The 57,671-nt window shown below is 40.1% G+C and carries 41 protein-coding genes, 5 tRNA genes and 17 pseudogenes (2 of these 63 cut by a window edge); 20 read left to right on the forward strand and 43 right to left on the reverse strand.

All coding sequences use genetic code 11. The annotated features are described in order from the left end of the window. From E3U36_RS02815 to E3U36_RS02840, 6 genes and pseudogenes are all read right to left on the reverse strand, one after another. Nucleotides 1-145 carry the start of an ERF family protein gene (locus E3U36_RS02815; protein ID WP_180817507.1) on the reverse strand. The gene continues 449 nt to the left of window position 1, outside the view, so 145 of the gene's 594 nt are visible here — the first part of the coding sequence; the start codon lies at nucleotides 143-145; the stop codon falls past the left edge of the window. A 10-nt stretch (nucleotides 146-155) separates the two neighbouring features. Beyond that, on the reverse strand, nucleotides 156-392 hold the full coding sequence (locus E3U36_RS02820) for a hypothetical protein (protein ID WP_180817032.1): 237 nt from the start codon (nucleotides 390-392) through the stop codon (nucleotides 156-158). Nucleotides 393-448: 56 nt separating this feature from the next. Further along, complete coding sequence (locus tag E3U36_RS02825; RefSeq protein ID WP_180817033.1) at nucleotides 449-775, reverse strand: YqaJ viral recombinase family protein; 327 nt, start codon at nucleotides 773-775, stop codon at nucleotides 449-451. Further along, nucleotides 772-1,059, reverse strand: a complete 288-nt coding sequence (locus E3U36_RS02830; protein WP_180817034.1) for a hypothetical protein — start codon at nucleotides 1,057-1,059, stop codon at nucleotides 772-774. Before E3U36_RS02830 ends, E3U36_RS02825 begins: the two co-directional genes overlap by 4 nt. A gap of 268 nt (nucleotides 1,060-1,327) precedes the next feature. Then, nucleotides 1,328-2,371: pseudogene (locus E3U36_RS02835) on the reverse strand (IS481 family transposase); the annotation flags it as partial. Nucleotides 2,372-2,517: 146 nt separating this feature from the next. Beyond that, nucleotides 2,518-3,467: pseudogene (locus tag E3U36_RS02840) on the reverse strand (Rpn family recombination-promoting nuclease/putative transposase). Nucleotides 3,468-3,689: 222 nt separating this feature from the next. Between E3U36_RS02840 and E3U36_RS02845 the strand changes: the two are divergent. After that, nucleotides 3,690-3,770 (forward strand) — tRNA-Ser (locus E3U36_RS02845). A 28-nt stretch (nucleotides 3,771-3,798) separates the two neighbouring features. Here E3U36_RS02845 and E3U36_RS02850 read toward each other — a convergent pair. Next, a pseudogene (locus tag E3U36_RS02850) lies at nucleotides 3,799-4,088 on the reverse strand (tyrosine-type recombinase/integrase); the annotation flags it as partial. 458 nt (nucleotides 4,089-4,546) lie between these two features. Here E3U36_RS02850 and E3U36_RS02855 point away from each other — a divergent pair. Next, nucleotides 4,547-5,470: an IS5 family transposase gene (locus E3U36_RS02855; RefSeq protein WP_180817035.1), complete on the forward strand. Its 924-nt coding sequence runs from the start codon at nucleotides 4,547-4,549 to the stop codon at nucleotides 5,468-5,470. Nucleotides 5,471-5,898: 428 nt separating this feature from the next. Here E3U36_RS02855 and E3U36_RS02860 read toward each other — a convergent pair whose 3' ends face one another. The 3 genes from E3U36_RS02860 to E3U36_RS02870 all read right to left on the reverse strand — a co-directional run bounded on the left by E3U36_RS02860 (nucleotide 5,899) and on the right by E3U36_RS02870 (nucleotide 8,477). Beyond that, nucleotides 5,899-6,732: an N-acetylmuramoyl-L-alanine amidase gene (locus E3U36_RS02860; protein ID WP_180817508.1), complete on the reverse strand. Its 834-nt coding sequence runs from the start codon at nucleotides 6,730-6,732 to the stop codon at nucleotides 5,899-5,901. 137 nt (nucleotides 6,733-6,869) lie between these two features. Continuing rightward, nucleotides 6,870-8,012 (reverse strand): TonB-dependent receptor domain-containing protein, encoded by a 1,143-nt coding sequence (locus E3U36_RS02865; protein ID WP_180817036.1) that lies wholly within the window; start codon nucleotides 8,010-8,012, stop codon nucleotides 6,870-6,872. Nucleotides 8,013-8,078: 66 nt separating this feature from the next. Beyond that, nucleotides 8,079-8,477: a TonB-dependent receptor plug domain-containing protein gene (locus E3U36_RS02870; protein ID WP_180817037.1), complete on the reverse strand. Its 399-nt coding sequence runs from the start codon at nucleotides 8,475-8,477 to the stop codon at nucleotides 8,079-8,081. A gap of 359 nt (nucleotides 8,478-8,836) precedes the next feature. On the opposite strand from E3U36_RS02870, the pseudogene nikA reads away from it, so the two are divergent. The 6 genes and pseudogenes from nikA to E3U36_RS02900 form a co-directional block, all read left to right on the forward strand. Further along, nucleotides 8,837-10,412 (forward strand): annotated as a pseudogene (gene nikA / locus E3U36_RS02875) (nickel ABC transporter substrate-binding protein). Then, nucleotides 10,412-11,355, forward strand: a pseudogene (gene nikB, locus E3U36_RS02880) (nickel ABC transporter permease subunit NikB). Before nikA ends, nikB begins: the two co-directional pseudogenes overlap by 1 nt. Next, nucleotides 11,352-12,185, forward strand: a pseudogene (gene nikC, locus E3U36_RS02885) (nickel ABC transporter permease subunit NikC). The pseudogenes nikB and nikC overlap by 4 nt, the downstream one beginning before the upstream one ends. Then, complete coding sequence (locus E3U36_RS02890; protein WP_180817038.1) at nucleotides 12,185-12,949, forward strand: nickel import ATP-binding protein NikD; 765 nt, start codon at nucleotides 12,185-12,187, stop codon at nucleotides 12,947-12,949. The pseudogene nikC and the gene E3U36_RS02890 overlap by 1 nt, the downstream one beginning before the upstream one ends. Then, on the forward strand, nucleotides 12,946-13,665 hold the full coding sequence (locus tag E3U36_RS02895; protein ID WP_180817039.1) for an ATP-binding cassette domain-containing protein: 720 nt from the start codon (nucleotides 12,946-12,948) through the stop codon (nucleotides 13,663-13,665). Before E3U36_RS02890 ends, E3U36_RS02895 begins: the two co-directional genes overlap by 4 nt. A 272-nt stretch (nucleotides 13,666-13,937) precedes the next feature. After that, a pseudogene (locus E3U36_RS02900) lies at nucleotides 13,938-14,390 on the forward strand (DUF421 domain-containing protein); the annotation flags it as partial. Here the strand turns inward: E3U36_RS02900 and E3U36_RS12465 are convergent. Next, nucleotides 14,313-14,471 carry a hypothetical protein gene (locus E3U36_RS12465; RefSeq protein ID WP_238337568.1) on the reverse strand — a complete coding sequence of 53 codons (159 nt, stop codon included), beginning with the start codon at nucleotides 14,469-14,471 and terminating at the stop codon, nucleotides 14,313-14,315. The pseudogene E3U36_RS02900 and the gene E3U36_RS12465 overlap by 78 nt on opposite strands. Between E3U36_RS12465 and E3U36_RS02905 the strand changes: the two genes are divergently transcribed. Then, complete coding sequence (locus E3U36_RS02905; protein ID WP_180817041.1) at nucleotides 14,465-15,388, forward strand: IS5 family transposase; 924 nt, start codon at nucleotides 14,465-14,467, stop codon at nucleotides 15,386-15,388. The genes E3U36_RS12465 and E3U36_RS02905 overlap by 7 nt on opposite strands. Before the next feature lie 442 nt (nucleotides 15,389-15,830). On the opposite strand, the gene rdgC is transcribed toward E3U36_RS02905, so the two are convergent. From rdgC to E3U36_RS02920, 3 genes and pseudogenes are all read right to left on the reverse strand, one after another. Next, nucleotides 15,831-16,739 carry a recombination-associated protein RdgC gene (gene rdgC / locus E3U36_RS02910; RefSeq protein WP_180817042.1) on the reverse strand — a complete coding sequence of 303 codons (909 nt, stop codon included), beginning with the start codon at nucleotides 16,737-16,739 and terminating at the stop codon, nucleotides 15,831-15,833. A gap of 297 nt (nucleotides 16,740-17,036) precedes the next feature. Further along, complete coding sequence (locus E3U36_RS02915; protein WP_180816509.1) at nucleotides 17,037-17,960, reverse strand: IS5 family transposase; 924 nt, start codon at nucleotides 17,958-17,960, stop codon at nucleotides 17,037-17,039. Between the two features lie 258 nt (nucleotides 17,961-18,218). After that, nucleotides 18,219-19,159 (reverse strand): annotated as a pseudogene (locus tag E3U36_RS02920) (IS5 family transposase). 326 nt (nucleotides 19,160-19,485) lie between these two features. On the opposite strand from E3U36_RS02920, the pseudogene nifJ reads away from it, so the two are divergent. Next, a pseudogene (gene nifJ / locus E3U36_RS02925) lies at nucleotides 19,486-23,015 on the forward strand (pyruvate:ferredoxin (flavodoxin) oxidoreductase). Between the two features lie 109 nt (nucleotides 23,016-23,124). Here nifJ and E3U36_RS02930 read toward each other — a convergent pair. From E3U36_RS02930 to E3U36_RS02945, 4 genes and pseudogenes are all read right to left on the reverse strand, one after another. Continuing rightward, nucleotides 23,125-23,250 (reverse strand): annotated as a pseudogene (locus E3U36_RS02930) (LysM peptidoglycan-binding domain-containing protein); the annotation flags it as partial. Nucleotides 23,251-23,294: 44 nt separating this feature from the next. Next, nucleotides 23,295-23,434 (reverse strand) — tRNA-Lys (locus E3U36_RS02935). 61 nt (nucleotides 23,435-23,495) lie between these two features. After that, nucleotides 23,496-23,571, reverse strand: a tRNA-Val gene (locus E3U36_RS02940). A 26-nt stretch (nucleotides 23,572-23,597) separates the two neighbouring features. Then, nucleotides 23,598-23,673 (reverse strand) — tRNA-Val (locus tag E3U36_RS02945). 309 nt (nucleotides 23,674-23,982) lie between these two features. Here E3U36_RS02945 and gltX point away from each other — a divergent pair. Together gltX and E3U36_RS02955 are read left to right on the forward strand one after the other, a co-directional pair. Further along, the gene (gene gltX / locus E3U36_RS02950) at nucleotides 23,983-25,407 is read left to right on the forward strand and encodes a glutamate--tRNA ligase (RefSeq protein WP_180817043.1); all 1,425 of its coding nucleotides are present in this window, start codon (nucleotides 23,983-23,985) and stop codon (nucleotides 25,405-25,407) included. Between the two features lie 156 nt (nucleotides 25,408-25,563). After that, a tRNA-Ala gene (locus tag E3U36_RS02955) sits at nucleotides 25,564-25,639 on the forward strand. Nucleotides 25,640-25,691: 52 nt separating this feature from the next. Here the strand turns inward: E3U36_RS02955 and E3U36_RS02960 are convergent. The 6 genes and pseudogenes from E3U36_RS02960 to zipA form a co-directional block, all read right to left on the reverse strand. Continuing rightward, on the reverse strand, nucleotides 25,692-25,907 hold the full coding sequence (locus tag E3U36_RS02960) for a DUF3820 family protein (protein ID WP_180817044.1): 216 nt from the start codon (nucleotides 25,905-25,907) through the stop codon (nucleotides 25,692-25,694). A gap of 88 nt (nucleotides 25,908-25,995) precedes the next feature. After that, nucleotides 25,996-26,604, reverse strand: a pseudogene (locus E3U36_RS02965) (nucleoside transporter C-terminal domain-containing protein); the annotation flags it as partial. Nucleotides 26,605-26,648: 44 nt separating this feature from the next. Further along, nucleotides 26,649-27,572, reverse strand: a complete 924-nt coding sequence (locus E3U36_RS02970) for an IS5 family transposase (RefSeq protein WP_180816040.1) — start codon at nucleotides 27,570-27,572, stop codon at nucleotides 26,649-26,651. Nucleotides 27,573-27,647: 75 nt separating this feature from the next. Further along, nucleotides 27,648-28,244: pseudogene (locus tag E3U36_RS02975) on the reverse strand (Na+ dependent nucleoside transporter N-terminal domain-containing protein); the annotation flags it as partial. A 212-nt stretch (nucleotides 28,245-28,456) separates the two neighbouring features. Continuing rightward, nucleotides 28,457-30,469, reverse strand: coding sequence for an NAD-dependent DNA ligase LigA (ligA, locus tag E3U36_RS02980; protein WP_180817046.1), 2,013 nt, complete (start codon nucleotides 30,467-30,469; stop codon nucleotides 28,457-28,459). A gap of 66 nt (nucleotides 30,470-30,535) precedes the next feature. Further along, complete coding sequence (zipA, locus tag E3U36_RS02985) at nucleotides 30,536-31,480, reverse strand: cell division protein ZipA (protein WP_180817509.1); 945 nt, start codon at nucleotides 31,478-31,480, stop codon at nucleotides 30,536-30,538. A 221-nt stretch (nucleotides 31,481-31,701) separates the two neighbouring features. Here zipA and cysZ point away from each other — a divergent pair, with 221 nt between their 5' ends. The 5 genes from cysZ (at nucleotide 31,702) to crr (ending at nucleotide 36,823) form a co-directional block, all read left to right on the forward strand. Then, nucleotides 31,702-32,427: a sulfate transporter CysZ gene (gene cysZ / locus E3U36_RS02990; RefSeq protein WP_180817047.1), complete on the forward strand. Its 726-nt coding sequence runs from the start codon at nucleotides 31,702-31,704 to the stop codon at nucleotides 32,425-32,427. A gap of 364 nt (nucleotides 32,428-32,791) precedes the next feature. Next, complete coding sequence (cysK, locus tag E3U36_RS02995) at nucleotides 32,792-33,769, forward strand: cysteine synthase A (RefSeq protein ID WP_180817510.1); 978 nt, start codon at nucleotides 32,792-32,794, stop codon at nucleotides 33,767-33,769. A gap of 364 nt (nucleotides 33,770-34,133) precedes the next feature. Then, on the forward strand, nucleotides 34,134-34,391 hold the full coding sequence (gene ptsH / locus E3U36_RS03000; RefSeq protein WP_032114730.1) for a phosphocarrier protein Hpr: 258 nt from the start codon (nucleotides 34,134-34,136) through the stop codon (nucleotides 34,389-34,391). 140 nt (nucleotides 34,392-34,531) lie between these two features. Further along, the gene (ptsI, locus tag E3U36_RS03005; RefSeq protein ID WP_180817048.1) at nucleotides 34,532-36,259 is read left to right on the forward strand and encodes a phosphoenolpyruvate-protein phosphotransferase PtsI; all 1,728 of its coding nucleotides are present in this window, start codon (nucleotides 34,532-34,534) and stop codon (nucleotides 36,257-36,259) included. A gap of 54 nt (nucleotides 36,260-36,313) precedes the next feature. Beyond that, the gene (gene crr, locus E3U36_RS03010) at nucleotides 36,314-36,823 is read left to right on the forward strand and encodes a PTS glucose transporter subunit IIA (RefSeq protein WP_180817049.1); all 510 of its coding nucleotides are present in this window, start codon (nucleotides 36,314-36,316) and stop codon (nucleotides 36,821-36,823) included. A 114-nt stretch (nucleotides 36,824-36,937) separates the two neighbouring features. On the opposite strand, the pseudogene cysM reads toward crr, so the two are convergent. From cysM to E3U36_RS03025, 3 genes and pseudogenes are all read right to left on the reverse strand, one after another. Then, a pseudogene (gene cysM / locus E3U36_RS03015) lies at nucleotides 36,938-37,818 on the reverse strand (cysteine synthase CysM). Nucleotides 37,819-37,994: 176 nt separating this feature from the next. Next, nucleotides 37,995-38,600, reverse strand: coding sequence for an RpoE-regulated lipoprotein (locus E3U36_RS03020; protein ID WP_180817050.1), 606 nt, complete (start codon nucleotides 38,598-38,600; stop codon nucleotides 37,995-37,997). Between the two features lie 330 nt (nucleotides 38,601-38,930). Then, nucleotides 38,931-39,328 (reverse strand): annotated as a pseudogene (locus E3U36_RS03025) (GNAT family acetyltransferase). A 647-nt stretch (nucleotides 39,329-39,975) separates the two neighbouring features. Between E3U36_RS03025 and hemF the strand changes: the two are divergent. Further along, complete coding sequence (gene hemF, locus E3U36_RS03030; RefSeq protein ID WP_180817051.1) at nucleotides 39,976-40,884, forward strand: oxygen-dependent coproporphyrinogen oxidase; 909 nt, start codon at nucleotides 39,976-39,978, stop codon at nucleotides 40,882-40,884. 41 nt (nucleotides 40,885-40,925) lie between these two features. On the opposite strand, the gene der is transcribed toward hemF, so the two are convergent. The 16 genes and pseudogenes from der to E3U36_RS03110 all read right to left on the reverse strand — a co-directional run bounded on the left by der (nucleotide 40,926) and on the right by E3U36_RS03110 (nucleotide 56,122). Next, entirely contained in the window at nucleotides 40,926-42,407 is a 1,482-nt protein-coding gene (gene der / locus E3U36_RS03035; RefSeq protein WP_180817052.1) for a ribosome biogenesis GTPase Der, read from the reverse strand. A gap of 127 nt (nucleotides 42,408-42,534) precedes the next feature. Continuing rightward, on the reverse strand, nucleotides 42,535-43,713 hold the full coding sequence (gene bamB, locus E3U36_RS03040; protein WP_180817053.1) for an outer membrane protein assembly factor BamB: 1,179 nt from the start codon (nucleotides 43,711-43,713) through the stop codon (nucleotides 42,535-42,537). Between the two features lie 13 nt (nucleotides 43,714-43,726). Then, nucleotides 43,727-44,347 carry a YfgM family protein gene (locus tag E3U36_RS03045; RefSeq protein WP_180817054.1) on the reverse strand — a complete coding sequence of 207 codons (621 nt, stop codon included), beginning with the start codon at nucleotides 44,345-44,347 and terminating at the stop codon, nucleotides 43,727-43,729. Between the two features lie 10 nt (nucleotides 44,348-44,357). Further along, complete coding sequence (gene hisS, locus E3U36_RS03050) at nucleotides 44,358-45,635, reverse strand: histidine--tRNA ligase (RefSeq protein ID WP_180817055.1); 1,278 nt, start codon at nucleotides 45,633-45,635, stop codon at nucleotides 44,358-44,360. A 112-nt stretch (nucleotides 45,636-45,747) separates the two neighbouring features. Then, the gene (gene ispG / locus E3U36_RS03055) at nucleotides 45,748-46,869 is read right to left on the reverse strand and encodes a flavodoxin-dependent (E)-4-hydroxy-3-methylbut-2-enyl-diphosphate synthase (RefSeq protein WP_180817056.1); all 1,122 of its coding nucleotides are present in this window, start codon (nucleotides 46,867-46,869) and stop codon (nucleotides 45,748-45,750) included. Between the two features lie 129 nt (nucleotides 46,870-46,998). Beyond that, nucleotides 46,999-48,024 (reverse strand): cytoskeleton protein RodZ, encoded by a 1,026-nt coding sequence (gene rodZ / locus E3U36_RS03060; protein WP_180817057.1) that lies wholly within the window; start codon nucleotides 48,022-48,024, stop codon nucleotides 46,999-47,001. 171 nt (nucleotides 48,025-48,195) lie between these two features. Beyond that, a complete protein-coding gene (locus tag E3U36_RS03065) occupies nucleotides 48,196-48,507 on the reverse strand; it encodes a tetratricopeptide repeat protein (protein WP_180817058.1) in 312 nt (103 codons plus the stop codon). 113 nt (nucleotides 48,508-48,620) lie between these two features. Continuing rightward, nucleotides 48,621-49,792: pseudogene (gene rlmN, locus E3U36_RS03070) on the reverse strand (dual-specificity RNA methyltransferase RlmN). 187 nt (nucleotides 49,793-49,979) lie between these two features. Beyond that, nucleotides 49,980-50,405, reverse strand: a complete 426-nt coding sequence (ndk, locus tag E3U36_RS03075) for a nucleoside-diphosphate kinase (RefSeq protein WP_180817059.1) — start codon at nucleotides 50,403-50,405, stop codon at nucleotides 49,980-49,982. Between the two features lie 283 nt (nucleotides 50,406-50,688). Continuing rightward, complete coding sequence (locus tag E3U36_RS03080) at nucleotides 50,689-51,612, reverse strand: IS5 family transposase (protein WP_180817060.1); 924 nt, start codon at nucleotides 51,610-51,612, stop codon at nucleotides 50,689-50,691. A 190-nt stretch (nucleotides 51,613-51,802) separates the two neighbouring features. Further along, nucleotides 51,803-52,237, reverse strand: coding sequence for an enhanced serine sensitivity protein SseB C-terminal domain-containing protein (locus E3U36_RS03085; protein ID WP_180817061.1), 435 nt, complete (start codon nucleotides 52,235-52,237; stop codon nucleotides 51,803-51,805). 76 nt (nucleotides 52,238-52,313) lie between these two features. Then, a complete protein-coding gene (gene pepB / locus E3U36_RS03090) occupies nucleotides 52,314-53,624 on the reverse strand; it encodes an aminopeptidase PepB (RefSeq protein WP_180817062.1) in 1,311 nt (436 codons plus the stop codon). A 167-nt stretch (nucleotides 53,625-53,791) separates the two neighbouring features. After that, complete coding sequence (gene iscX, locus E3U36_RS03095; RefSeq protein ID WP_180817511.1) at nucleotides 53,792-53,992, reverse strand: Fe-S cluster assembly protein IscX; 201 nt, start codon at nucleotides 53,990-53,992, stop codon at nucleotides 53,792-53,794. Between the two features lie 28 nt (nucleotides 53,993-54,020). Further along, nucleotides 54,021-54,356: an ISC system 2Fe-2S type ferredoxin gene (gene fdx, locus E3U36_RS03100; protein ID WP_180817063.1), complete on the reverse strand. Its 336-nt coding sequence runs from the start codon at nucleotides 54,354-54,356 to the stop codon at nucleotides 54,021-54,023. 177 nt (nucleotides 54,357-54,533) lie between these two features. Then, nucleotides 54,534-55,457 (reverse strand): annotated as a pseudogene (locus E3U36_RS03105) (IS5 family transposase). A 47-nt stretch (nucleotides 55,458-55,504) separates the two neighbouring features. After that, on the reverse strand, nucleotides 55,505-56,122 hold the full coding sequence (locus E3U36_RS03110; protein ID WP_238337498.1) for a bifunctional [glutamate--ammonia ligase]-adenylyl-L-tyrosine phosphorylase/[glutamate--ammonia-ligase] adenylyltransferase: 618 nt from the start codon (nucleotides 56,120-56,122) through the stop codon (nucleotides 55,505-55,507). 180 nt (nucleotides 56,123-56,302) lie between these two features. Between E3U36_RS03110 and E3U36_RS03115 the strand changes: the two are divergent. Together E3U36_RS03115 and E3U36_RS03120 are read left to right on the forward strand one after the other, a co-directional pair. Continuing rightward, nucleotides 56,303-57,121, forward strand: a pseudogene (locus E3U36_RS03115) (IS5 family transposase); the annotation flags it as partial. A 370-nt stretch (nucleotides 57,122-57,491) separates the two neighbouring features. Then, nucleotides 57,492-57,671, forward strand: partial view of a TIGR04211 family SH3 domain-containing protein gene (locus E3U36_RS03120; RefSeq protein WP_180817065.1) — the start only. Its footprint extends 444 nt past the window's final position; the window shows 180 of its 624 coding nt (coding positions 1-180); its start codon is at nucleotides 57,492-57,494; its stop codon lies beyond the right edge, outside the window.

Here is a 57,671-nt window from a genome sequence, read left to right on the forward strand (position 1 = left end):
GACACTTTAAGAGTAGCGGTTTAACAGCTTCAAGAATGCCTTCACAGGTTCTGTATTTATATTTTGCAAAGCTGTTCCACTCGCTTTTTGGCGCGTTCAAATCCCGCTGTATTTCTCTGATTTTTGCATGAAATGCTTTCTCCAAATCAATCACATTATTGGATGATGACATCGATTGTATCCTCTATTAAATTGAGAAAATCCTTTCGTCTCACGCGAAGTTTATCTATCTCGTCTTGACAGTCTTTTCTCGCTAGACGATAAATAATGAGCTGTTTGTCTTCTGTAAAATCAGTGCAGTAGCTAACAAAATCTACCCAATCACGCGCTGTACAATCAAGGTGGCCTATCAATTGCCACTTGTAAGCAGGGTCAAACGTTTTGCGTTTCAATGTTTCAAAATGCACCGCAGAGGTAACGGACTTGATTTCGATAACGCCATCGTTTTCTACAAGGCCGTCTGGACTATCGCCATAATCACGAGGTCGAAAAATCCGCCATTGGTGACATCAACACTCCTCTCAATCTCATAGAGCATTCTAGCCATTGGCTCTTGTTCATGACCGCGCTGCATATGCTCATTAGTGAAGCTAAATTCGGACTTTTTGCCTTTGATAATCTCAAGAGCAATTTGTAGTGCATATCGTTTTGCCGGTTCACCAAAAGCTTTTCCCATGTTCGCCATGAAACAGCCAAATTGAGACGCAGTCACTTTTCCTGTTCTCAGTTCATTCCACGCTTCCGTATTTTGTTTTACGTCATGCCACAGCATCATGCTGGCACCTCGTAGTAAGCATCACGGCATCGCATCAAATATAAAATTTGTTCGACTTTCTGGGTAACATCGTACAAGACTTCATCGAATCCGTCGGTAGTTTCCTGTGCCAGTAACCATGCGGCGTATTCATCGCCTTTATTTGCATCGGCGAGTTTTTGAGCAAGATAAGCGTTGCTTAAACTTTCGTATAAATATTCCCCGCCAGGCTGACAAAATTCCTTTTCCTCAACCGTTAATTTTTTCAGTGCGCGAAGAATTTCATTTTCAGTTTGAATGTCCATACTGCTTCCTTCTTCGGCGATAGTGTTTATTAATCCTAGCTTACATTGCTTATTCAGCTACTTTGTAGCTTATGTCATCATTTCTCATGACATATTCGTATTGTGCAGCTAAATTCACTAACTCGAATGGTAATAACTTAAGATTAGAGTATTTTTCTAATGCCAATTTCCATGCTTGATATCGACAGCCCATAGTTTTTTGAGTAAGTAATTTTGCAAAATCACCGTCACGCAAAGATTCGTACAAATCTTCCGCATCTTCGATACAAATTTCTTTTTCTCTCCAAAGTTGTTTTCCATCAAATAAAGTTGCCATAGGAGCTAGACCGCAACACATTTTTCCTTGATGAGTGCGTTGGTTATTGTAGTCGTCTAACCATTTGTCTAAATCAGCTTGTAATTCGGCTGAATTACCGTAGATTTTCTTACGAAAAGCCACCTGATAGAACTCTTGTAATACGGTTTTATGAAAGCGTTCACAAATTCCATTGGTTTGAGGTGAACGGGCTTTGGTTTTTGTATGATCAATATCGTTGATAGCCAGATAAAGTTGATAATCGTGATGCTCAACTTTACCGCAATACTCACTGCCTCTGTCCGTCAATATACGTAATATCGGTAATCCATGCTGGGTGTAGAAAGGCAGAACCTTGTCATTTAATAAATCTGCCGCCGTTATCGTGCTTTTCGTTGTGTAAAGTTTACAGTGAACCACTTTACTGTAAGTATCAATATAAGTTTGTTGATAAACACGACCAATGCCTTTTAAATGACCAACATAAAAAGTATCTTGTGAACCCAGATAACCTGGATGCGCTGTTTCAATCTCACCACAGGCTTCATCATCTTTCGCTTTCTTTTCGAGGGCGCTGATTTGTGATTCTGACAGGATAATTCCTTCTGTTGCGATTTTATCTTCAAGCGCTTTTAGGCGTTTTGTGAAATTTTCGAGATTATGGCGTAGCCAGATAGAGCGAACGCCACTGCCCGAAACAAAAATGGCTTTTTTTCTGAGTTCATTACTGCTGCGGTGTTGACCGTGTGCATGGTATTCAATCGCATACTCAACCACAGCCCGTTCAATCTGTTCATCTACTCTGTTTTTTACGTTAGGTACCCGTCGATTTTGATTAATTAAGGCGTCTATCCCACCCTCGTCAACAAGTTCCTGATAGCGATAAAAAGTATCTCGGGATACTCCCATAATCTTACAGGCTTTTGACACGTTATGAAGCTCTTCAGCAAGGTTAAGTAAGCCGACTTTATGTTTGATGATAGGATTATTTGTTTGATACCTAAAATTACCTTTTATTTAATTATCTAATGATGTTAATTAAAACCGGTAACTTTCTTTTTTAAATCAGAATTGTCAGATTAAGTTAAGACTAATACACATTAATAAGCTATCGTTTTATATTGAAATTTATCTATAAGCTAGAGGCAAGCTAGCTTCTTGCCTCATAGTTTATCTAGTTCACTATCTGAAAGACTTGTATAGCGTTTAATATTTTCTCGCGCTACACCATCAGATATAAGCTGTTTTGCCAGTTGGCGAATAGCTTCTTTAACCCCATCCTGTCGGCCTAGCTGGTAGCCTTCATGTTTGCCTTTCTCGCGACCTTTAGCTTCAAGCTGTTCTGCAATAGTCATAAAATCCTCCCGGTAAGTCGGTGCCTTTTCTGCAAGGGTACGTATGAATCCCTCGCCGTCAATCGTATTTCCTGCCTGAGCTATATAATATAATAAACTCTTGCATTGTTCTTTGGAATACTGCCATTTTTCTATTAGATTAGCTAATTCTACAGCCAGTTCCAACATATCGCGCGTTCGTATGTGTTTTTGTACCAGTTGCAGGAGTGCTACCCGGCGGTGCGTCAGGATCTCCTCATCCGGTATCGTGGTGATATCAACCAGCGGAAAGGCTTGCTGATACACTGTAGCTGCCAATTCTGGATCAGCAAAACAGTCCAGGAAGTGCGTGCTATAAGGGTAAGGGGACGTAACACCTTGATAGAACAAGATTGGGATCACTACCGGCAATGTGTTGTTACCTTGCTCAATATGCCGCTGCATCGCCGCTACCGCATACCGCATACCGCATACCGCATACCGCATACCGCATCAGGCGAAACGCCATTAGCTTTTCAGGGCGGCTCTGGTGCTCGACAAGACAATAAACGTAACCATCGTGGCCCGTCGTAGTCTTTATCGAGTAAAGCATATCTGAACACTGAGTGCGCAAGTCGTCTTCGATAAAGCTACCTGACTCCATCGTCAGAGTGCTGAAATCGCAGCGCTCCCGCAGATGAGGAGGCAAATGTACTTCCAAAAAATCCCTTGCTACAGCAATATCGCCAAGGAACTATTTTGAATAGCGAGTCATGTTGGGATAGTGAAGATTTTGTCATTCGGGCAGTATATCGTGACCATCAAAATTTAACCATTGAAATAATGTATATAATCACCAAGTAAGTTTACGATAAAAAATCATGATTTTATAAATTATTGCAATAGCAACTTCTATTCTTACTGATTTCTCATAGTGCCATATTAGTGACGTCACTGGAGTGCCACAATAGTGTCATTAGAGTGTCACAACTTGCCACTTTTGCCATTTGTGAATGCAGATTAGGCCTTTATTTACAATAACTTAGAAATGTACCTACTATCTTTTAAGCCGTAGGTCACAGGTTCGAATCCTGTAGGGCGTAACAGTTATTTCAATGGGTTACATCAAATTTAACTTTTCAGTTTTTTTAAGTGGGACAAATTTGGGACACGATTTTTGCATTTATTGAAAACATCGTCGATTTGTTTTGCATGTTCAGTGAGATGATTAGGCGCTAGGTGAGCGTACCTACGTACCATCTCGATAGATTCCCAACCCCCATCTCTTGTAATACTGAAAGCGGAACACCTGACTGAATTAACCAGCTGGCCCAAGTATTTCTAAGATCATGAAAGCGAAAGTTTTCTATACCGGTTCGGTTTAGTGCGGTTCTCCAGGCAGTGTTAGAATCAACCCTCATCCAAAAGTAGTCGCTGTGCTCACTTGATTTTTAATCAACTGTAAAAATACTTTTCAGCTGGCTATTTGTGCAGAATGGAAAAAAGACAATAAAAAATTTAATTAAATCTATTGGTAGAGGTCGAAAGAATGTAACGCCTAGTTTTAAAGTGATATTAATGTATTGGATATTGTTAGGTTTTATTGTTGTTGGCAGTAATTTTACACTTTCATATGAAAGTTAATTGAATTGATATTATAGAACGCTGAGAGAGCAGTTTTACTATTGCTGATACTCAGCGAAATTGATAGTTGGTTATTTTAATTTTTGCCAAGTTAGCATGTAAGTTTAATAATATGTGTGATTAATAATATGTGTGATTAATAATATGTGTGATTAATAAAGGCTTTGTTGAATAAATCGAACTTTTAGGTGATTGGCGGAGCTGATCGCTAAATTCGTTTCAACATCAGGTCCCCATGGCAAAGCAAAAGTTTAAAATTACCAACTGGCCCGCGTACAACAAGGCACTCAGACAACGCGGTTCCCTGACGGTCTGGCTTGATGAGTCGGCCATCGCTGGATGGACTGACAGTTCTTCGCCTGAAGGTCGTGGCCGGCCGCTTTACTACAGCGATATGGCTGTTACCACTGTCCTGATGATGAAGCGTGTGTTTAACCTGTCGCTACGGGCATTACAGGGCTTCGTTGATTCGATTTTTAAACTCATGTCTTTGCCGCTGTGCTGTCCGGACTACTCGCTGGTCAGCAGACGAGCAAAGAGCGTCAACATCAGCATAAAAACGCCAACGCGTGGTGAAATCTCGCATCTGGTCATCGACAGTACCGGTCTGAAGGTCTTTGGCGAAGGTGAATGGAAAGTCAGGCAGCATGGGGCTGACAGACGAAGAGTGTGGCGCAAGCTTCATCTGGCAGCAGACAGTGTGACTCATGAGATTATCTGTGCCGACTTATCGCTCAGCGGAACGACAGATGCGCAGGCACTGCCGGGCCTGATTAACCAAACCCACCGGAAAATCAGGGAAGTGTCAGCAGACGGTGCTTATGACGCCTGTTACTGCCACGACGCGTTGCTAAGAAAGAAAATCAGGCCCCTTATCCCGCCGCGAAGCGGAGCGAAATACTGGCCGGACAAGTACCATGAACGTAACCATGCGGTGGCGAATCAGCGTCTGAGCAGGAGTAATGATATGTGGAAAAAGAAAGTGGGTTATCACCGGCGTTCAGTGGCAGAAACAGCGATGTTCCGCATAAAAACTTTGCTGGGTGGCCATCTGAGCCGGCGTGACTATGAGGCTCAGGTAGGTGAAGTAATGGCGATGGTCAAAGCGCTGAACCGTATGACGTTGTTGGGTATGCCACACAGCGTCAGGATCGGATAACAGGTGTAGCAGAGGGAGCCATCCTGTCGGCTAATTCTGATTTATTCAACAAAGCCGTTATCATTATAATAAATTAAAAATAAATTACTGTTATGAATATTTATTTTATCCATAAAATTTATTAGCAGTGTTAGTTAATATTTAGAAGATGCAGGCTTTGAAAAAACCTGTAAATATAAGAAAACATAGAAACCATTTTTAGGGGAAATCTAGTCAGAATTGATGATTATTATTATATAATAAAAATGCTTTTTTAATAACCAATCTACTAAATGACAACCTGGTATTAAGCACATTGAATACAGCCAATTTATCTCTATTGATTATAAAAAAACCCGACTCAATGAATATTCAATTGTTAGGGGCTTAATTTATAAAATATAATTACGTTATATCAAACCGTTAATGATTGGTAACCATTAACGACTCTAACTCCTATATTTTTCAACCAATGCACGAGCAATAGCTTCTGTTTCATCATCTGCATTACCACTTATATCAGCTGGTCGAAAGTGAAGCTGAAATGCACTAATGGTTCTGCGTGTTTCCTCATCAAGTTCACCTGATTGTGGAATTTTATCATAACCATATTTCTGCAAATATTTTTGAACAACTGACACACTAGCCGGCGCATAAGCTGCTCGCCCTACCAGATATTTCTTAACCGTCATCTCATCCGGCCAAGCTCCAATACCAAGCTCAGCTAAACGTTTCCACGGGAAAAGTTTACCTGGATCATACTTTCTCAATGGAGCAATATCACTATGGGCTAAGACATTATCGGGAGTTATATTATATCGTTTTATGATATCTTTAGCTAAAACAATAATAGCGGAAATTTGCTGTTCATTAAAAGGATACCAAACCTTATCGCCAAGCATATCTTCAGTAAACCCTTTATTGACTATTTCGACGCCAATAGAGCTATCATTAAGATTAAGCCTCCCGTTCCAATTACTTAATCCTGCATGCCATGCTCTTTTATCCTCCGGAACAAAGTTATATATAACGGGTTTATCATTTTTTATTTTCGGAATTGACGGAATAAGATAATGGGCACTTACTTTAGCTTGAGTTAAAATTTGCAATGAGCGAGCATCATTTACTGCAGTATAATGAAATATTAAAAATTGAACTCGATCATCTTGGCTTATCGATGAAAAAGATTTATCGATATAATAATTACCTCTATCAACGATAGGGGTTTTAGAAGAACAACCCTCTATCATTAGCACCAATAACATCATAAACAACTTTCGCATATCATCTCCATATAAGTGTTTGATTAATAATAAATTCACAATTGATTGTAATTGTTAATTTTTTTAATGGATTGTGTATTTATTAACTCAATATTTTTGTGGTTAATCGATATTTTGACCGTAATTTTATAAAATTATTAATTAATAGTAGAACAACAGCTTTCATCAATTATATAGTTATAGTAAGTATTTAGGCCAAATTGGAAATCACCAGCAAATTTGGTAAACCCAATGTCAAGATTAGTTGCTGATTCAGCCTTAAGATGCTCATTACCAGTTTCAATCGTTCTTGTTGCGGCATTGATCCCATTGGCATAAAGTTCTTCAGCAATATGTAAACGTTTAGAATGGGATAATGAAGCTGTCAAGGCATACTCAGGTGCTAATGTCCATGTTACACCTGCCGATCCGGAAGTGCCACCATGTTGGCGAGAACTACTACCTTTTGTTACATCAATTTTTTGCCACTCATGACGAACTCCTAATGCATAACGCAACGGGCCGGCTTCAAATTCCTCAATTAAAAAAAGTGCCTGATTTCGCGTTAAAGTAGCAGGAACATAAGCTTCTAAGCCTTCAGCTGAAAAATTGCGCTGAGTAAACTGTCCACCCATTACCCCACGCCAACCCCAAATAGGTGCATGGGTTAATTCTAACCGCCCCTCTGTTGCTTGATTATCAAATGTCGTTTCAACTGTTCGACATTCAATCTCATCATGAGTATAATCCGTATGTGCTGCACGTAGTCGGATACGTTCAAAACCGCTAAATGGATCCTCATATTCGCCACGAATTTCCCAACGTTGCTGTTTCATATTCACAAAAGGGACACCATGACTATGATGATGCTGATTATCGTGTGCATGAGAATGTCCATGATGATGCGTATGATCATCTTTCTCACAATGCCAATTGCCTGAAGAGCTATGTTCATGGCAATGAGCATGGCTATGTCCCGGTAAACCATATTCATTATGTTGAACAACGTAGACCAAGCCAATATATGCTTTGTCCCCAATCCAACTGGCACCGATATTAAAATTATTAGTTCGATTATAGGAACCCTGCAAACGATAAGAATCTAGTTCACCGGCTCGCTTTGGCATACGATAATCTTGAGTATGACGTTTTAATCCTTCCAATCGTAACGCAAAATTCTCTTTACCTAATGTTAACCCGACAGCTCCAGTATTTTCATTAGCGACACTATTCGCCCGTAGATTGATTTGCCCTGCATAACCTTTATCTGGTACTGAAGTCGGGATCCGAGCATCTAGCACATTGATAACACCACCAATTGCACCACCACCATAAAGTAATGTTGCCGGCCCTTTTAAAACTTCAATTCAATTAGCTAATAGAGGTTCGCTGGTGATCGCATGAGCAGGTCCAGCAATCGAAGCATCGAGTACATCAATACCATCATTCAGTACTTTAACGCGTGCGCCCGACATGCCATGAATAATCGGTTTTATTGCACCAGCACCAAAATGGCTACCACTAATACCGGGTATTTCCTCTAATGTTTCGGCAAGAGAAGCTTTACTTTGCTGCGTTAATTCCTCCCCTGACAAAACCTTAGTTGGCGTTGTCATCAATAAAGAAGAACAATTTAATGGATTTGTTTTTACAACAATAACATCCTTGTTCATTTTTTCCGTACTTAGTTTTCCATCTGCCATAACATCAGATGAAATAGCCATCCCAATTGCTGTTGCCAAACTGGACAATAAAATTTTCTTCATTTTGTTTACATTTCCTATAAACGAGTGCCATTTAATCCCATCATAATGTTATGTTATAACATAGCATTTGTTTTGGTGAAAAAATACTCCTCTTATAACAAATGAAATTATTAATAACTATTTTAGGAAGATTTCAACTAAGCTAATGGTGATATTAATTTGTTATTCAATATTTATAGAATTTTATATAATCAATTATTAGACATACCATATATCATATTAAAAGTACTAACATCACTACCAATTCCAAGTTTTAACCACGCCGATTAGTCGCCCACTTTGATCCAGCTCAATCCAGAAGTATGATGAATGATTAAAATCTACATACCTCCATTAACGATTTACCCACTGAGGAAAAAATTTTGTCTATCGTACGCCGCACGTTAATTATCTTGCTTAGTTGTACTTCGCTATACATCTATGCGGCTTCCAATAAAGAATTAAATATTGCCTGGCCAGTTAATGTAGGACCACTTAATCCACACCTCTACACCCCAAACCAGATGTTTGCCCAAAGTATGATTTATGAGCCCTTGGTTAAATACCAAGCTAATGGGCAAGTAAAACCTTGGCTTGCAAAAAGTTGGCAGCATTCCTCAGATGGCAGAGTGTGGATTTTTACCTTACGCGATGACGTCAAGTTTTCTAACGGTGAACCTTTTAACGCGCAGGCAGCCGAAAAAAACTTTCGGGCTATTCTCAATAACCGCCACCGTCATGCTTGGCTAGAATTAACTAACCAGATAACCAATGTTAAAGCGTTAAATAACAATGAGTTACAAATTACGCTGAAAAGCGCTTATTACCCTTTCCTACAGGAGCTATCTTTACCACGCCCTTTTCGTTTTATCGCACCTTCGCAGTTTAAAAAACATGAAACTATGGATGGTATCATAGCGCCAATTGGTACTGGACCATGGAAGTTACAGACATCAAAACTTAATCAATATGATATTCTGCTACGTAATGATCGATACTGGGGCAAAAAACCGGCGCTAGAAAAAATAACTATCAAAGTGATCCCCGATCCAACTAGCCGCGCCGTCGCATTTGAAGCTGGCGATATCGAATTACTATATGGTAATGAAGGGCTATTAACACCCGAAACGTTTGCACGATTTAGCCATAATCCAAAGTACCATACCCAGCTTTCTGCGCCGATTGAAACGGTGATGCTAGCTCTAAACTCCTCTCGAACACCAACTAAAGAGTTAGCTGTACGGGAAGCACTTAATCATGCTATTGATAAAAAAAAGCTGATCGCCAATACATTTTATTCTACCCACAAAGTAGCCAATACCCTGTTTGCCACATCAGTACCTTATGGCGAATATCAAGCTCACGGCCAGAGAGTATGATCCGCAGAAAGCTAAAGCAATATTGGATAGTGCTGGCTGGATATTACCGGTAGGTAAAACAATCCGCGAAAAGGAAGGCAAACCGCTAACAATTGAACTTGCTTTTATTGCAACCGACGCCCTCAATAAAACAATGGCTGAAGTTATTCAGGCTAACTTATGGCAAATTGGGGTAGATACAAGACTAATAGGCGAAGAAGAAAGCAGCTTTTATGCCCGTCAGCGCGATGGCCGTTTTAGCATGATTTTTAATCGCACCTGGGGTGCACCTTACGATCCATACGCTTTTATGAGCTTGATGCGGGTTCCTTCACATGCTGATTATCAAGCTCAATTAGGTTTGCCCGACAACAAGATAATTGATAGTGAAATCACCCAGATCCTGACAACAACAGATGAACAACAGCGTAAAATGCTATATGCCGATGTATTGACTCGATTACATCATTCAGCTGTTTATCTGCCAATTAGTTATATATCACTGATGTCCATTTCTCGTCCACAATTGGGTTATATTCCGTTTTCACCTATATCGACAGAAATTGCATTTGAGCAAATCAAGCCAGATAAATCATAATGTTACGTTATATTTTACGGCGTATTTTACTACTAATACCGTTGCTATTAGCAGCTTCAGTTATTATTTTTGTCCTACTGCGTTATGGCACCGGTGACCCAGCCATGGACTATTTGCGGCTGTCAAATCTGCCGCCTACGCCAGAAATGTTGGCATCAACACGAATAATGCTTGGTCTTGATCAACCGCTCACTGTGCAGTATGGAACATGGTTATGGCAAGCTCTGCATCTAGACTTTGGCACTTCATATGCAACGCAACGTCCTGTACTAAATGATCTTTTACAATTTATGCCAGCAACACTGCAACTCGCTGGATTAGCATTACTGATTATTTTATTTACCTCGATACCCTTGGGGATATGGGCGGCACGTCATCGTAATCGTTTACCCGATTTTGTCGTACGTATTATCGCATTTTTAGGCGTTTCAATGCCAAATTTCTGGCTAGCCTTTCTATTAATCATGTTATTTTCAGTATGGCTAAAATGGCTACCTGCTTTTGGTTATGGTAGCTGGCAACATATTATCTTGCCGGCATTTTCTATTGCTTTTATGTCACTAGCCATTAACGCCAGATTGCTACATGCCAGTATGTTAGAAGTTGCAGGACAACGACATGTTAGCTGGGCAAGGTTACGGGGACTAAACAAGCAACAAACTGAAAGACGACATATTTTACGTAATGCATCATTACCGATAGTAACCGCACTTGGAATGCACATTGGTGAGCTCATCGGTGTACCCTGATTATTGAAAGCATATTTGCCTGGCCCGGTATAGGTCGCTATGCCGTATCGGCAATTTTTAATCGAGATTATCCGGTGATCCAATGTTTCACCTTAATGATGGTTGTAGTTTATGTGTTATGCAATCTGCTGGTTGATCTCCTTAACGCCATTCTTGACCCAAGGATCCAACGTCATGAAAGAGAAAATGTATGAATTTTTATCTTTCAACTCGTTGGTCTGTCCGCTTAGCGATCATCATTATTGTACTACTGGTTATAACAGCCCTTACCAGCCACTTGTGGCGACCTTACGATCCACAAGCGATCGAGTTAACACAGCGACTACTACCACCAAATCAGCAACACTGGCTTGGCACCGACCATTTAGGCCGCGATATTTTCTCTCGTTTATTAGCAGCTACGCGTGTTTCGCTAGGCTCCGTCATACTCTGTCTTATTTTGATACTGTCATTAGGATTAATCATTGGTGGCAGCACTGGGTTATTGGGTGGCAAAATAGATCAAATCCTGATGCGTACCACTGAGCTTTTTATGACGTTCCCTACTTCAATTTTATCATTTTTTATGGTCGGCGTTTTAGGAACAGGGATAGCAAACGTAATCATTGCTATCGCTTTATCACATTGGGCTTGGTATGCACGTATGGTGCGAAACATTGTTATTTCTCTGTGTCAACGTGAATTTATTCTAATAGCAAGGATATATGGCGCCAGCAACAGCCGTTGATTCATTGATCACCTAGCCGGTGCAATTATTCCATCGTTATTGGTTTTGGCAAGCTTAGATCTTGGTCATATGATGTTACATGTGGCAGGCATGTCTTTTCTTGGACTGGGTGTTAGTGCGCCAACGGCTGAATGGGGAGTTATGATCAATGATGCTCGCCAATATATCTGGACTCAACCTCTACAAATGTTGTGGCCAGGTTTAGCCCTATTTCTAACGGTGATGGCTTTTAATCTACTTGGCGATGCCCTACGCGATCACCTAGATCCTTATCTGCTAGCGGAGCGTAACGGCTAATGTCACAGAAAATTAAGCTACAAAATATAACACTAAAAGCACAACGACTGCTGGTTCAAGATGTATCACTCACCATTAATACAGGCAAAGTGTTAGCATTAGTCGGTAGCAGCGGTTTTGGCAAGTCATTAACATGCGCCGCCATGCTCGGAATATTACCTGCAGGCGTAAATCAGACCGCCGGAAGCTTACTACTAGATGGAGATATTATCTCCGCTCAACAATTACGTGGTAGCCACATCGCAACTATCATGCAAAATCCACGCAGGGCTTTTAATCCGCTTAATACAATGGCTAACCATATTCAAGAAACCTGCCTGGCTCTTGGCAAACCTGTCGATATCGAGAGGATTAACATAACATTACAGTCAGTTGGATTAGAAAATGTTAGCCATATACTTTCACTTTATCCTTTTGAAATGAGTGGAGGAATGTTACAGCGCCTGATGATAGCAATAGCGATACTCAGTGATGCACCATTTATCATTGCTGATGAACCAACGACTGATCTTGATACGGTTGCCCAAGCACATATTCTTGATCTACTAGAAAACACTATCCAAACTCGAGCGGTTGGTATGTTATTAGTCACCCATGATATGGGAGTAGTAGCGCGTTTGGCTGATGACGTCGCTGTCATGCACGATGCTAAAATTGTCGAATATAGCAACGTTAAGACCATCTTTAACACACCTAAACACCAAATTACGCATCATTTAGTAGCCGCGCATCTGGCATTATATGATCTGAGGTTCTCTGTATGACATTGCTTGATATTGATAGAGGCACTTTTGGCTATCCAGATCAACCCCTGCTTTTAAACCAAATAACGCTAACACTAAAGACTGGAGAAACCGTTGCTTTATTGGGTCGCAGTGGTTGTGGAAAAAGTACGCTAGCACGTTTATTGGTGGGTCTTATCTCGCCTAGTTGTGGCGAGATCCGCTGGTGCGGAACTTCTCTAACCAAGCTGAAAGGAAAAGCAATTAGCCAATTTCGTAAAGATATTCAGATCGTATTTCAAGATCCGATAACTGCCGTTAACCCACGTAAAACCATAGACGAAATTATTCTTGAACCCATTCTTCACCTTTTATCGCTAACTAAAAAGGAACAGCATGCACGCATAATTAAAGTGCTAAATGCTGTTGAATTGGATAGTTTTCTACTCAATCAACGTCCACCTCAACTAAGCGGTGGTCAGTTACAACGTGTATGCCTAGCACGCGCTATGGTTGTGGAGCCTAAATTGCTGATCCTTGATGAGGCAGTTTCTAATCTCGATCTGATACTCCAAGCTGACATCATCCAATTACTTAAAAACCTTCAACAACAATTTCACACTGCCTGTTTATTCATTACACATGACTTACGGTTAGTTGAACGTCTCTGTCAACAGATTATGATAATGGAAAATGGTCAACTTGTTGAAACTTCGATAGTAAAATCACCATTGATCTTACATTCTAAGACCGGTTAGGCACTACAGAATGCTGTTTTGCCAGCATTTACTGTACGTTATGACAATTGCAGTGCAGAACTATTTTTCTAATTTAATCACATCCTGTCCAGATAAAGTTTGGCAAATCAGCGATGATTTGTTGAAGAACATTTTTTTATTTGCCAACTTTTATTATCTATTCCCCTTACTGATAAACAACAAGCTAATTTATTTAATAATAGACTTTGACAAAAATTAGCATATTTTTAAATAATAATATTTTACATTCAGTTAACCTTTAAGGGGGGAAGATGGCTTATTATAGATGGGTTCTTATCAAATTTATCATTGGATTTGTCATTGTTATTACTCATTTAAACCTTTCGGGAAAAACACAACTATCGCAAATGACGCCGATTGATTTTATAGGCAATTTTGTTCTAGGAGGCATAATTGGTGGGGTCATTTACACAGCTTCTATTCCACTATATCAATATATTATTGTTTTGCTTATCGGTGTTTCATTGGTTTCCTTATTGAATTTTATTAGCAAACATATCCACTGTATTCGTTCTGTCACCATTGGTTACCCAATTCCAATTATTAAACACGGCAAATTTTTAATGGAAAATATTCTGCAAAACAAAAATAAAATAGATATTTTACAAATATCCTCACAGCTGAGATCAAAAGGAATACATTCTTTTCGAGAAGTTGTTTATGCGCAAATTGAACCAGATGGACAGATGACCGCTGTTTGTGAGGCTTTGTTGAATAAATCGAACTTTTAGGTGATTGGCGGAGCTGATCGCTAAATTCGTTTCAACATCAGGTCCCCATGTCAAAGCAAAAGTTTAAAATTACCAACTGGCCCGCGTACAACAAGGCACTCAGACAACGCGGTTCCCTGACGGTCTGGCTTGATGAGTCGGCCATCGCTGGATGGACTGACAGTTCTTCGCCTGAAGGTCGTGGCCGGCCGCTTTACTACAGCGATATGGCTGTTACCACTGTCCTGATGATGAAGCGTGTGTTTAACCTGTCGCTACGGGCATTACAGGGCTTCGTTGATTCGATTTTTAAACTCATGTCTTTGCCGCTGTGCTGTCCGGACTACTCGCTGGTCAGCAGACGAGCAAAGAGCGTCAACATCAGCATAAAAACGCCAACGCGTGGTGAAATCTCGCATCTGGTCATCGACAGTACCGGTCTGAAGGTCTTTGGCGAAGGTGAATGGAAAGTCAGGCAGCATGGGGCTGACAGACGAAGAGTGTGGCGCAAGCTTCATCTGGCAGCAGACAGTGTGACTCATGAGATTATCTGTGCCGACTTATCGCTCAGCGGAACGACAGATGCGCAGGCACTGCCGGGCCTGATTAACCAAACCCACCGGAAAATCACGGAAGTGTCAGCAGACGGTGCTTATGACGCCTGTTACTACCACGATGCGTTGCTAAGAAAGAAAATCAGGCCCCTTATCCCGCCGCGAAGCGGAGCGAAATACTGGCCGGATAAGTACCATGAACGTAACCATGCGGTGGCGAATCAGCGTCTGAGCAGGAGTAATGATATGTGGAAAAAGAAAGTGGGTTATCACCGGCGTTCAGTGGCAGAAACAGCGATGTTCCGCATAAAAACTTTGCTGGGTGGCCATCTGAGGCTGCGTGACTATGAGGCTCAGGTAGGTGAAGCAATGGCGATGGTCAAAGCGCTGAACCGTATGACGTTGTTGGGTATGCCACACAGCGTCAGGATCGGATAACAGCTGTAGCAGAGGGAGCCATCCTGGCGGCTAATTCTGATTTATTCAACAAAGCCTATTTTCAATATAAAAATCGGTATATTCAATTCTCTGTTAAGTAAATAAGAAAAATTCTTATTTTCTTTTTAATATATTTATATTATTGATTTTAATAAAACAGCCGGTCTTATATAACTAAAACAGTTATTGCTATTATTTTTAGCGATAAAATCCTAATCTGAGAATCATAAATAATAATCTATATAGTTGGCAATTTTGTAATAAAAAATATATAAGTTATTACAAATAATGATATTTATTCATTTAAACAAGTAAAGTTATAGTGATATGAGTTTATTTATCATTCAGCCCAGTAGGGGGAATTTACCTAGTCGATAAAATTAAATTGGCGATTAAAAATCGCCATTCCCAGTGATTTTAGTGCATTAACAAGCCAATCACATTAAGTATTCATTTCTGCACCTAAAGCATCAATTAGGCATTTTATCAACGCACTTATTTCGTTTGTCATCAAGATATAATCAGCATCAAAACGTTGGGCAAAATCTGTTTTATCAATATCATCATTTTGTTCTTTTATTAGATCACTAAATTTTAGTCTTTTAACAGTTCCATCGTCCGAAAGAATGAATTGAATACGCTCTTCCCACTCTAATGCTAATTTTGTTACCCGTTTTTTAGCTTCAATATGGGCAATAATTTCATCGCTGCATAAATCTTGTTTTTTACAACGGATCACGCCCTCTTCTTCAACAGGTGCTTTTAATTCAGCTTCATCCAATAAACTAAAACCATTGGCTGGTTGGCCCGAGCTTAGCCACTTAGTTAATGTCAGTTCGATCGGATTTTGATAACTTAAAGGAACAACTGGCAGCGAACCTAATGTTTTACGTAAAAAAGCCAGGTTATCTTCAGCACGCTTAGTACTGGCTGCATCTACGATAATCAGGTTATTGATTATATCTAACCAGATATAAGTATGACTGATTTTACTAAAAGCTCTGGGCAAAAGCGCATGAATTACTTCGTCTTTCAATGGATCTTTTTCGCTTTTTTTCAGTTTTCGCGCCTGAGCTGTTTCTAGTTTTTTAATTTTTGCTTGTAACTCTTGTGTGATAACTTGTGCTGGCAGCAGTTTTTCTTCTTTCTGTGCACAAAGTAGAATTTGATTATTAACCGAGTGTATTAGCGCTTCACTGTGAGGTCCCATCGGTGATGTCCAACCTATTTTCATCATATCTTGGCTTCCGCATGGGCTATAAGCCAGTGTGGCAAGTTGTTTTTCAAGCTTATCGACGGATAATGTAAATTCCCGATTTAAGCGGTAGATCATTAAATTTTTAAACCACATCTCAAGGCTTCCTCGTTATTCCATTTCAAAAAATAGTGGATATAATAACGGATCATACACTTCTACCCTAGTTTTCAATTGCAATTTTTATTGCTTAAGTCAATTTTAATGGGTTTTAACCATCTGGATATGTCACTTTTATCTTAAATAATAATGTATTTATAGTGATAAATTGATTTTAAAATTAAACTTTTGCAATATAAGGTAATATTTTGTTATCCATTATGATTAAAATAAACTTGGCTTTGTTGAATAAATCAGAATTAGCCGCCAGGATGGCTCCCTCTGCTACAGCCATTATCCGATCCTGACGCTGTGTGGCATACCCAACAACGTCATACGGTTCAGCGCTTTGACCATCGCCATTGCTTCACCTACCTGAGCCTCATAGTCACGCAGCCTCAGATGGCCACCCAGCAAAGTTTTTATGCGGAACATCGCTGTTTCTGCCACTGAACGCCGGTGATAACCCACTTTCTTTTTCCACATATCATTACTCCTGCTCAGACGCTGATTCGCCACCGCATGGTTACGTTCATGGTACTTATCCGGCCAGTATTTCGCTCCGCTTCGCGGCGGGATAAGGGGCCTGATTTTCTTTCTTAGCAACGCGTCGTGGCAGTAACAGGCGTCATAAGCACCGTCTGCTAACACTTCCCTGATTTTCCGGTGGGTTTGGTTAATCAGGCCCGGCAGTGCCTGCGCATCTGTCGTTCCGCTGAGCGATAAGTCGGCACAGATAATCTCATGAGTCACACTGTCTGCTGCCAGATGAAGCTTGCGCCACACTCTTCGTCTGTCAGCCCCATGCTGCCTGACTTTCCATTCACCTTCGCCAAAGACCTTCAGACCGGTACTGTCGATGACCAGATGCGAGATTTCACCACGCGTTGGCGTTTTTATGCTGATGTTGACGCTCTTTGCTCGTCTGCTGACCAGCGAGTAGTCCGGACAGCACAGCGGCAAAGACATGAGTTTAAAAATCGAATCAACGAAGCCCTGTAATGCCCGGAGCGACAGGTTAAACACACGCTTCATCATCAGGACAGTGGTAACAGCCATATCGCTGTAGTAAAGCGGCCGGCCACGACCTTCAGGCGAAGAACTGTCAGTCCATCCAGCGATGGCCGACTCATCAAGCCAGACCGTCAGGGAACCGCGTTGTCTGAGTGCCTTGTTGTACGCGGGCCAGTTGGTAATTTTAAACTTTTGCTTTGCCATGGGGACCTGATGTTGAAACGAATTTAGCGATCAGCTCCGCCAATCACCTAAAAGTTCGATTTATTCAACAAAGCCAATAAACTTCTAACAATAAAAGGATAATTTTAATAATAAGAAAAAGAATAAAAACAATTTCTTGTTTTAATGATTAAATTTAATAAATATATTGATTAATTATAATATAAGCTTTTATGCCAACAAAGGCTTTGTTGAATAAATCAGAATTAGCCGCCAGGATGGCTCCCTCTGCTACAGCTGTTATCCGATCCTGACGCTGTGTGGCATACCCAACAACGTCATACGGTTCAGCGCTTTGACCATCGCCATTGCTTCACCTACCTGAGCCTCATAGTCACGCAGCCTCAGATGGCCACCCAGCAAAGTTTTTATGCGGAACATCGCTTATGCGGAACATCGCTGTTTCTGCCACTGAACGCCGGTGATAACCCACTTTCTTTTTCCACATATCATTACTCCTGCTCAGACGCTGATTCGCCACCGCATGGTTACGTTCATGGTAATTTGTCCGGCCAGTATTTCGCTTCGCTTCGCGGCGGGATAAGGGGCCTGATTTTCTTTCTTAGCAACGCATCTTGGCAGTAACAGGCGTCATAAGCACCGTCTGCTGACACTTCCCTGATTTTCCGGTGGTTTTGGTTAATCAGGCCCGGCAGTGCCTGCGCATCTGTCGTTCCGCTGAGCGATAAGTCGGCACAGATAATCTCATGAGTCACACTGTCTGCTGCCAGATGAAGCTTGCGCCACACTCTTCGTCTGTCAGCCCCATGCTGCCTGACTTTCCTTTCACCTTCGCCAAAGACCTTCAGACCGGTACTGTCGATGACCAGATGCGAGATTTCACCACGCGTTGGCGTTTTTATGCTGATGTTGACGCTCTTTGCTCGTCTGCTGACCAGCGAGTAGTCCGGACAGCACAGCGGCAAAGACATGAGTTTAAAAATCGAATCAACGAAGCCCTGTAATGCCCGGAGCGACAGGTTAAACACACGCTTCATCATCAGGACAGTGGTAACAGCCATATCGCTGTAGTAAAGCGGCCGGCCACGACCTTCAGGCGAAGAACTGTCAGTCCATCCAGCGATGGCCGACTCATCAAGCCAGACCGTCAGGGAACCGCGTTGTCTGAGTGCCTTGTTGTACGCGGGCCAGTTGGTAATTTTAAACTTTTGCTTTGCCATGGGGACCTGATGTTGAAACGAATTTAGCGATCAGATCCGCCAATCACCTAAAAGTTCGATTTATTCAACAAAGCCTTAATATTGTAAATTTAAAGGCTACATAAATTTAATAAATAACCTTTATCGTTCTATTAAAAATGACAAATTATTAACCTGCAATTGATATTAATTACTTAATATAAAATAATCTATAAATTTAATAACTTCAATATCTTATTTGTGTTTTAAATAACTTCGATTCCCCACAATATCGATAAATTTTACTGGTTTATTTTGCTAATTACTTTGACTAATAAAATATTATCAAAAATCGAAAGGCCATTTTTGTGAGTAATTTAACTTACTCTTATGTAACGACAGATGCAAATTCTGCCGTTGCTTCCGTAGCATATCGACTCAATGAAATTATCGCAATTTATCCTATCACCCCTAGTTCTAGTATGGCCGAGCAAGCAGATATATGGGCAGCTAATCAGAGAAAAAATATTTGGCAAGACACACCCCAAATAATTGAGATGCAATCAGAAGCAGGTGCTATTGCAACAGTGCATGGAGTCCTGCAAACCGGCGCACTGGCGACCTCATTTACCTCATCGCAGGGATTATTATTGATGATCCCAACGCTTTATAAACTGGCTGGCCAATTACTGCCTTTTGTCTTACATGTCGCAGCCCGCACTGTCGCCACCCATGCCTTATCAATTTTTGGCGATCACTCCGATGTGATGGCGGTGCGGCAAACGCGTTGTGCTATGCTGTGTGCTAATAATGTGCCGCAAGCACAGGATTTTCCCGTCATTGCACAAATAGCTGCACTAAATAGTCGATTGCCATTTATCCATTTTTTCGATGGTTTTCGTACCTCACATGAAATCAACCAAATTCAGCCAATCTCCGATGAAATACTGCAAAAACTGATACCTGAGCAAGCAATAACAGAACATAGTCAACGTGCTTTGTCGCCAGAGGCCCCCACTATCCGAGGAACGGCAGCCAACCCAGACACCTATTTTCAAGCTCGTGAAGCTATTAATCCTTGGTATCTTGACGCTTACCAGCATGTTTTAAATGCCATGTTGGCCTTTGGTAATACTACTGGCCGTTACTATCAACCATTTGAATATAATGGCCATCCAGATGCTGAGCGGATTATCATTTTAATGGGATCAGCGGCCGTACCTTGTGAAGAGGTTATCGATCAACTGCTGACACAAAATGAAAAAGTCGGCATGGTAAAAGTTCATTTTTTTCGCCCTTTTTCTGCCCAGCACTTGCTTAACGAAGTGCCACTATCAGTAAAATCGATTGCCGTTCTTGATCGAACCAAGGAACCAGGATCACAAGCAGAACCGCTTTTCCTAGATATTATGACGGCATTTGCTGAATCATTTAGCCTGGGCCAACGTGATAAGTTACCTAATGTTATTTCTGGTCGCTATGGCTTGTCCTCAAAAGAGTTTGATCCTGACTGTGTGTTCACCATGTTTCATCAACTTAAACTACCAAAACCCAAACCACGTTTTACTATTGGCATTCATGATGATGTTACCGGACTGTATTTACCGATGATTAAAGCATCACTACCTAATACACACAAATTAGCCGCTTTATTTTATGGATTAGGTAGTGATGGTTCGGTATCGGCTACCAAAAATACGATCAAACTTATTGACAACCATACTCCTTTATTTCCACAGCGATATTTCGTTTACGACTCTAAAAAAGCAGGCGGGCTAACGGTTTCACATTTACGCATTAACCACCATCCGCTTTATTCCTCATACCTTATTAAGCAGGCTGATTTTATTGGTTGTCATCAATGGCAATTTATTCATAAATACCAGTTGATTGAAAAATTAAAACCCGGCGGTATTTTTTTAATCAATGCTCTTTATAAATCTGATCAAATCTGGCATCATCTGCCGCAAGAAATACAATATCTGCTGCGGCAGAAACAAGCACAATGTTATACCATTAATGCTTATCAAATCGCCCGACAATGCCAATTGGGTGGCCTTATCAATACTATTATGCAAACCGCTTTTTTCTATTTGACACAATTATTGCCAATGCCTGAAGCTTCACTGCGATTAAAAGAGGCACTTAGCCAAAGTTATGGCAAAAAAGGCGCCAATATCATTGAAAATAATATTAACGCTATTGATCTTACCATTAAGGCAATAGAAAAATTTGATTTACAGGAGATTGATATCACTAGCCTTTGCCGACCCGCTACCGTAGCCCATGATGCCCCTGATTTTGTAAAAAACGTTACCGCAGCAATGATCGCAGATTTAGATGATATTCTACCCGTGTCAGTATTTCCACCCGATGGCAGATGGCCAACAGGCACGACAAAATGGGAAAAACGCAATATCGCCGAAACAATCCCTATCTGTCAACCTGATCTCTGTACCCAATGTAATTATTGTGTTGCCGCCTGCCCTCATGCTGCTATTCGGGCAAAAATCACTTCTGCCGAAATACTGGAAGCAGCACCGACTAGTTTACCCTCTTTAGCAGTTAAATCTCGAGATATGCGAGGACTCAATTATATATTACAAGTAGTACCGGTTGTAATCTCTGTTATGAAGTTTGTCCAGCAAAAGAGCAGCAAAATCCACAAATCCGCGCTATCAATATGCAGCCACGAGTTGAACATATAGCGCCAGAAAAAATAAATTTCAATTTTTTCCTGCAAATTCCTGATATCGCCCCACATCAAATAGAGCGTATTGATATTCGTACTTCACAATTAATTACATCGTTATTTGAATATTCAGGTGCCTGTGCCGGCTGTGGGGAAACTCCTTATATAAAATTACTGACTCAATTATATGGTGACAGACTACTGATTGCTAACGCTACCGGCTGTTCATCTATTTACGGTGTTAATCTGCCAACAACTCCCTATACCAAGAATAGCGAGGGGCGAGGTCCCGCTTGGGCAAATTCCCTATTTGAAGATAACGCCGAGTTTGGCCTGGGATTTCGTTTGACATTAGAACAGCATAAAAGAAGGGTTTCTCGTCTGCTAGATAGCTTCGCTGAACAATTACCAATAACGCTAATTAATCAACTAAAAGATGATTCTTTATCTATTGAGATAAAGCGTGAATTAATTAATCAGTTACAATCATTGCTGGATAATATCAATACTATTGAAGCTCAACAATTAAGTACCGATGCTCACTATTTGCTTTATAAATCAGTATGGATCATTGGTGGTGATGGTTGGGCCTACGATATTGGTTATGGTGGCTTAGATCATGTACTCCATAGTGGCGAAAATATCAATGTTCTGGTGCTAGATACACAATGCTATTCCAACACCGGGGGACAGCAATCAAAAGCGATGCCCATCGGTGCGGTGACTAAGTTTGGTCAAAATGGCAAACAAAAAACCCGTAAAGATCTGGGAATAACCATGATGATGTATGGACATGTATTTGTGGCCCAAATCGCTATTGGCGCCCAAATGAATCAGAAAGTTAAGGCGATTCAGGAAGCTGCCGCCTATTCAGGACCATCACTCATTATCGCTTATAGCCCTTGTGAAGAGCATGGTTATGATCTTGCCTATAGCCATCAACAAACCAAACAACTAACAGCAGCTGGATTTTGGCCATGATATCGTTTTGATCCTCAACGTAGTCAGGCAGGAAAAGCAGCGTTAATACTTGATTCAAGAGCACCGAACGCATCGCTTGCGGATATCTTACAAAAAGAGCAGCACTTTTCTCAATTAACCAGACAACTACCTGAACAAGCGGAAATATTGGCAAAACAAGCAGAAATAGCGACACAAAAGCGCTACGCTTTACTTGAATTACTTGCCAAACAGGATACTAACTAAGGTAGTATAGGTCGCAATCCTGCTGATTAAAACACAGCGTTGATCAATAAAGCCGCTTATCAATTTAGCGGCTTTATTAACTTTAACTTATTACCAGTAATTATCGCATTTATCGTTTAGGAATAATTAACACCTGTCCAGGATAAATTTTATTTGGATACTTCAACATCGGCTTATTTGCTTCAAAAATTTGCTGATAAAGATTAGCATCACCATAAACTTTTTTCGATTTCGCCAAAGTTAGGCATAAATCATCATTGATAAAGCAATATTGATGGTGGGATCGTACAGGATAACTCGGCCTATTGCCTCGCCCTGCGGGTCGTTGTACTTCGCACAACGCTGTCTCGCTTCGCTCGGCTCGGACCTGTGACCAATTGATTAAAAGTCAACTGCTCTACCGACTGAGCTAACGACCCTCTTAATAGCAAAACACAGCATAAATAATTTAAACAAATAATGCTTTATTTTTTGGATGAATGGTGGGCGATACCAGATTCGAACTGATGACCCCCTCCTTGTAAGGGAGATGCTCTACCAACTGAGCTAATCGCCCAATCATAACTAAATCATCACAACAATTGGTGGGCGATACCAGATTCGAACTGATGACCCCCTCCTTGTAATGGAGATGCTCTACCAACTGAGCTAATCGCCCGTCGTGATGGAGGTGCATTATAGGGAGAGTTCTGCATGAGTCAACGGTTTTTCTAAGGAAAATATCCGTTCGTTGCAAAATTAAGCAAGATGCACCAAATATTATTGACGCTAAATAATATTTATTTAAACTTATTTAGTCTAGCTCCTATCAGCATAAATTAAGCAGTTTTACCATTAAATTAGCAAAATAAAGTATCATTATCGCGCTAACAGAATTGAGGAATTAAGTTGCAGTGATAAAATAACCAACTGTAAATTTATCACTAGACTAGATTCGATATAAAAAAAGATCATTAAGGCAATCCTAATGAATAAAATAAAAACCCGTTTTGCACCAAGTCCAACCGGTTATCTTCACGTCGGCGGTGCTCGTACCGCACTCTATTCATGGCTTTATAGTCGACATAATAACGGAGAGTTTGTCTTACGTATTGAAGACACCGATCTTGAGCGTTCAACACAAGAAGCCATTGACGCCATAATGGATGGAATGAACTGGTTAAGTTTAAATTGGGATGAAGGTCCTTACTATCAAACTAAACGCTTCGATCGTTATCATGCAGTTATCGATCAAATGCTTAGTGCAGGGACAGCTTATCGCTGTTACTGTTCTAAAACACGGTTAGACAATTTACGTGAAGAACAGATGGCTAGAGGCGAAAAACCACGTTACGATGGCTATTGCCACTCGCATGCTCATAACCATACACCGAATGAACCTCACGTAGTGCGCTTTCGCAACCCCCAACAAGGCTCTGTTATTTTTGAAGACCAAATCCGTGGCCCAATTGAATTTAGCAATCTTGAGCTAGATGATCTCATTATACGCCGAACCGATGGCTCTCCTACCTATAATTTCTGTGTTGTTATTGATGACTGGGATATGAAAATCACCCATGTGATCCGTGGTGAAGATCATATTAATAATACCCCACGGCAAATTAACATATTAACCGCTCTCGGTGCGCCAATACCTGTATATGCGCATGTTTCAATGATCTTGGGTAATGATGGTAAAAAATTATCTAAGCGTCATGGCGCAGTTAGTGTCATGCAATACCGAGATGACGGTTATCTACCAGAAGCCTTATTAAACTATTTGGTTCGTCTCGGGTGGTCCCATGGTGATCAAGAAATTTTTAACCGCGAGGAAATGATCAGTTATTTTTCCTTAGATGCAATTAATAAATCCGCCAGTGCCTTTAATACTGATAAATTATTATGGCTGAATCATCATTATATCAATTCATTACCGGCAGAATATGTTGCTACTCACTTAGCATGGCACATTGAACAGCAAGGTATTGATACCCACATTGGACCAAGATTAGCAGATTTAGTTAAGATTCTCGGTGAACGTTGTAAGACCTTAAAAGAAATAGCCAGTTCATGTCGCTATTTCTATCAGGATTTTGCTACATTCGACGGCGACGCCGCTAAAAAACATTTACGCCCGATAGCGCGCTTACCATTAGAAACCGTACGGACAAAATTGGCGGCTATTAGCAACTGGACATGTAAAAATGTTCATCATGCAATCGAAGCAACGGCTACAGAACTGGAAATTGGGATGGGTAAAGTGGGTATGCCTCTGCGGGTCGCTGTGACAGGAGCAGGTCAATCACCTAGTGTTGATGCCACTGTACATGCCATTGGCCAAAATCGTTCATTAAAACGCATTGATAACGCTTTGGTTTATATTAATGAGCGTGAAAATAGGGTTAGCGAATAAAATTAACTTAGCATAACGGCACATTTCACTGTGCCTTTTTTCTTAACACTAAGCTGTATGAGCATTTTTTCAACGGTTAAACACTATTTTCCTATTAATCGATTGACAGTCTTATTCAGCTTGTATATTATGCGCCCGTCCAATCGACTTTGTGTAGGGGCTATAGCTCAGCTGGGAGAGCGCTTGCATGGCATGCAAGAGGTCAGCGGTTCGATCCCGCTTAGCTCCACCAAATTTAAATTCTAGCCAATTTAGATTTAATCAATATTAAACCCCATTACTTACTATGAATGCTTTAGTGGCTTAACTAAGTTGTCTAGCCATTCCACTTTGACTGTTAACGTCATTTCCATTAAATAACCTAGTATTCCTTGAGGAAATTCACCTTTACGTGCAAACCAAAGTAAATATTCTTCGGGTAAATCAATCAAAACCCGTCCTTTGTATTTACCGAATGGCATAACGGTATTAGCAATATCGATCAGATCCTGTTTCTGCATGCAAAATTCCACTATATTATTGGTTAATAGAACCAAACACGGCATTCGTTAATCAAGAATGCCGCTTTGCAAACATACTGTCAAATTATCACAAAACTAATCCCGTTATTGCTGCCGATAAGAAACTTACTAGCGTGGAACCATATAATAATTTTAAGCCAAAGCTAGAGACAACATTTCCCTTCTTTTCATTGAGCCCTTTTATTGCTCCTGCAACAATGCCTATTGATGAAAAATTAGCAAAAGAAACTAAAAAAACCGACAAAATACCTACTGAACGAGGGGATAATTCAGCGGCAACTTGTTGCAAATATCCCATAGCGACAAATTCATTAGATACTAATTTGGTGGCCATAATACTACCTACTTTAAGTGCATCTTCAGCAGGTATACCCAAGATCCATGCTAATGGATAAAACACATAGCCTAAACAATCCTGAAAGCTTATTCCTATCACTGCACTGAAAATGGCGTTAATTCCAGCAATAATCGCAATAAATCCTATCAACATTGCCGCTACAATCAAAGCAACTTTAAAACCAGCCAGAATATATTCGCCTAACATTTCAAAAAAACTTTGTCCATCATGAAGATGACTGACTTGAATATCTTCTTCTTCGTCAACCGAATAGGGATTAATTAATGATAGAATAATGAATGTACTAAACATATTCAGGATCAGCGCGGCTTTGTTGAATAAATCAGAATTAGCCGACAGGATGGCTCCCTCTGCTACAGCTGTTATCCGATCCTGACGCTGTGTGGCATACCCAACAACGTCATACGGTTCAGCGCTTTGACCATCGCCATTGCTTCACCTACCTGAGCCTCATAGTCACGCAGCCTCAGATGGCCACCCAGCAAAGTTTTTATGCGGAACATCGCTGTTTCTGCCACTGAACGCCGGTGATAACCCACTTTCTTTTTCCACATATCATTACTCCTGCTCAGACGCTGATTCGCCACCGCATGGTTACGTTCATGGTACTTGTCCGGCCAGTATTTCGCTCCGCTTCGCGGCGGGATAAGGGGCCTGATTTTCTTTCTTAGCAACGCATCGTGGCAGTAACAGGCGTCATAAGCACCGTCTGCTGACACTTCCCTGATTTTCCGGTGGGTTTGGTTAATCAGGCCCGGCAGTGCCTGCGCATCTGTCGTTCCGCTGAGCGATAAGTCGGCACAGATAATCTCATGAGTCACACTGTCTGCTGCCAGATGAAGCTTGCGCCACACTCTTCGTCTGTCAGCCCCATGCTGCCTGACTTTCCATTCACCTTCGCCAAAGACCTTCAGACCGGTACTGTCGATGACCAGATGCGAGATTTCACCACGCGTTGGCGTTTTTATGCTGATGTTGACGCTCTTTGCTCGTCTGCTGACCAGCGAGTAGTCCGGACAGCACAGCGGCAAAGACATGAGTTTAAAAATCGAATCAACGAAGCCCTGTAATGCCCGGAGCGACAGGTTAAACACACGCTTCATCATCAGGACAGTGGTAACAGCCATATCGCTGTAGTAAAGCGGCCGGCCACGACCTTCAGGCGAAGAACTGTCAGTCCATCCAGCGATGGCCGACTCATCAAGCCAGACCGTCAGGGAACCGCGTTGTCTGAGTGCCTTGTTGTACGCGGGCCAGTTGGTAATTTTAAACTTTTGCTTTGCCATGGGGACCTGATGTTGAAACGAATTTAGCGATCAGATCCGACAATCACCTAAAAGTTCGATTTATTCAACAAAGCCGATCAGCGCTGCAACGACATACTTAGGATCAAGCATTCCCATATAGGCGCCTACAATCTCCATAGAAACCGTCGACATGGCTGTTGCTGCCATCGTATACATCCGACGTGGTGACATTCGACTCAATATATCTTTATATGCAATAAAGTTTTCTGACTGACCAAGGATTAATGAACTGACCGCATTAAAAGATGCCAGTTTTCCCATACCATTAACTTTAGCCAGTAATGTTCCTATTATTTTAATAATAAAAGGTAGCACTTTGATATGTTGCAGGATGCCAATTAAAGCTGAAACAAAAATAATTGGACATAATACTCGCAAAAAGAAGGTAGCGAGATTTGCGTCCATCATTCCACCAAATACAAAATCAGTTCCTGCTGCGGCATAAACCAATAAATAGTCAAAAAATTTAGCAAATCCAGCCACAAATCCCTGACCAATATCTGAATTGAGGAAGAACCAGGCTAATATTAACTCAATAACTAATAGTTGAAAAACATAGCGAATGCGAATACTAGCACGATCGCTACTGGTTAAAATCGATAACCAACCAATAAGAATAATGGATAAAAGAAAGTGAAAAACGGCAGACATAAATATTTCCAAGTAGGTTTTTAATTTAACAAATAGTTATATTATTTTATGTAATAGAAAATAATTGGGCGTGATTTTAATCACTAAAAACCGTATTAAGTGGGTAATTTAGTGATTTAACTTGCTTATAGCTAATTGATGATGAATAAAAAGATTACGAAATCAAAGCAGTCAACATCCTGCGAATTACTACCTCGAAAAGCCATAAAAGATTAATGTTCTTGTAGTAACTCCATTAATTCATCCTCATTAATAATTTTTATTCCTAACTCATTTGCTTTTGCCAATTTAGAACCAGCAGCTTCACCTGCGATCACCAGATCGGTTTTTTTAGAAACACTGGCAGTGACTTTTGCGCAAAGTAATATTAACTTGTCTTTAAGCTCATCACGCGTTAAACGGTTTAATGTACCGGTTAAAACTAGTGTTTTACCGGTAAATGAACTATTGGTTTTCTTAACTGGTATAGCTGGCCAGCTAATACCAATTTCATTCACTAACTTATTAACAACATCGCGATTATGTTGTTCGTGAAAAAAATTAATAATATGCTTTGCTACTACCTCGCCAACATTGGGTACGGTTTTTAGCGACTCTATATCTGCTGACATGAGTGAAGTTAACGTCGCATAATGTGTCGCCAAATTGCCAGCCGTTGCTTCGCCAACTTCCCGAATACCCAACGCATAAATAAAGCGAGCTAATGTGGTTTGTTTGGATTTCTCAAGCGCATTAATTAGATTTTGCGCAGATTTTGGCCCCATACGCTCTAATCTGGCTAAAATATCAGGATTTAAACGGTAAAGATCGGCCGCTGTCTTTACATACTCTTTATCAACCAATTGATCAATAATCTTATCACCCATGCCCTCAATATCCATTGCTCGGCGCGAAACAAAGTGCTTCAAGGCCCCCTTACGTTGTGCGGCACAAATTAAACCACCAGTACAACGGATCACAGCCTCACCTTCGATACGTTCAATGGCTGAACCACAAACCGGGCAGTGAATAGGAAACCGAATTTCTCTGCTATCAGTAGAACGTCTTTCAGTGAGCACATTAACAATCTGCGGTATCACATCACCAGCTCTGCGAATAACGACGGTATCCCCAATGCGTATACCTAAACGTTCTATCTCATCAGCATTGTGCAATGTTGCATTGCTTACCGTGACCCCTGCAACCTGAACAGGCTCTAATCGGGCAACCGGTGTAATAGCACCGGTACGTCCTACTTGAAATTCAACATCATGCAATAAAGTTATCTGTTCTTGAGCGGGAAATTTAAATGCCGTTGCCCAACGAGGAGCTCGAGCAACAAAACCAAGCGCTTCTTGCAGCGACAACGGATCCACTTTAACAACGACACCATCGATATCAAAACCTAAGCCTAAACGCTCTTGCTCAATTTGATGGTAATAGGCTAAAACTTGTTGGCTATTTTGGCAAAGCGCTACCTTATCACTAACAGGTAAGTCCCATTTTTTAAACTGCATTAGACATTGATATTGGCTAGCCGGCAATTGTCCGCCCGCTAACAAGCCGAAACCATAACAAAAAAAGGCTAATGGCCTTTTGGCAGTAATACGAGGATCAAGCTGACGTAATGAGCCTGCTGCGGCATTACGTGGATTGGCAAAAATTTTACCATCATTACGCCGAGCTTCCTCATTCAGTTTTTCAAAACCGCGATGAGTCATAAAAACTTCACCACGAATTTCAATATGCGCAGGAATATTATCGCCGGTCAAACGGAGCGGAATTGCTCGAATGGTACGAATATTAGCCGTAATATTTTCGCCTGTTGTACCATCACCACGCGTCGCAGCCTGCACCAGTTCGCCATGTTCATATAACAGGCTAACCGCCAAACCATCTAATTTAAGTTCACAACAAAATGTCAACTGGCTATTATTTTTTAAACGATCATGTGCTCGTTTATCAAAGGCTAAATAACTCTCTTCATCAAAAACGTTATCTAATGACAGCATCGGTATTTCATGGCGTACCTGCTCAAAAGCCGTTAATGGCGCAGCACCAACCCGTTGTGTTGGCGAATCAGCAGTAATCCATTCTGAATGCTCAGCCTCCAATTTTTTCAATTCCTGCATCATCCGATCATATTCTGCATCGGGTATTTCAGGCGTATCTAATACATGATAAAGATATTCATGATGCCGTAATTGCTGTTTAAGCCGAACGAGATAATTTTGTTGTTCTTTCATTATTCACCATACAACTAAAGACAAAACCCCCGCTATCACGGGGGTTGATTACTAATCATCTAATATTTAAGTTAATGCTTTTCTAATTCGGCTATGATATTCCTCTATCATTTGGGGTGTCAGCATTTTGCGATCCTCATCAAGCACGACACCACCGACATCAGCCGCAATACGTTGTGCTGCTTGCAACATCAATTTGAAGTTTTGTGCTGAGTCACCATATGAAGGTACCATCATAAATATAGATATACCCTGAGTGGTGAAATCAGACATGGCCTCTAGCTCAAAAGAACCGGGTTTCACCATATTGGCTAAGCTAAATAAAATCTGCCCAGAACCAGAAGGATCAACATGACGATGAAAGATCTGCCTTTCACCAAACTGAAAACCCGATTGAAAAATACTTTGTAACAACAGATCACCGCCTAAAACTTGACCTTGCAGTGCCGCAACATGTAAAACAACAACAATATCCTTTTTATCAGCTTCATCAGCTAAGTTATTTTGTTGTTTTTCACCATCAGGATGTTCAACTCCACCAACAGCCTGTTGGCTGCTTTCTGCTGTGTTTGCTACGAAAGCGTCTTCCCTTTCTTCACTATTAATTGAATTTAGCGCAGGCTCAGAAATCTCAAGTTCAAGCTGTTTAGTCTGAACGCTCTTTTCTTGCTTAGCACGAGATCCAATTTCTACTTCAGTATCAGCTAGATGTGGATCATCGTTAGGTGTTTTCACTACCTTAGATGATTCAGATTTTCGGGAAGCAAATTGTTCATTTGCCTTCTGACTAGTCAATTTAGATGCTGATTGTTGTGCCTCCATCATTTTATCGCCAAGGGATGGATCGCCTGCACTCTCAGGTGTATCCTGACTATGTTGTTTACGGCGCTTCATAGGGCGATCTTTAAATAGCTTCGAACGCTCTTTACCACCTGTCCAAAAGCCATGTAACAGTAAAGCTATTATAGCTATCGCACCAACGACCACTAATATTAGACGCAAATCCTGCATCGCTCTATCTCTGTTGTTTGAAAAAATAATCGCCACCATGGCGGTATCATTATATTAAGAGTATTTGCCAATAACGTTAAGTGCAACCCTCTACATAATTTTCTTACAAAAAGTTAGATATTTATTCTTTTTTCGCTGTTTTTTTAGCCAACAAAAGACTAGCCAGCTAAAAATCATATCTATATGATACAAGATCAAACCTAAAGGAGATAATATGAAGTATGATTAATTCAATAAAATCACTAAAAACTGCGAATGGTTTCTATTATTTTGCTCAGGGATGGCAGCTAGTTACTCGTCCAGGTATAAGACGTTTTGTTATCTTACCCTTATTAGCAAATATTATTTTACTCGGTAGTGCCTTTTGGTGGCTTTATAGCAAATTAGGCGATTGGATCCAAACATTACTTTCTTATGTTCCCAGTTGGATGCAGTGGTTAAGTTATCTAATATGGCCTATTGCGATGATCTCTATTTTACTTATATTTGGCTACTTCTTTAGTACTATCGCCAATTTTATTGCTTCTCCTTTTAATGGCTGGTTAGCTGAAAAATTGGAAGCCGAATTAACAGGAACTCCCGCTCCAGATACCAGTTTTGCGGTACTTATCGCCGACATACCGCGGATCTTAGCGCGGGAAGTAACAAAATTATGTTACTACCTTATTCGTGTTATTCCGTTGCTGATCCTGTTTTTCATTCCCGGTATTGCTCAGACAATCGCACCAATTTTATGGTTTTTATTTGGTGCTTGGATGATGGCAATTCAATATTGTCATTATCCTTTTGATAACCATAAAGTAAAATTTGATCAAATGAAGTTGGCACTTGCCAATAATCGAACAACCAGTATCCAGTTTGGTGCAATAGTCAATTTGCTGACGATGATCCCTATTATCAATTTGGTTATCATGCCCGTCGCAATCTGCGGTGAAACAGCAATGTGAGTTGATCTCTACCGTCTGAAACATAACCGTCATTAACTCAAACGCTGAAGTTAGCTAAAATTTCTTACCCTAACTTCAGCTATCTCAGATAGTAATAATAATCAAAATAAATGATTGTGGCATATTTGATGTTAGTATCCGCAGTCAACATAAAAATTAAGCTTAATTTACTAAAAAATAGTTATTAGTTACCACCAAATATCCCGTTATATCAGTTAGTAAAAATTAATCAAAGCGACGATAAACACCTGTGCGATATAACGATAGGATAAATTTTTATTTCCAAAATAATTCGCTTAGCGTATGGTGATTAGTACTATATTTGAGCATGTTTATAGCTTCTGAAAAATAGTAAGGACGATCGATTAGCAACATCTTTGAAGATAACTCGCTAACTATTGGTCATACTCCATTAGTTCGTTTGAAACACTTTGGTAACGGAAATTTGTTAGCAAAAATCGAATCACGTAACCCCAGTTTTAGCGTAAAATGCCGCATTGGTGCCAATATGATTTGGGACGCAGAAAAAAAAGGTCTGTTAACCCCTAAACTAGACAAATTGACAACCAATAAAACTTTAATCGAGCCGACCAGTGGCAATACCGGAATTGCCCTGGCTTACGTTGCCGCTGCGCGTGGATATAAGCTTACCTTGACCATGCCTGAAACTATGAGCCTTGAGCGGCGTAAATTATTAAAAGCGCTTGGCGCTAATTTAGTCCTAACTGAAGGTGCTAAGGGCATGAAGGGCGCCATTGAAAAAGCCATCGAAATTGTTGCCACTGCTCTGGATCGTTATCTTCTTTTGCAACAATTTAATAATCCAGCCAATCCTGAAATTCACCAAAAAACCACTGGACCTGAAATTTGGCAAGATACTGATGGTGAGATAGCAGCTGTCTTGGCTGGAGTTGGTACCGGTGGTACAATTACTGGCATCGGCCGTTATCTAAAAAAGAAAGCAGGCGGTGAAGCCATTAAAATGATTGCTGTCGAGCCAGCCGCATCGCCAGTAATAAGCCAGACATTAGCTGGCCTAGAAATAAAACCTGGTCCACATAAAATCCAAGGCATAGGTGCTAGTTTTATCCATGATAACCTGGATCTTGCTCTTATTGATGATGTGTTTGCTATTAGTGATGACGAAGCGATACAAACCGCTCGGCTAATTATGCAAAAAGAAGGTATTTTAGCCGGTATATCGTCAGGCGCTGCAGTTGCCGCAGCGGTAAAATTAGCGGCAAAACCGGCATTTCAAAATAAGAATATTGTGGTTATTTTACCTTCTTCCGGTGAACTTTATTTGAGTACAGATTTATTTTCTGCTGCCAATGCAAGCTAATGACTATTTTTGCGCACAATTAGCTAAAAAAGCGCTTTAAAAGTGCTTTTTTTGTGTCGTAGATCAAAGTTTAGTGTGTATTAAGATGATTTCTTGAAACGAGTTTAGTATTTAAGTCATTAATTATTTCGACAATCGAAATTAATCAAAAAATAAGCAGTGAAAATTTACAAATAGGGCATAAACTAGGCAAATTAACATGTCTGGCTCTATAATGTCGATATACATAAAATTTATGTTTGATAATGGAAAAAAACGTTTTTCTTTTATTATCACTGAAAAGTAATACGCAAATCCAGATTATTTCAGCTAAAATATTTTGGATTTACTAATAAAAAATATTAAGTTTGTTGAGGGAAAAAATATGTTCCAACAAGAAGTCACCATCACAGCACCTAATGGTCTTCACACTCGCCCGGCTGCTCAGTTTGTCAAAGAGGCAAAAAGTTTTTCTTCTGAAATTACACTTTCCTATAACGGCAAATCTGCGAGCGCTAAAAGTTTATTTAAACTACAAACACTCGGCCTGACTCAAGGAACTGTTGTCACTATTTCTGCTGAAGGTGAAGATGAGCAGAAAGCAGTAGAACATCTAGTTAAACTAATGGCCGAATTGGAGTAATGACATACGGGCAATATAACATTTATTTTCTATTTTTTATCCCTGGGTATCTTTATCTGGGGATATCTATTTAACCATAAGTATCAAAGCCAGTCCTATGAGCTAGCTCTTTTTCGCCCATTGGTAGTAAGGTAACATTTATGATTTCAGGAATTTCAGTATCACCAGGTATCGCCTTCGGCAAGGCATTAATTCTTAAAGAAGCGCCAATTGTTGTCAATCAAAAGAAAATTTCTGACGACCAAATTGACAGTGAAATTAACCGTTTTATTGCTGGACGCGAAAAAGCAATAGCACAATTAAAAACGATAAAAAAAACCGCAGAAAAAAATCTTGGTGAAGAAAAAGCGGAAATATTTGAAGGTCATATAATGCTGCTTGAAGATGAAGAACTTGAGCAGGAAATTTTTTCTTTCATCAAAAAAGAGCACAAAACTGCGGATGCTGCAGCCCAAAAAGTGATTGAAGAACAAGCCACAGCATTAGAAGAATTGAATGACGAATACCTCAAGGAACGTGCCGCTGACGTCAGAGATATTGGTAAACGCCTGCTAAAAAATATTTTAGGGTTGCCTATTGTTGAGCTTGGTTCAATTACAGAAGAAGTCATTTTGGTTGCGGCAGATCTTACCCCGTCTGAAACCGCACAATTAAAATTGAAGAAAGTGCTTGGCTTTATTACTGATATAGGCGGACGCACTTCTCATACTTCAATTATGGCCAGATCGCTGGAAATTCCTGCTATTGTTGGCACAAGCAATGCAACGAAGAACATCCAACCAAACGATTATCTTGTTTTAGATGCTCTCAATAATCATATTTATCAAAATCCATCTGATAGTGAGATTGACAAGCTTAAACAAATTAAAGATGAGTATTTACGTGAAAAAAGTGAGCTCGCAAAATTGAAATATTTGCCCGCAATAACTTTAGATGGTCATCAAGTTGAAGGTTGCGCAAATATTGGTACTGTACGTGATGTAGAAGGTGCTGAGCGTAATGGTGCTGAAGGTGTGGGTCTGTACCGTACTGAATTTCTGTTTATGGATCGCAATAATTTACCTAGCGAAGAAGAACAATTTCAAGCTTATAAAGCGGTTGCAGAAGCTATGGGGCCACAGGCTATTATTATTCGTACCATGGATATTGGTGGGGATAAAGATCTTCCCTATATGAACCTACCGAAAGAAGAAAATCCTTTTCTTGGTTGGCGAGCAATTCGTATTTCCCTTGATCGCAAAGAAATCCTACACGCTCAATTACGTGCTATTTTAAGAGCCTCTGCCTTCGGCCATCTACGTATTATGTTTCCCATGATCATTTCTGTGGAAGAAATTCGCACCTTAAAAGAAGAGCTAGCTATACTTAAACAGCAATTAACCGAAGAAAAGCACGCTTTCGATCAGTCGATTGAAGTTGGGATTATGATTGAAACACCAGCAGCTGCGGTTATTGCGCATCATTTAGCAAAAGAAGTCGATTTTTTTAGCATCGGAACCAACGATCTAACACAGTATACCTTAGCGGTTGATCGCGGAAATGATCTGATTTCTCACCTTTATAATCCACTGTCTCCTTCAGTGTTAAAACTTATTAAACAAGTTATTGATGCTTCTCATGCAGAAGGAAAATGGACAGGTATGTGTGGTGAGCTTGCTGGTGATGAACGTGCTACACTATTATTACTTGGTATGGGATTAGATGAATTTAGTATGAGTGCAATCTCAATCCCAACTATTAAAAAAATTATCCGAAATGCAAATTTCAAAGATGCAAAAACATTAGCAGAACAAGCTCTTAATCAACCGACAGCGAAGGAATTGATGGATTTGGTTGAAACATTTATTAAAGAAAAAACACTTTGCTAAAATCATCAACCAACTCTTGACCCCATAAGAAAACAATTAATTAGGAGAAGATCCATGGGTCTGTTTGACAAACTCAAATCACTGGTTTCAGATGATAAAAATAGCACTGGCAATATTGATATTATTTCGCCAATTTCAGGTGAAGTTGTTAATATAGAAGATGTTCCAGATGTTGTTTTTGCCGAGAAAATTGTTGGTGATGGCATTGCTATCAAGCCTACTGGTAACAAAATTGTTGCTCCAGTTGATGGAACTATTGGTAAAATATTTGAAACGAACCATGCATTTTCTATCGAATCAGATAATGGTATTGAGTTATTTGTCCATTGCGGTATTGATACAGTTGAATTAAAGGGTGAAGGATTCACCCGCATAGCAGAGGAAGGACAAAAAGTACAAAAAGGAGATTTAGTGCTTGAACTTGATCTTCCTCTATTAGAAGAAAAAGCAAAATCGACATTAACACCTGTAGTCATTTCTAATATGGATGAAATAAAAGAACTAACTAAATTTAGTGGCTCTGTTGTTGTAGGTGAAACCGTTATTATGCAGATCAAAAAATAAACTACCATTCTTCCCTTCATTAATTATTAATGAAGGGAACTTCTTCCCTATTTCGCTATTTAATAACAATGATTGTTTACTATAAACAACTATTTATCTTTGATATTATTTAATTCAATTAAATAATCCGGTGGAAAGATAACGATCCCCTCGGTCACAAATAATAGTCACAATAACTGCCCCGGGGTTCTGTTTAGCAACGCGTAATGCCCCTGCCACAGCGCCTCCTGAACTAACACCACAAAAGATACCTTCATCTATTGCTAGGCTCTTCATCATTTGTTCTGCTTCTATCTGAGTGATATCCAATATTCTATCAACTTGTGCAGATCTGAATATACTTGGAATATAATCTTGAGACCAGCGCCGAACCCCTGGAATATAGCTATTTTCTGCTGGTTGCAAACCGATAATTTCTATTTTATTTGATTTAGATTTTAAATATTGTCTGACACCGGTAATTGTCCCAGTTGTCCCCATACTTGAGACAAAATGCGTGATGCGCCCTGCTGTCTGACGCCAAATTTCAGGGCCTGTCGTCATAAAATGGGCTAATGGATTATCAAAATTATTAAATTGATCAAGCACTTTACCTTCATTTCGAGATTGATCTCTAATTCACGATCACGAGCCACTTCCATCCCTTCCGCTTCACTAACCAAAACTATTGCAGCACCATAAGCTCGCATCACTGACTGACGTTCAACACTCATATTTTCCGGCATTAATAATTTTAGTTTATATCCCTTTATGGTGGCTATCATTGCCAATGCGATCCCTGTATTACCACTAGTTGCTTCAATTAAAGTATCACCAGGTGTAATTTGACCTCGTTTTTCTGTTTGCTGGATCATAAAAAGGGCAGCTCTATCTTTGACTGAACCGGCAGGATTATTACTCTCTAGTTTTACCCAAATTTCAGCATCCCTATTTTTAGTCAATCTTTTTAGCTTAACTAGTGGCGTATTACCAATAAATTTTTCCAAATAATCCACATTATTTACCTAATTATTTTTATTATAAAGAATAAAACAACGCTAATAGCAACATAAACAACAAAAATAGCTGATAATCCTTGCAACAAAGTTATAATATGCAACTTTGATTAAAGGATTTAAACAATTCAATTTTTATGTCATACCTTGATATAATTTATTACTAAATTAAATCATTATTGTGCAGACCAAATAATACCACTTACTTTCCAATTAGCTAAAACATCATTTGATGGCACTAGATTTTTGGGACCACTCCATTTGCCAGTAAAACGATAAGTAACATGGCTAGATTGAGGAGAAACACAATTGATAGTTAACATATTGGTTTGCTTTGAATCAGGGTAACAACTACCTTGCACTGCGTTTTGATAGATTTGCGAGAATAGTGTTCCTATTTTTGTATCCCATACTGTTTTAATATCTTCATCCACGATTTCGATTCGCTTAACTTCCCCATTCTCAACACCATAAATAACTATCTTTTCTTGAAAATTATTTATACCTTGGAAAAGAGACATTAATTGCCCCTGCTCAATTTGCATTCCAGAGCGAAAATGGTATCGGTTATTTAACGCTGCTGCAATAATCTGCTCTTCCATCGGGGTCATTTTATTAATCTGACCAACTCCGGTAGCGGAAATTTTAACTGAACTGGCAAACCAATTCATTGGATATAAACTTGACCATGAAATACTGCTACATCCGGTTAGTGATAATAGACTTGTTGCAAATGACACTTTTAAACAAAATAATCGGCTGTTGCCAAAAAGTTGTGGCATAAAAAACCCCTTAAAATTAATTTACAATATAATAAAAAAGTAAAAATATTAATAATTTTATTTAAAATTTGTTTATAATGTGTGAAATTAGCAGCGTGATAGAATACAAGTTAATAATCTACAAAAAAGTAAGTAAAACAAGTTTTTTCCAAATAAAGATGAAATTAACTTTTATTAATCTGATAGTTTAAAAATAATCCACTAATACCGATAAAAAATTTTCACAAAAAATAAATTAATAAAATTTTATATCAAAAAAGATAAATATTGGTATCATCAAATTAATTGCATTAATCACTCAAACGCTTGATCATCAATTAATCGTTGAGTTTATAAAATATTTTCCTGTTGTAACTCTTCGTAAGCCATTTTCTCACACATACAGATGGTAGCGTCATTCTCTTCAGGTACTAAAAACATAATTTGTGGGCAACCTTTAGCAATTAATTTTTTTCTAAACGACTAATTAATGCATTGGCAATCCCTCTACCACGGTATTCAGGGTGCACCGCTAAATAATAAGCAGATCCTTGATAACCATCGTATCCTCCCATGATGGTACCAACAACTTCACCTGCCATTTCAGCAACTAAAAAAAGATCTGCCCCCGATAACATTTTACGCTCGATATCTGCTTCAGGATCTCTATCTGTTTGAATTAGCGGACAAAGCCCCCATAATGTGATAATTTCTTCGAAATCATCTTGTTGAAATGTTCTTATTTCCATATTTTTTTACCTACTTAGTGAAGAATAAAGATTGGCATTCTTATTATCTAAACAAGAATGATGGTAGCAAAATAAAATGAATAAGATAGCGCCGAAAATGTTGATTTTATACTCCATGAATCATTATTTCACTTTTACATAATTTAATTTATTTACAATAAAATCATATTGTTATTACGTAAATTTATTATTCTGTTTATTTAACACCGCTCTACTTGGCTTTTCAATAGCAAATAATTAAAATGTACTAAAATAATAATACCAACACTAAATAATGTAAGAAGTTTATTGGATAAAATTCATTTTATATTAAATCCATTCCATTCTGACAATAAGAGAATAGATAAATACTTCTGCTTTTTAGCCGAAATTGGGTTGTGGTTAACTTTACTAACCGACAATTATAGTATTAACCATAGACTTAAACCGCCAACAACGACAGTTTTTGAATAGACTATAATTAGCTTACTTGATTCACTGATACATGCATAACTCTACTATTAATATTTATAGGCAGTCATGCTTAATATTTTGCTATCGTTATTGCAATACTAACAGATCCAATCAATAACAAAATGTATTCAGACCGTATTGAGTGTATAATTAACCGCTAATCTACTACTCTAATAATAATCAAAAGCAATGTTATGAATATACCTGATATTAATGCAGTGAAGGCATTTCTTCTCACTTTGCAAGATAAGCTCTGTCAGCAATTTGAACATATCGATAACACCGCAAAATTTGCCCAACATAACTGGGAACATAAACAAAAAGGTGGCGGTCGTAGCCGTATATTAAAAAACGGAACGATTTTTGAGCAAGTAGGAGTCAATTTTTCCCATATAAGTGGTGAGCATTTACCTGCTTCTGCCACAGAAAATCGTCCAATACTGGTAGGTCGTCGCTATCAAGCAATGGGAGTTTCTTTAGTTACTCATCCACTCAATCCTTATATTCCAACAGCCCATGCTAATGTCCGTTTTTTCATTGCAGAAAAACCAGGTGAACCATCAGTATGGTGGTTTGGTGGTGGATTTGATTTAACTCCCTATTATGGCTTTGAAGAAGATATTATACACTGGCACAAGATTGCGCAGTCTCTATGTTTACCTTATGGAAAAGAAATTTATCCCAACTATAAAAAATGGTGTGATCGCTATTTTTTTATCAAACATCGCAATGAGCCACGCGGGGTTGGCGGCCTTTTCTTTGACGATTTAAACCAACCCGATTTTACTACCTGCTTTCACTTTACTCAGGATATTGGCAATGGTTTTCTTAAGGCATATTTACCTATTGTTGAAAAAAGAAAACAGACCGCTTGGAGTGAACGCGAGCGCCAATTTCAATTATACCGCCGAGGACGTTATGCAGAATTTAATCTGGTATGCGATCGTGGAACCCTGTTCGGGCTGCAGACTGGCGGTAGAACAGAATCAATTTTAATGTCCTTACCACCACTAGCACGCTGGGAATATAACTATCATCCTGAGTCCAATTCAGATGAAGAAAAACTTTATAATCATTTTTTAATCGAAAAAGAGTGGGTATAAATATTAGTAGCACACTTATTTTTTAAGTGTGCAATTTGTTATTAACGTTTTTTAAGATGGGCAATTAGACGTTTACGCTTACGTAGCTGCGTTGGTGTCAATTTATTTTTCTTGCCGGCATAAGGATTAGCGCCTTCTTTAAATTGAATACGAATCGGTGTTCCCATAACCTGTAATGTGCGACGAAAATAGTTCATTAAATAACGTTTGTAAGAATCGGGTAATTCAGCAACTTGATTGCCATGGATGACCACAATCGGTGGATTATAACCGCAGGCATGAGCATATTTCATTTTCACTCTGCGACCTCGTATCAGGGGTGGCTGATGTTCTTCTTCTGCCATCTTCATAATACGTGTTAATAAGGCTGTACTTACTCGCCGTGTTGCCGATTCATAAGCTTCATGGATAGACTCAAATAAATTACCAACACCACTACCATGCAACGCTGAAATAAAATGCACTTTAGCGAAATCAATAAAACCTAATCGCAAATCCAGCATATCTTTAACCGATTGACGATCCTCTTGCGACATGCCATCCCACTTATTGACTACAATCACCAGAGAACGCCCTGCATTCAAAATAAAACCTAATAATGATAAGTCTTGATCAGAAATACCCTCTCTGGCATCAATAACCAGTAAAACAACATTAGCATCTTCAATTGATTGCAACGTTTTGATCACCGAAAATTTTTCGACCGTTTCAGTTATTTTTCCGCGCTTACGCACACCAGCTGTATCAATCAGTATATATTCACATCCATCCCGTTCCATCGGAATATAAATGCTATCCCGCGTTGTACCTGGCATATCATAAACAACTACTCGATCCTCGCCTAAAATACGGTTAGTTAAGGTTGATTTACCAACATTTGGCCGACCAACAATCGCTAACTTAATCGGTAGTGAACGCGGATCAAAGGCTTCTTCTTCACTATTATCAAGCGCCTCTTTCTCTTCCTGAGCAAGCCAATAAGCTGCATTAGCCTCCTCTGGCGACAATTCAATATCATTGGCTGATTTTTGCGGCGAATAGGGAGAAACCACTTTTTCAATCAGTTGAGTAACACCACGTCCATGAGATGCGGCAATGGGATAGATATCCTTGATCCCAAGTGCATAAAAATCACCTAAAACTGTATCGATATCCAAACCATCAGTTTTATTTGCGACCAGGGAACTATCCTTTTTGCGACTGCGCAAATGTTTCGCAATCTCATAATCTGCCGGCATCAATCCTGAACGAGCATCAACCATAAAAAAAACAATATCAGCTTCTTCAATCGCTAGTAAGGATTGAGAAGCCATATGGGTTTCTATACCCTCTTCTGAACCATCGATACCACCGGTATCAATAATAATGAATTCCTGTCCTGAAAACTCTGCTGTGCCGTATTTTCGGTCACGGGTTAAACCAGGAAAATCAGCAACCAGCGCATCCCTAGTTCGAGTTAATCGGTTAAATAAGGTAGATTTTCCTACATTTGGACGCCCTACTAGCGCAATGACAGGTATCATTTTTAAGATGCCTCATAAAAATTCAAATCGGTATTCTGATTCCAATCTTCAGAATACTAAAAAATAAAACGGCTGCGGAAATCAGCAGCCGTTAATTCTATCTGGAAAATAAGAAAATGTCAGGCAATTAACGTTCAATCAGATATACCGTTCCATCTTTTGCCTGAATAAGTAATTTATCACTGGCAATAATCGGACGGCTGCGTAAGCCAGAACTATCAACTTTATTTTGTGCCACAAATTGACCATCTTGGGTATCTAACCAATGAAGATAACCTTCACCATCGCCAACTACTAAATAACCATCATAAATAGCCGGTGCGGTCAAATTGCGATGTAATAAAGCATCTTGTGTCCATAAAGAGACACCATCATTTTTACGAATGGCCAGCACACGATCATTTTGATCCACGAAGTAGATAATATCATTGGTGACAATAATATCATTCACCGTGCCTAGATCACGCTTCCAGATAATTTGGCTAGAGCGCATATCCATTGCAACTAAATCACCATTATACGCAATAGCAAAGATAGCGCCTGAATTAGTATCAATAACCGGCGTCATATTAACATCGTGCAAACGATCAATTTCCGTTGCGCCACGGATTTGAGAAATATATTGTTGCCAGGCAATCTGCCCTTGAGCAAGCATTATGGCACTAATACGACCACCATCACTACCAACAATCGCGACGCCATAAGCAGTAGCTGGCGCTGACTTTCCTCTTACTGATAATGTCGAGGTGTCTAAATTAATACTCCATTTACTTTGTCCAGTCTGTGCATCTAACGCTTGTAACACACCGTTACTGGTATGGATCAATACCAAACCGTCACTCACTACTGGCTGCGAAAGTGCTTCTCCGGCAACATCTGTTTCCCATGCCATTTCTCCATCGGCTTGATTCAATGCGATAACTTTGCCAGTTTCTGTCCCTATATAAAGCTTATCTCCTGAAACCGTTAATCCGCTGGAAAGTAAGGCCGGCAAATTAGCCGTGAAAAAACCAACATGTTCTGATACATCAATTGACCATAGTATCTCACTTGAATCAACATCCATTGCTTTCACCGTTCCTTTACGATCGGCTGCATAAACAACAGAATCATCGTAAGCCGTTGAAAGTTTAGAATAATATTTTCCACTACCATCCCCTATCGAGCGATGCCAGATGATAGCAGGGGTAAATTGATTGTCAACCTCAGGTAAAGGAGACATTACGATAGAATCTTTTTCCGTTGAGCATCCCATTAATAAAGTCATTGCCAACAAACCAACCAAGAGCGTTCTAGCCAATTGCATGTTAATATTCCTCTTAGTTTGGCAAGCTATTAATTTTTATTTTTAATATTGTCTTCATCATTTCAGCTCCACTTGATTCAATTACTTTAGAATAAGCTGCACGGGCGCCAGCAACATCACCTTTTTTCAATAATATATCGCCACGAATATCTTCAACAATCGTACTCCATCCTTTATCCTGTACTTGAGTCAAAGTAATCAGTGCTTGATCTGTCTTGTTCAAAGTTAACTGTACGCGTGCCAATCTGACATTGATCAAATCTTTAACATCATCTAATTTTGCTACTGCTAATGCCTTTAGTAATGCTTTTTCTGCACCAGCAATATCACTCTTTTCCACCGCAATTTTGGCAAGTTCAATATTGGTCAATACACCATAAATATTGTTTGTTTCATTAGCAAATTGTTCGCCAGCAGCCAGTGCTTGTTTTGAACCTGTCTGCAATTGAGATGACATTTGTTCAAAGGCTTGAGCACTTTCTTGCAAACGATTTGCCTGATGTGATTGCCAATAATTCCAACCAATAATCGCGCCAAATCCGACAGCTAACCCAATTACTAACGCTTTGCCATTGTTAACAAAAAAGCGTTTAATAGCATCTACCTGCTCGTTTTCAGTGGTATAGACTTCCACAGAGTCTCCTTTAAACTAAAAGTTCAACCAAACGTACAGCAACATTCTGCTGAGAAATTTTTTCCTGTTCGCCGGTACGCAAATCTTTTATTGTGACTTCATCCGATTGACACTCATCTTCACCTAAAATTAGGGCAATTTTCGCCTGATGTTTATCTGCGCGAGCTAACTGTTTTTTAAAGTTACCTCCACCATGATGAGTCATTAATTTCAAAGCTGGCAATTTATCGCGAATTTTTTCCGCCAGGACTAATATTGCCTGTTGACTTGCCTCACCACAAGCAACCAAATAAACATCAACTAAGGTACAGTCAGCAACAAAACCTGGATTAAGCTGTTGCACCAATAACACCATGCGCTCCATTCCCATCGCAAAACCTACCGCGGTGGTCGCCCGCCCGCCGAGCTGCTCGACCAGACCATCATAGCGACCGCCGGCGAATACCGTACCCTGCGCACCTAATGCATCAGTAACCCACTCAAATACAGTACGATTATAATAATCTAAACCACGAACTAAACGTTGATTAATTCGATATTGAACGCCTGCTGCATCAAGTAATTTACAAAGTCCAGTAAAATGTTGTTTCGAGTCATCGTCAAGATAATCAGCAAGTAATGGCGCATCATTAAGCAGTTTTTGCACGTCAGGATTTTTTGAATCAAGGATACGTAACGGATTAGTCGACAGTCGACGTCGGCAATCTTCATCCAATTTATCTTCATACTGTTGCAAAAAAGTGACTAATGCCTGACGATATTTTGCGCGCGCCGCTAATGAACCAATCGAGTTTAATTCCAGTGAAACATGGTTAGCGATCCCCAACTCACGCCACCAACGTGCTGTCATCATGATAAGTTCGGCATCAACATCGGGCCCGGCTAAACCAAAAACTTCTGCACCTAACTGATGGAATTGGCGATAACGCCCTTTCTGTGGCCGCTCATAACGAAACATCGGGCCTAAATACCAGAAACGTTGTTGCTGATTATACAATAAACCATGTTCGATCCCAGCGCGTACACAACCAGCTGTATTCTCTGGACGCAGTGTTAAGCTGTCACCATCCCGGTCATCAAAGGTATACATCTCTTTCTCAACCACATCAGTGACCTCACCTATTGCGCGAGAAAATAATGAGGTTTGCTCTACGATGGGAGTTCGAATCTCACTAAAACCATAACTAGCAAGGATTTGTTTTAATGTGCTTTCAATTTTTTGCCAGAATTGAATATCGGCAGGAAGACAGTCATTCATACCGCGAATAGATTGAATGTTTTTAGCCACGTTATTTCTCTATTTAAAAATCTATCATAATATGGATTATAAAAGTGAATATTAACAGGGTGCAATCCATAAACAAAATCGGCTCATTATTTTATGAGCCAATATGATTAAATTATTTATCTAATTGTTCAATATCAATCCGCCGATTTTCATTCAACATAACGGCCTTTGCCCGAATTTTAGCTTCCAACTGATCGATCATATCAACATTGTCTAAACGTTCTTTTTGACGAACGCCGTCTTCATAAAATCCGCTCTTTGCTCTTGCCCCTGTGACGCCAAGGGTAGAAACCTTGGCTTCACCAGGACCATTAACAACACAACCAATAATTGAAACGGCCATCGGAGTAATAATATCTTCTAACCGTTCTTCTAATGCATTAACGGTACCAATGACATCAAACTCTTGACGTGAGCAGGTTGGACAAGCAATAAAATTAATACCTCGCGAGCGAATACGCAGAGATTTCAAAATATCAAAACCAACTTTAACTTCTTCAACAGGATCAGCAGCTAATGAAATCCGTAATGTATCACCAATCCCCTCAGACAATAACATTCCCAATCCGATAGCAGATTTCACCGAACCTGCTCGCGCTCCACCCGCTTCGGTAATACCTAAATGTAACGGTTGATTAATTTTATCAGCTAGTAAACAGTATGCGCCTACAGCCAAAAAAACATCTGAAGCTTTAACGCTAATTTTAAACTGATCAAAATTCAATCTATCTAATATATCCACATGTCGCATAGCAGATTCAACTAACGCTGCTGGCGTGGGTTCCCCATATTTTTCTTGAATATCTTTTTCTAATGAACCACCATTAACGCCGATCCGAATAGGAATATTTTTATCACGTGCACAGTCAACAACCTGACGAATACGCTCTTCATTACCAATATTACCTGGATTGATACGTAAACAATCTACACCATATTCAGCTACTTTGAGTGCAATACGATAATCAAAATGGATATCAGCAATCACAGGAACATTAACTTGTTGCTTAATAAGTTTAAACGCTTCTGCTGCATCCATTGTAGGCACAGAAACACGCACAATATCAACGCCTACTCGTTCTAAAGATTTAATCTGTTTAACTGTCGCTTCAACATCCGTTGTCCGGGTATTTGTCATAGATTGTACTGTAATGGGGGCACCATCACCAACGGGAACATTTCCTACATAAATGCGCATTGATTTACGCCTTTTTATCGGTGATTGATTATGCATATTACTCTCCTTCAACATCCATGTTTAATAAGTTGCGCTATTTCTATAATTGAAGCCTTCGAATTGACGATGGCTTCTTATTTGTTCACAATTTATCATTATTTATAGATGTTGTCTTACAATATTCATTTACAATCCAGGCAATTTAAACTTGGCTGGACGATTAGCTTTAATAAAGCGATTTAGATCAACGGAATTACCTTTGAATAGCAGATTAACATTGGCGGGTATACCAATATTAAATTGATAAGGAAGTTCACCATTTAATTCAAGTTTCTGGCCTGCATTTTTAATACCACTAAATAAAATCTTACCTTTAGCATCACGAACTTCTAACCAGCACTCCCCTTTAAAGTTCATCACAACTCCATCACCAGATTCTATATTAGCAGCATCAGTATCAGTAGAAACCTCTGCTGTTCTATCTCGTTCTGGATTACTATTATTCATACTGCCTGGCAATGGCACTGTTTTTACTTCTGCTGGATTTACTGACTCGATATTATCATTTATATCACTATTTTTTGGTGTTTCAGAAGTTAATGGCGTTTTAGGAGCCGGTGATACGACATTATTAGCTATCGATGAGGTTACCGGCTGTACATTAGTTTCTGTCGACGATGTATTTAAATTATTTTGTTCAGTCTCTGCTACTTCACCAGGAGTAGAAGAAGCTGGATCTGCCGGCATTTGAGCAGTATTCGATCGATTCTGTTCAGCCATCGTGGCAATTTCTTGTTTTTGTACTTTATAACCCTGCCACCACCAAATACCTACCATAGCAATACAAATAATTATAATTAGCCAGGTAAATTTCATTAACCAGCCTTCGCGTTTTTTACGGGTTTTTCCTAGAGAATAACTCTGCATAGGAGAAACTACAGCAGCTTTTGCTGGTGTATGTTTATCCAATAATTCAAGAATTTCTTTTTCTGGCATTTTCACTAATTTTGCATAAGAACGAATGTAACCACGCAAGAAAGTAGGATCAACATTATGGGAATTGCTGTCTTCTTCTATCTCACGTACTGTGCACACTTTTAAGCAAAGTCGCTCGGCAACGATTTCTCGGGAAAGACCAAGCGTTTCCCGTGCCTGTAATAAACGTTGGCCAACGGTGATTTCTGTTTTTTCTGTTTTAGGTTTGCTATTCATTCGCGGAAATATTGGTCTTTTTTGAGTTTTAACATCATGAAGGCTTTTAAAAAACTTCATCTATAAGTTAATAAAAAACCTTCATACCGATAATATTTTTTATTTTACTTTTGAAATATTTTGACAATTCAGCCCACTACGTTCTTCCTCTTTCCTCAATTTCATTATCTCCTAAGATATGTTTTCAGAGCATAAAAAGTCTAAATAATAATATCGCATACTTGTATTATTGATTGCTGATGAACGCATGGCCACTTTAAAATATTTTAATGCTAACTCTGGTTGCTTTTGCTGACGCATCATGACCGCCATGCCTAAATTTGCTATCCCATTGTTTGGCTCTGCCAGCATTATCTTCTTAAAATGATAAGATGCTGCTGGATAATTCCCTCCTGATAAATAAGCAATGCCTAGCTGTGTCCGTGTCACAATCGCAATATCAACGTCTTTATTAATACTAGTACATCCTATTAATAAACCCACTAACAATAGAATATTAATGATAGATATCCTTATCATATCACTCTCGTTTGTTTATATAACTGGTAATAAAAGGAATTATGATATCTAATTCCCTTTATTTACATAATTAATATTCAGACTGCTTTTACTATAATTGGTTCACACCAGCAAGCTGTTTTTTCAATGTTCGTTTTGTTCGATCAATAACATCACCCGCTAATTGACCACAGGCCGCATCAATATCATCACCACGTGTTTTACGCACAATAGTAGTATAACCATATTTCATCAATACTTTTGCAAAACGATCAATACGACTATTAGAACTACGGCTGTATGGCGCACCAGGAAATGGGTTCCAAGGAATTAAATTAATTTTGCTAGGCGTATGCTTAAGACATTCAGCGAGCTGATGAGCATGTTCAATACTATCATTCACACCATTTAGCATCACATACTCAACGGTAACACGTCCCTGATTTGCATTAGATTTAGTGAGATAACGCCTAACACTAGCCAGGAAAGTTTCAATATTGTATTTTTTATTAATAGGTACAATCTGGTCACGAATTTCATCAGTCGGAGCATGCAAGGAAATTGCCAAAGCAACATCGATCATATCACCCAATTTATCAAGCGCAGGCACAACACCAGACGTCGATAAAGTCACCCGTCGTTTTGACAATCCAAAGCCAAAATCATCCATCATAATTTCCATTGCTGGAATAACATTGTTTAGATTTAATAGAGGCTCTCCCATTCCCATCATCACAACATTTGTAATTGGCCTCCGGCCACTAGATTTTAAAGAGCCGATGACTTTAGCAGCCCGCCACACCTGGCCTATGATTTCTGCAACGCGTAAGTTACGATTGAAACCTTGTTGAGCGGTTGAACAAAACTTACATTCAAGGGCACAGCCAACTTGAGAAGAGACACAAAGTGTCGCTCGATCATCTTCAGGAATATAGACTGTTTCGACTTGTTGCTCACCTACCGTGATTGCCCATTTGATAGTGCCATCAGCAGAGCGCTGCTCTTGCGCAATTTCAGGCGCCCGAATTTCTGCAACTGCTTTTAATTTAGTCCGCAACACCTTATTGATATCAGTCATCAAATCACAATCATCATAACAGTGGTGATAAATCCATTTCATTACCTGATCGGCTCGAAATGGTTTTTCACCCATGTCACTAAAAAATTGCCGCATCTGTTTACGATCCATATCCAACAAATTAATTTTTGTTGATTTGGTAACAGGAGAAAAAGAGGGCACACACTGCGCTGTTGTTTTAGATTGAAACATTTTTATTGCCTCGTTATTACACTTTTCGGCGAAAACTGTATATTTTTAATAATTAACTATATTTATTGGCATTAAATCTTATTTTAATAGCTTTATATGCCATAACCTTGTCAATAAATCACTTAACAAGGCATGGTATTTTACAAACTTTATTAATATTTTGCTAATAATATCCTATTTCTGTTTGTTAACGCGGACAAATTTCGTCATCAGTAAAGAAAAAAGCAATTTCTCGCTCTGCTGACACGACAGAATTTGAACCATGAACTGCATTTTCGGTAAAACTATCAGCATAATCAGCACGTAGTGTCCCAGGCAATGCCTTAGCAGGATCCGTTGCGCCCATCAAATCACGATAGCGCTGTATAGCATCGTCACTGGCTAAAACTTGCAACATTATGGGGCCTGAGGTCATAAACTCGACTAATCCGGCAAAAAAAGGCTTACCTTTATGCTCAGCATAAAATCCAGCTGCCTGTTCTTCGCTTAAATGCACCATTTTAGCAGCAATAATTTCGAATCCAGCTTGCTCAAACCGGCCATAAATCGCACCAATAGCATTTTTCTTAACTGCATTTGGCTTAATAATGGAAAACGTGCGTTGTATTGCCATTAGAAATCCTCTTAGCTGTTATTTTTCATCAGGATATTTTTGCCTTGCATCCATTCTGCCCGCCAAGAAAAAGATTTATCATCATTTTATTAAGGCAAAATAGCTAGCTATTATAAATATTGGCAATTCAATTGCCCACTTAACGATAAATTTTGTTAATTTTTTTTATACAATTTTTTTATTTCTTTAGCTTAAATCACATTTTTATAAAACTTAAAACACCAGACGGCTTTGTTGAATAAATCAGAATTAGCCGCCAGGATGGCTCCCTCTGCTACAGCTGTTATCCGATCCTGACGCTGTGTGGCATACCCAACAACGTCATACGGTTCAGCGCTTTGACCATCGCCATTGCTTCACCTACCTGAGCCTCATAGTCACGCAGCCTCAGATGGCCACCCAGCAAAGTTTTTATGCGGAACATCGCTGTTTCTGCCACTGAACGCCGGTGATAACCCACTTTCTTTTTCCACATATCATTACTCCTGCTCAGACGCTGATTCGCCACCGCATGGTTACGTTCATGGTACTTGTCCGGCCAGTATTTCGCTCCGCTTCGCGGCGGGATAAGGGGCCTGATTTTCTTTCTTAGCAACGCATCGTGGCAGTAACAGGCGTCATAAGCACCGTCTGCTGACACTTCCCTGATTTTCCGGTGGGTTTGGTTAATCAGGCCCGGCAGTGCCTGCGCATCTGTCGTTCCGCTGAGCGATAAGTCGGCACAGATAATCTCATGAGTCACACTGTCTGCTGCCAGATGAAGCTTGCGCCACACTCTTCGTCTGTCAGCCCCATGCTGCCTGACTTTCCATTCACCTTCGCCAAAGACCTTCAGACCGGTACTGTCGATGACCAGATGCGAGATTTCACCACGCGTTGGCGTTTTTATGCTGATGTTGACGCTCTTTGCTTGTCTGCTGACCAGCGAGTAGTCCGGACAGCACAGCGGCAAAGACATGAGTTTAAAAATCGAATCAACGAAGCCCTGTAATGCCCGGAGCGACAGGTTAAACACACGCTTCATCATAAGGACAGTGGTAACAGCCATATCGCTGTAGTAAAGCGGCCGGCCACGACCTTCAGGCGAAGAACTGTCAGTCCATCCAGCGATGGCCGACTCATCAAGCCAGACCGTCAGGGAACCGCGTTGTCTGAGTGCCTTGTTGTACGCGGGCCAGTTGGTAATTTTAAACTTTTGCTTTGACATGGGGACCTGATGTTGAAACGAATTTAGCGATCAGCTCCGCCAATCACCTAAAAGTTCGATTTATTCAACAAAGCCACACCAGACATGATCACAAACAATAATCTGCTCAATTCTCTTTAGGATTTAGGCATAAACAAATTTAAATATAAAAAAAGCGGGGTATAAATAAAGGAATAATGGGTGACATAATTTAACAATTTTTAACAGCAATGGTGCTGCGCAACCAGCCCCCTATTTTACGTTGATAAAACGGCTGCGGATGGCGCACAATAAAATGATCGATACCTGTACTATTCGGTTGCAAAAAATAAAAATCAACTGACTGATTAGCTTCCAGATAATCAAGCGCCATGCTTCCTAACTGCGGAATTAATAGTTGCCCTTCTTTTTCATAGCCAATATTAATTTCTAAAGCAATAAGCATAACCGACGCTTCTACTACAGTATCATCCTCCGCTTGCAGTAAAAAAGCACGGCGTATGATTTTATGCTGTTGTAAAAATTGACATAGCACATTGATTAATTGTTGCGGCATAGTTTTAGGTATGCGCAATTTAATGACACTACCGCCTGGCACTGTAATGGTAGTCATCAGCGCGGTTTGATTGATTTTATCAGCTGCCATTTTAGCTTCTTTCCTAACTAATACTCTTTTGCTAACTAATTATTTACCCGTAAAAATAATATTTCTGGGTAAATAATCATACCAAATAACCGCTATTTTGCTTTTTTAGCAATAGACTAGCAATCGTCCTGACGCCAATGCCAGTCGCACCTTCCGCCCATAAATTCACAGCAGATTTATGATAAGCCGCCGAACAATCGATATGTAACCACCCTTTATGATAATTTTCAACAAAATTAGATAAGAAAGCAGCAGCGGTGCTGGCGCCCGCAGTATGAGAAGGTGATGCAATATTATTGAGATCAGCAAATCCAGAAGGTAATTGGCGGCGATGAAATTCAGCTAAAGGTAATCGCCAAAAGAGTTCATTCTCCATTTCTGCTGCTGACATCAATTCAGCCACCAATTTGTCATCAAAACTCAATACCGATTGATAATCGTTACCTACCGCGATTTTGGCAGCGCCAGTTAACGTAGCAGCATCAATAATTAATGCTGATTTTTCTTTGCAAGCATCGATCAATCCATCTGCTAAAACCAGTCTTCCTTCCGCATCGGTATTCATAATTTCAACAGATTTGCCGTTACGGTAGCGAATAATATCACCTAATTTAAAGGCATTACCACTAACCATATTATCGGCAATGCAGAGGAAAAGTTTTACTCGTTGTTTTAAACCTCGGCTTATTGCTAAGGCTAACGCTCCAGTTAGCATAGCTGCCCCACCCATATCGGCTTTCATTGAATTCATTGATAAAGATGGCTTTATGCTATAACCACCAGAATCAAACGTAATTCCCTTTCCTACTAAACAAGCAAATACCGGTGCTTTTAAATTGCCAGTCGGATTATAATCCAGCACTAGTAATGCGGGTGGACGGCTTGAGCCACGGCCTACAGTATAAATTCCACTATATTTCTGTTTGGCTAACTCTTCACCCTGAATGATACGGTAGTTAATATTATCTTTTACTGTTTCACATAATAAATCAGCGCTACGCTGAGCCAGCTGTTCAGGCGATAATTCTTCAGCCGGTGCGTTAATAATATCTCTTACCCAATCAATAATTCGGATGCGATACTGTAGCTCTTTTTTTTCATTTTCAGATAAATTTGGCCATTCAATCGAACGCGCTCCCTTAGGTGCTCTGAAACCTTGCCAAAATGCCCAACTTTTTTCCAAGTCCCAGTCATTACCTGCTAACAGCACATGGTGAATGCCTTGACTGTCCAATCTACGACCAGCACTCTGGATAGAACACAGTTTTGCTTGTGGCTTCAGATGAATGACTATCCCTTGTTCACTAGAACTGATTAATGCATTCTTTCCCCAACAAGGCGCCGCTGCTTGATAAGATAGCGAGACTTGCATGATCTGCTTTTCCATTCCCTCTTCCCACCTTAGTTTGTCATATTGTGTTTATGGAATAATTGATAAATATAAGATATTAATCATAAAGGTTATCATGAGTTAATACATTGCACGATGAGTGATAGCAATAAAAAAGCTAGCAATTCCCAGCTTTATATGTAATTGATTGCTTCAATCATTCATTATTGATACTCATCAAGCCATATTAATAAAATGGCTTCTAGGATCTTTTCATTTGAAGCTTGCGGATTGTCATTAAAATCGTCTAATTGGCAAATCCATTGATGCATATCGGTAAAACGAACCGTTTGCGGATCAATATTAGGATATTTATCATAGAGTGCCTCTGCTATTGCACGGCTATCAATCCACTTTAAACTCACCATCCCCTCCTGCAATTAAATCTAAGGATCAATGCTCTCTGGCATGATTGATCGTATATCTAGGAATTTCTATTACCAGATCTTCGTTGGTCACAATAGCCTGACAACTTAAGCGGCTTTCAGGCTCTAACCACCATGCTTTATCTAGCATGTCATCCTCTAGCTCAGAACTTTCTTCCAGTGAATCAAAACCTTCACGAACAATACAGTGGCATGTGGTACAAGCACAAGATTTTTCACAAGAATGTTCAATATCAATACCACTACGTAAGGCAGCATTAAGAATCGATTCACCTTTCTCGACTTCCACAACCGCCCCTTCAGGGCATAACTCTTTATGCGGTAAAAAAATTATTTTCGGCATTATTATATCTCGTCCACAGAATGACCTGATAATGCCTGACGAATAGAGATATCCATACGTCTGGCAGCAAAATCCTGTGTTTGCTTATCCAGTTGTTTAATTGCATTTTCAATCGCAACAGGGCTTTGTTGAATAAATCAGAATTAGCCGACAGGATGGCTCCCTCTGCTACAGCTGTTATCCGATCCTGACGCTGTGTGGCATACCCAACAACGTCATACGGTTCAGCGCTTTGACCATCGCCATTGCTTCACCTACCTGAGCCTCATAGTCACGCAGCCTCAGATGGCCACCCAGCAAAGTTTTTATGCGGAACATCGCTGTTTCTGCCACTGAACGCCGGTGATAACCCACTTTCTTTTTCCACATATCATTACTCCTGCTCAGACGCTGATTCGCCACCGCATAGTTACGTTCATGGTACTTGTCCGGCCAGTATTTCGCTCCGCTTCGCGGCGGGATAAGGGGCCTGATTTTCTTTCTTAGCAACGCATCGTGGCAGTAACAGGCGTCATAAGCACCGTCTGCTGACACTTCCCTGATTTTCCGGTGGGTTTGGTTAATCAGGCCCGGCAGTGACTGCGCATCTGTCGTTCCGCTGAGCGATAAGTCGGCACAGATAATCTCATGAGTCACACTGTCTGCTGCCAGATGAAGCTTGCGCCACACTCTTCGTCTGTCAGCCCCATGCTGCCTGACTTTCCATTCACCTTCGCCAAAGACCTTCAGACCGGTACTGTCGATGACCAGATGCGAGATTTCACCACGCGGTGGCGTTTTTATGCTGATGTTGACGCTCTTTGCTCGTCTGCTGACCAGCTAGTAGTCCGGACAGCACAGCGGCTAAGACATGAGTTTAAAAATCGAATCAACGAAGCCCTGTAATGCCCGGAGCGACAGGTTAAACACACGCTTCATCATCAGGACAGTGGTAACAGCCATATCGCTGTAGTAAAGCGGCCGGCCACGACCTTCAGGCGAAGAACTGTCAGTCCATCCAGCGATGGCCGACTCATCAAGCCAGACCGTCAGGGAACCGCGTTGTCTGAGTGCCTTGTTGTACGCGGGCCAGTTGGTAATTTTAAACTTTTGCTTTGCCATGGGGACCTGATGTTGAAACGAATTTAGCGATCAGCTCCGCCAATCACCTAAAAGTTCGATTTATTCAACAAAGCCCCTAATCGGGTAAAAAACTGGCCATTGTCCATCTGACGACGACCCCCTTGGGTAACTCCATTTTCAGGAAAGGCAAAAATCAAATCAACATCAGATGAAAAATTTAGCTCTCCGCTGCCTAACTTACCCATAGCAAGGATCAACAATGGTTGTGGTCGCCCTAGGTTATCACAAGGTGTGCCCCCATTATGACAATACTGGACATACAACCAATCTCTTGCAGCGATGATTAACGTTTCGGCAAGCACACTCAGATGCTGCAATATTTGCGGCATACTATCCTTATGTAATATCTGTAGCCACGCTATTCTAATCAGCATTTGATGGCGAAATTGCCTTAGGATCCGCTGCAACCCTTCCTCGGCAGTTATATTGGCTAGCTTTTCGATTAACCATTGATGATAATGTTGCCATTTGCCTATTTGCGGTGGCTTTTGACGTATAACCGTCCACCAGACAGGATGGTTTTTGATCTGCAAGTAGGCAAAATCACTTAAGGCAAAAAATATTTTTTCCTGTGACGATAGAGGTAAAAGTTCAGGCGCGTAACGCTGAAAATCATATACCACCCTTTGCGTCTGCTGAACCAAGATTGATGGCCGCAATTTCATAAAATGCCTTTCATTAGGATAGTGTTAAAGCCGTAAGCCATTGGGTAAAAGAAAGTTTGCAACGCAACCAATCCGCACTATAACAGAGTTGCTGGGGTTGAATATCCGCAGTAGCCAATAATGCCGTTATTTTTTTAATGGCGATGCTTGAACAAAATATGGACTGACAGTTCTTCGCCTGAAGGTCGTGGCCGGCCGCTTTACTACAGCGATATGGCTGTTACCACTGTCCTGATGATGAAGCGTGTGTTTAACCTGTCGCTCCGGGCATTACAGGGCTTCGTTGATTCGATTTTTAAACTCATGTCTTTGCCGCTGTGCTGTCCGGACTACTCGCTGGTCAGCAGACGAGCAAAGAGCGTCAACATCAGCATAAAAACGCCAACGCGTGGTGAAATCTCGCATCTGGTCATCGACAGTACCGGTCTGAAGGTCTTTGGCGAAGGTGAATGGACAGTCAGGCAGCATGGGGCTGACAGACGAAGAGTGTGGCGCAAGCTTCATCTGGCAGCAGACAGTGTGACTCATGAGATTATCTGTGCCGACTTATCGCTCAGCGGAACGACAGATGCGCAGGCACTGCCGGGCCTGATTAACCAAACCCACCGGAAAATCAGGGAAGTGTCAGCAGACGGTGCTTATGACGCCTGTTACTGCCACGACGCGTTGCTAAGAAAGAAAATCAGGCCCCTTATCCCGCCGCGAAGCAGAGCGAAATACTGGCAGGACAAGTACCATGAACGTAACCATGCGGTGGCGAATCAGCGTCTGAGCAGGAGTAATGATATGTGGAAAAAGAAAGTGGGTTATCACCGGCGTTCAGTGGCAGAAACAGCGATGTTCCGCATAAAAACTTTGCTGGGTGGCCATCTGAGGCTGCGTGACTATGAGGCTCAGGTAGGTGAAGCAATGGCGATGGTCAAAGCGCTGAACCGTATGACGTTGTTGGGTATGCCACACAGCGTCAGGATCGGATAACAGCTGTAGCAGAGGGAGCCATCCTGTCGGCTAATTCTGATTTATTCAACAAAGCCGTTTAACATAAATAAGCCAGAAAACAGCAGCCAAAGCGTGATTCATTTTTCCTTACTAACAGTCAAAAATTGTTTCTAAAAACAATTCTAATATTAATTAAGTCTATATTAATAACTAAACACCAGAAAAATAACTAACAAAGAATTTTATTCTATGGTTTTTACCTGAAAATAATAAAAAATGAAATATTATTAATAATGGCAAATCAATTAAAAGAATTATTATTTTACCTTTTTAGATTTGCATCAATACATTTAACGCATTAGTATCAGCGAATAGCACTTTTTTCACAGTTTGAAGATAGTTGAATACAATGAGAAAATTTCCTTTATTTATCTTAGCATTGATAGGATTTAACCTGCCAATGACAACTCAAGCAGAAGAAACGCTTTATGTTTCTGATGAACTGCCTACCTTTATCCATCGAGGACCTGGAACCGATTATCGCATTATTGGTAGCCTTAAAAGTGGTGATCAAGTTCAGTTATTGAAC

Origin of the sequence: Arsenophonus endosymbiont of Aphis craccivora (assembly GCF_013460135.1) — a bacterium.
Classification (GTDB): domain Bacteria; phylum Pseudomonadota; class Gammaproteobacteria; order Enterobacterales; family Enterobacteriaceae; genus Arsenophonus; species Arsenophonus nilaparvatae.

Bases quoted from the DNA above. Each gene is read 5' to 3' on its own strand.
- E3U36_RS02825 (WP_180817033.1), bottom strand. From the start codon at position 775: ATGATGCTGTGGCATGACGTAAAACAAAATACGGAAGCGTGGAATGAA.
- E3U36_RS02830 (WP_180817034.1), bottom strand. From the start codon at position 1,059: ATGGACATTCAAACTGAAAATGAAATTCTTCGCGCACTGAAAAAATTA.
- E3U36_RS02855 (WP_180817035.1), top strand. From the start codon at position 4,547: ATGGCAAAGCAAAAGTTTAAAATTACCAACTGGCCCGCGTACAACAAG.
- E3U36_RS02860 (WP_180817508.1), bottom strand. From the start codon at position 6,732: ATGCGAAAGTTGTTTATGATGTTATTGGTGCTAATGATAGAGGGTTGT.
- E3U36_RS02870 (WP_180817037.1), bottom strand. From the start codon at position 8,477: ATGAAGAAAATTTTATTGTCCAGTTTGGCAACAGCAATTGGGATGGCT.
- E3U36_RS02890 (WP_180817038.1), top strand. From the start codon at position 12,185: ATGTCACAGAAAATTAAGCTACAAAATATAACACTAAAAGCACAACGA.
- E3U36_RS02895 (WP_180817039.1), top strand. From the start codon at position 12,946: ATGACATTGCTTGATATTGATAGAGGCACTTTTGGCTATCCAGATCAA.
- E3U36_RS02905 (WP_180817041.1), top strand. From the start codon at position 14,465: ATGTCAAAGCAAAAGTTTAAAATTACCAACTGGCCCGCGTACAACAAG.
- rdgC (WP_180817042.1), bottom strand. From the start codon at position 16,739: ATGTGGTTTAAAAATTTAATGATCTACCGCTTAAATCGGGAATTTACA.
- E3U36_RS02915 (WP_180816509.1), bottom strand. From the start codon at position 17,960: ATGGCAAAGCAAAAGTTTAAAATTACCAACTGGCCCGCGTACAACAAG.
- gltX (WP_180817043.1), top strand. From the start codon at position 23,983: ATGAATAAAATAAAAACCCGTTTTGCACCAAGTCCAACCGGTTATCTT.
- E3U36_RS02960 (WP_180817044.1), bottom strand. From the start codon at position 25,907: ATGCAGAAACAGGATCTGATCGATATTGCTAATACCGTTATGCCATTC.
- E3U36_RS02970 (WP_180816040.1), bottom strand. From the start codon at position 27,572: ATGGCAAAGCAAAAGTTTAAAATTACCAACTGGCCCGCGTACAACAAG.
- ligA (WP_180817046.1), bottom strand. From the start codon at position 30,469: ATGAAAGAACAACAAAATTATCTCGTTCGGCTTAAACAGCAATTACGG.
- zipA (WP_180817509.1), bottom strand. From the start codon at position 31,480: ATGCAGGATTTGCGTCTAATATTAGTGGTCGTTGGTGCGATAGCTATA.
- cysZ (WP_180817047.1), top strand. From the start codon at position 31,702: ATGATTAATTCAATAAAATCACTAAAAACTGCGAATGGTTTCTATTAT.
- ptsH (WP_032114730.1), top strand. From the start codon at position 34,134: ATGTTCCAACAAGAAGTCACCATCACAGCACCTAATGGTCTTCACACT.
- ptsI (WP_180817048.1), top strand. From the start codon at position 34,532: ATGATTTCAGGAATTTCAGTATCACCAGGTATCGCCTTCGGCAAGGCA.
- crr (WP_180817049.1), top strand. From the start codon at position 36,314: ATGGGTCTGTTTGACAAACTCAAATCACTGGTTTCAGATGATAAAAAT.
- E3U36_RS03020 (WP_180817050.1), bottom strand. From the start codon at position 38,600: ATGCCACAACTTTTTGGCAACAGCCGATTATTTTGTTTAAAAGTGTCA.
- hemF (WP_180817051.1), top strand. From the start codon at position 39,976: ATGAATATACCTGATATTAATGCAGTGAAGGCATTTCTTCTCACTTTG.
- der (WP_180817052.1), bottom strand. From the start codon at position 42,407: ATGATACCTGTCATTGCGCTAGTAGGGCGTCCAAATGTAGGAAAATCT.
- bamB (WP_180817053.1), bottom strand. From the start codon at position 43,713: ATGCAATTGGCTAGAACGCTCTTGGTTGGTTTGTTGGCAATGACTTTA.
- ispG (WP_180817056.1), bottom strand. From the start codon at position 46,869: ATGCATAATCAATCACCGATAAAAAGGCGTAAATCAATGCGCATTTAT.
- rodZ (WP_180817057.1), bottom strand. From the start codon at position 48,024: ATGAATAGCAAACCTAAAACAGAAAAAACAGAAATCACCGTTGGCCAA.
- ndk (WP_180817059.1), bottom strand. From the start codon at position 50,405: ATGGCAATACAACGCACGTTTTCCATTATTAAGCCAAATGCAGTTAAG.
- E3U36_RS03080 (WP_180817060.1), bottom strand. From the start codon at position 51,612: ATGTCAAAGCAAAAGTTTAAAATTACCAACTGGCCCGCGTACAACAAG.
- E3U36_RS03085 (WP_180817061.1), bottom strand. From the start codon at position 52,237: ATGGCAGCTGATAAAATCAATCAAACCGCGCTGATGACTACCATTACA.
- pepB (WP_180817062.1), bottom strand. From the start codon at position 53,624: ATGGAAAAGCAGATCATGCAAGTCTCGCTATCTTATCAAGCAGCGGCG.
- fdx (WP_180817063.1), bottom strand. From the start codon at position 54,356: ATGCCGAAAATAATTTTTTTACCGCATAAAGAGTTATGCCCTGAAGGG.